The sequence below is a fragment of the Acinetobacter sedimenti genome, assembly GCF_022601685.1.
GTDB lineage: Bacteria > Pseudomonadota > Gammaproteobacteria > Pseudomonadales > Moraxellaceae > Acinetobacter > Acinetobacter sedimenti.
The window spans coordinates 57,672-115,342 of sequence record NZ_JAKUML010000004.1; the positions used below are offsets into that span (position 1 = coordinate 57,672).

General features: G+C 39.8%; 56 protein-coding genes and 1 tRNA gene (1 of these 57 only partly in view). 22 read left to right on the forward strand and 35 right to left on the reverse strand.

Annotation, left to right across the window (positions count from 1 at the left end):
• Positions 1-79 precede the first annotated feature (79 nt).
• Positions 80-1,507: a signal recognition particle protein gene (gene ffh / locus MKI79_RS03275; RefSeq protein ID WP_241570640.1), complete on the reverse strand. Its 1,428-nt coding sequence runs from the start codon at positions 1,505-1,507 to the stop codon at positions 80-82.
• A 173-nt stretch (positions 1,508-1,680) separates the two neighbouring features.
• On the opposite strand from ffh, the gene MKI79_RS03280 reads away from it, so the two are divergent.
• A complete protein-coding gene (locus MKI79_RS03280; RefSeq protein ID WP_241570641.1) occupies positions 1,681-2,493 on the forward strand; it encodes a cytochrome C assembly family protein in 813 nt (270 codons plus the stop codon).
• A 24-nt stretch (positions 2,494-2,517) separates the two neighbouring features.
• Here the strand turns inward: MKI79_RS03280 and MKI79_RS03285 are convergent, their stop codons facing one another.
• On the reverse strand, positions 2,518-3,579 hold the full coding sequence (locus tag MKI79_RS03285) for an AraC family transcriptional regulator (RefSeq protein ID WP_241570642.1): 1,062 nt from the start codon (positions 3,577-3,579) through the stop codon (positions 2,518-2,520).
• Positions 3,580-3,755: 176 nt separating this feature from the next.
• On the opposite strand from MKI79_RS03285, the gene MKI79_RS03290 reads away from it, so the two are divergent.
• Positions 3,756-4,721, forward strand: coding sequence for an NAD(P)H-dependent flavin oxidoreductase (locus tag MKI79_RS03290; RefSeq protein ID WP_241570643.1), 966 nt, complete (start codon positions 3,756-3,758; stop codon positions 4,719-4,721).
• 164 nt (positions 4,722-4,885) lie between these two features.
• Here the strand turns inward: MKI79_RS03290 and MKI79_RS03295 are convergent, their stop codons facing one another.
• Positions 4,886-6,154 (reverse strand): site-specific DNA-methyltransferase, encoded by a 1,269-nt coding sequence (locus MKI79_RS03295; RefSeq protein ID WP_241570644.1) that lies wholly within the window; start codon positions 6,152-6,154, stop codon positions 4,886-4,888.
• 56 nt (positions 6,155-6,210) lie between these two features.
• Here MKI79_RS03295 and MKI79_RS03300 point away from each other — a divergent pair, with 56 nt between their 5' ends.
• Positions 6,211-7,830 carry a hypothetical protein gene (locus MKI79_RS03300; RefSeq protein WP_241570645.1) on the forward strand — a complete coding sequence of 540 codons (1,620 nt, stop codon included), beginning with the start codon at positions 6,211-6,213 and terminating at the stop codon, positions 7,828-7,830.
• 169 nt (positions 7,831-7,999) lie between these two features.
• Here the strand turns inward: MKI79_RS03300 and MKI79_RS03305 are convergent, their stop codons facing one another.
• The 10 genes from MKI79_RS03305 to MKI79_RS03350 all read right to left on the reverse strand — a co-directional run bounded on the left by MKI79_RS03305 (position 8,000) and on the right by MKI79_RS03350 (position 21,023).
• Positions 8,000-11,131, reverse strand: a complete 3,132-nt coding sequence (locus MKI79_RS03305; protein ID WP_241570646.1) for a hypothetical protein — start codon at positions 11,129-11,131, stop codon at positions 8,000-8,002.
• A complete protein-coding gene (locus MKI79_RS03310; protein WP_241570647.1) occupies positions 11,121-11,660 on the reverse strand; it encodes an ABC-three component system middle component 1 in 540 nt (179 codons plus the stop codon). The genes MKI79_RS03305 and MKI79_RS03310 overlap by 11 nt, the downstream gene beginning before the upstream one ends.
• Entirely contained in the window at positions 11,644-12,942 is a 1,299-nt protein-coding gene (locus tag MKI79_RS03315; RefSeq protein WP_241570648.1) for an ABC-three component system protein, read from the reverse strand. The genes MKI79_RS03310 and MKI79_RS03315 overlap by 17 nt, the downstream gene beginning before the upstream one ends.
• Positions 12,939-13,985, reverse strand: coding sequence for a ComEC/Rec2 family competence protein (locus MKI79_RS03320; protein ID WP_241570649.1), 1,047 nt, complete (start codon positions 13,983-13,985; stop codon positions 12,939-12,941). The genes MKI79_RS03315 and MKI79_RS03320 overlap by 4 nt, the downstream gene beginning before the upstream one ends.
• A gap of 253 nt (positions 13,986-14,238) precedes the next feature.
• Positions 14,239-15,147 carry a recombination directionality factor gene (locus tag MKI79_RS03325; RefSeq protein ID WP_241570650.1) on the reverse strand — a complete coding sequence of 303 codons (909 nt, stop codon included), beginning with the start codon at positions 15,145-15,147 and terminating at the stop codon, positions 14,239-14,241.
• A gap of 184 nt (positions 15,148-15,331) precedes the next feature.
• Positions 15,332-16,372: a YqaJ viral recombinase family nuclease gene (locus tag MKI79_RS03330; RefSeq protein ID WP_241570651.1), complete on the reverse strand. Its 1,041-nt coding sequence runs from the start codon at positions 16,370-16,372 to the stop codon at positions 15,332-15,334.
• A gap of 155 nt (positions 16,373-16,527) precedes the next feature.
• Positions 16,528-17,571 (reverse strand): DUF932 domain-containing protein, encoded by a 1,044-nt coding sequence (locus MKI79_RS03335; RefSeq protein WP_241570652.1) that lies wholly within the window; start codon positions 17,569-17,571, stop codon positions 16,528-16,530.
• Positions 17,572-17,595: 24 nt separating this feature from the next.
• Complete coding sequence (locus tag MKI79_RS03340; RefSeq protein WP_241570653.1) at positions 17,596-17,886, reverse strand: hypothetical protein; 291 nt, start codon at positions 17,884-17,886, stop codon at positions 17,596-17,598.
• Between the two features lie 128 nt (positions 17,887-18,014).
• Positions 18,015-19,649, reverse strand: coding sequence for an HNH endonuclease signature motif containing protein (locus MKI79_RS03345; protein ID WP_241570654.1), 1,635 nt, complete (start codon positions 19,647-19,649; stop codon positions 18,015-18,017).
• A gap of 69 nt (positions 19,650-19,718) precedes the next feature.
• Entirely contained in the window at positions 19,719-21,023 is a 1,305-nt protein-coding gene (locus tag MKI79_RS03350; protein WP_241570655.1) for a hypothetical protein, read from the reverse strand.
• Between the two features lie 86 nt (positions 21,024-21,109).
• On the opposite strand from MKI79_RS03350, the gene MKI79_RS03355 reads away from it, so the two are divergent.
• The 3 genes from MKI79_RS03355 to MKI79_RS03365 all read left to right on the forward strand — a co-directional run bounded on the left by MKI79_RS03355 (position 21,110) and on the right by MKI79_RS03365 (position 23,763).
• Entirely contained in the window at positions 21,110-21,337 is a 228-nt protein-coding gene (locus MKI79_RS03355; protein WP_241570656.1) for an AlpA family phage regulatory protein, read from the forward strand.
• Positions 21,338-21,603: 266 nt separating this feature from the next.
• Positions 21,604-22,722, forward strand: a complete 1,119-nt coding sequence (locus MKI79_RS03360; protein WP_241570657.1) for a YagK/YfjJ domain-containing protein — start codon at positions 21,604-21,606, stop codon at positions 22,720-22,722.
• Positions 22,723-22,767: 45 nt separating this feature from the next.
• Positions 22,768-23,763, forward strand: coding sequence for a hypothetical protein (locus MKI79_RS03365; RefSeq protein ID WP_241570658.1), 996 nt, complete (start codon positions 22,768-22,770; stop codon positions 23,761-23,763).
• A 47-nt stretch (positions 23,764-23,810) separates the two neighbouring features.
• Here the strand turns inward: MKI79_RS03365 and MKI79_RS03370 are convergent, their stop codons facing one another.
• The 6 genes from MKI79_RS03370 to MKI79_RS03395 form a co-directional block, all read right to left on the reverse strand.
• Positions 23,811-25,046: a tyrosine-type recombinase/integrase gene (locus tag MKI79_RS03370; protein WP_241570659.1), complete on the reverse strand. Its 1,236-nt coding sequence runs from the start codon at positions 25,044-25,046 to the stop codon at positions 23,811-23,813.
• A gap of 165 nt (positions 25,047-25,211) precedes the next feature.
• Positions 25,212-25,287 (reverse strand) — tRNA-Arg (locus MKI79_RS03375).
• A 100-nt stretch (positions 25,288-25,387) separates the two neighbouring features.
• Positions 25,388-26,650: a dihydroorotase gene (locus tag MKI79_RS03380; RefSeq protein WP_241570766.1), complete on the reverse strand. Its 1,263-nt coding sequence runs from the start codon at positions 26,648-26,650 to the stop codon at positions 25,388-25,390.
• A gap of 103 nt (positions 26,651-26,753) precedes the next feature.
• Complete coding sequence (locus tag MKI79_RS03385) at positions 26,754-27,770, reverse strand: aspartate carbamoyltransferase catalytic subunit (RefSeq protein WP_241570660.1); 1,017 nt, start codon at positions 27,768-27,770, stop codon at positions 26,754-26,756.
• Between the two features lie 177 nt (positions 27,771-27,947).
• Positions 27,948-29,342, reverse strand: coding sequence for a class II fumarate hydratase (gene fumC, locus MKI79_RS03390; RefSeq protein WP_241570661.1), 1,395 nt, complete (start codon positions 29,340-29,342; stop codon positions 27,948-27,950).
• Positions 29,343-29,625: 283 nt separating this feature from the next.
• Positions 29,626-30,636, reverse strand: coding sequence for an SDR family NAD(P)-dependent oxidoreductase (locus MKI79_RS03395; protein ID WP_241570662.1), 1,011 nt, complete (start codon positions 30,634-30,636; stop codon positions 29,626-29,628).
• 108 nt (positions 30,637-30,744) lie between these two features.
• On the opposite strand from MKI79_RS03395, the gene tusD reads away from it, so the two are divergent.
• The 7 genes from tusD (at position 30,745) to accC (ending at position 34,843) form a co-directional block, all read left to right on the forward strand.
• The gene (gene tusD, locus MKI79_RS03400) at positions 30,745-31,113 is read left to right on the forward strand and encodes a sulfurtransferase complex subunit TusD (protein WP_241570663.1); all 369 of its coding nucleotides are present in this window, start codon (positions 30,745-30,747) and stop codon (positions 31,111-31,113) included.
• A gap of 38 nt (positions 31,114-31,151) precedes the next feature.
• Positions 31,152-31,505 (forward strand): hypothetical protein, encoded by a 354-nt coding sequence (locus MKI79_RS03405; protein WP_241570664.1) that lies wholly within the window; start codon positions 31,152-31,154, stop codon positions 31,503-31,505.
• Positions 31,506-31,522: 17 nt separating this feature from the next.
• Positions 31,523-31,813 carry a DsrH/TusB family sulfur relay protein gene (locus MKI79_RS03410; protein WP_241570665.1) on the forward strand — a complete coding sequence of 97 codons (291 nt, stop codon included), beginning with the start codon at positions 31,523-31,525 and terminating at the stop codon, positions 31,811-31,813.
• A gap of 179 nt (positions 31,814-31,992) precedes the next feature.
• Entirely contained in the window at positions 31,993-32,304 is a 312-nt protein-coding gene (locus MKI79_RS03415) for a TusE/DsrC/DsvC family sulfur relay protein (protein ID WP_241570767.1), read from the forward strand.
• A gap of 272 nt (positions 32,305-32,576) precedes the next feature.
• On the forward strand, positions 32,577-33,032 hold the full coding sequence (aroQ, locus tag MKI79_RS03420) for a type II 3-dehydroquinate dehydratase (protein ID WP_241570666.1): 456 nt from the start codon (positions 32,577-32,579) through the stop codon (positions 33,030-33,032).
• A gap of 22 nt (positions 33,033-33,054) precedes the next feature.
• The gene (locus MKI79_RS03425) at positions 33,055-33,465 is read left to right on the forward strand and encodes an acetyl-CoA carboxylase biotin carboxyl carrier protein (protein WP_241570667.1); all 411 of its coding nucleotides are present in this window, start codon (positions 33,055-33,057) and stop codon (positions 33,463-33,465) included.
• Positions 33,466-33,481: 16 nt separating this feature from the next.
• The gene (gene accC / locus MKI79_RS03430; RefSeq protein ID WP_241570668.1) at positions 33,482-34,843 is read left to right on the forward strand and encodes an acetyl-CoA carboxylase biotin carboxylase subunit; all 1,362 of its coding nucleotides are present in this window, start codon (positions 33,482-33,484) and stop codon (positions 34,841-34,843) included.
• A 55-nt stretch (positions 34,844-34,898) separates the two neighbouring features.
• Here the strand turns inward: accC and MKI79_RS03435 are convergent, their stop codons facing one another.
• Entirely contained in the window at positions 34,899-35,426 is a 528-nt protein-coding gene (locus MKI79_RS03435) for a hypothetical protein (RefSeq protein ID WP_241570669.1), read from the reverse strand.
• Between the two features lie 278 nt (positions 35,427-35,704).
• Here MKI79_RS03435 and MKI79_RS03440 point away from each other — a divergent pair, with 278 nt between their 5' ends.
• Complete coding sequence (locus MKI79_RS03440) at positions 35,705-37,201, forward strand: amidase (protein WP_241570670.1); 1,497 nt, start codon at positions 35,705-35,707, stop codon at positions 37,199-37,201.
• A 46-nt stretch (positions 37,202-37,247) separates the two neighbouring features.
• Here MKI79_RS03440 and MKI79_RS03445 read toward each other — a convergent pair whose 3' ends face one another.
• From MKI79_RS03445 to MKI79_RS03465, 5 genes are all read right to left on the reverse strand, one after another.
• Positions 37,248-38,090, reverse strand: coding sequence for a class I SAM-dependent methyltransferase (locus MKI79_RS03445; RefSeq protein WP_241570671.1), 843 nt, complete (start codon positions 38,088-38,090; stop codon positions 37,248-37,250).
• 5 nt (positions 38,091-38,095) lie between these two features.
• Positions 38,096-38,920 carry an undecaprenyl-diphosphate phosphatase gene (locus MKI79_RS03450; protein ID WP_241570672.1) on the reverse strand — a complete coding sequence of 275 codons (825 nt, stop codon included), beginning with the start codon at positions 38,918-38,920 and terminating at the stop codon, positions 38,096-38,098.
• A 58-nt stretch (positions 38,921-38,978) separates the two neighbouring features.
• Complete coding sequence (gene tsaB / locus MKI79_RS03455) at positions 38,979-39,653, reverse strand: tRNA (adenosine(37)-N6)-threonylcarbamoyltransferase complex dimerization subunit type 1 TsaB (protein ID WP_241570673.1); 675 nt, start codon at positions 39,651-39,653, stop codon at positions 38,979-38,981.
• Positions 39,654-39,777: 124 nt separating this feature from the next.
• Complete coding sequence (locus tag MKI79_RS03460; protein WP_241570674.1) at positions 39,778-40,314, reverse strand: gamma carbonic anhydrase family protein; 537 nt, start codon at positions 40,312-40,314, stop codon at positions 39,778-39,780.
• Positions 40,315-40,387: 73 nt separating this feature from the next.
• Positions 40,388-41,026, reverse strand: coding sequence for a CoA pyrophosphatase (locus tag MKI79_RS03465; RefSeq protein ID WP_241570675.1), 639 nt, complete (start codon positions 41,024-41,026; stop codon positions 40,388-40,390).
• Positions 41,027-41,161: 135 nt separating this feature from the next.
• Between MKI79_RS03465 and MKI79_RS03470 the strand changes: the two genes are divergently transcribed.
• The gene (locus MKI79_RS03470) at positions 41,162-41,722 is read left to right on the forward strand and encodes an NUDIX hydrolase (RefSeq protein WP_241570676.1); all 561 of its coding nucleotides are present in this window, start codon (positions 41,162-41,164) and stop codon (positions 41,720-41,722) included.
• A 43-nt stretch (positions 41,723-41,765) separates the two neighbouring features.
• On the opposite strand, the gene MKI79_RS03475 is transcribed toward MKI79_RS03470, so the two are convergent.
• The 5 genes from MKI79_RS03475 to orn form a co-directional block, all read right to left on the reverse strand.
• Positions 41,766-42,704, reverse strand: a complete 939-nt coding sequence (locus tag MKI79_RS03475; RefSeq protein ID WP_241570677.1) for a polyprenyl synthetase family protein — start codon at positions 42,702-42,704, stop codon at positions 41,766-41,768.
• 35 nt (positions 42,705-42,739) lie between these two features.
• Positions 42,740-43,087 (reverse strand): zinc ribbon domain-containing protein YjdM, encoded by a 348-nt coding sequence (locus tag MKI79_RS03480; RefSeq protein WP_241570678.1) that lies wholly within the window; start codon positions 43,085-43,087, stop codon positions 42,740-42,742.
• A gap of 147 nt (positions 43,088-43,234) precedes the next feature.
• Positions 43,235-44,044, reverse strand: a complete 810-nt coding sequence (locus tag MKI79_RS03485) for an enoyl-ACP reductase FabI (protein ID WP_241570679.1) — start codon at positions 44,042-44,044, stop codon at positions 43,235-43,237.
• Positions 44,045-44,243: 199 nt separating this feature from the next.
• Positions 44,244-44,975, reverse strand: coding sequence for a Bax inhibitor-1/YccA family protein (locus MKI79_RS03490; RefSeq protein ID WP_241570680.1), 732 nt, complete (start codon positions 44,973-44,975; stop codon positions 44,244-44,246).
• 233 nt (positions 44,976-45,208) lie between these two features.
• Positions 45,209-45,760, reverse strand: a complete 552-nt coding sequence (gene orn / locus MKI79_RS03495) for an oligoribonuclease (RefSeq protein WP_241570681.1) — start codon at positions 45,758-45,760, stop codon at positions 45,209-45,211.
• A gap of 136 nt (positions 45,761-45,896) precedes the next feature.
• Here orn and rsgA point away from each other — a divergent pair, with 136 nt between their 5' ends.
• The 5 genes from rsgA (at position 45,897) to MKI79_RS03520 (ending at position 49,569) form a co-directional block, all read left to right on the forward strand.
• Positions 45,897-47,018: a ribosome small subunit-dependent GTPase A gene (rsgA, locus tag MKI79_RS03500; RefSeq protein ID WP_241570682.1), complete on the forward strand. Its 1,122-nt coding sequence runs from the start codon at positions 45,897-45,899 to the stop codon at positions 47,016-47,018.
• A gap of 91 nt (positions 47,019-47,109) precedes the next feature.
• Positions 47,110-47,544, forward strand: coding sequence for a rhodanese-like domain-containing protein (locus tag MKI79_RS03505; RefSeq protein ID WP_241570683.1), 435 nt, complete (start codon positions 47,110-47,112; stop codon positions 47,542-47,544).
• Between the two features lie 9 nt (positions 47,545-47,553).
• Positions 47,554-47,820, forward strand: a complete 267-nt coding sequence (gene grxC / locus MKI79_RS03510; RefSeq protein ID WP_241570684.1) for a glutaredoxin 3 — start codon at positions 47,554-47,556, stop codon at positions 47,818-47,820.
• A 123-nt stretch (positions 47,821-47,943) separates the two neighbouring features.
• Positions 47,944-48,408, forward strand: a complete 465-nt coding sequence (secB, locus tag MKI79_RS03515; protein WP_241570685.1) for a protein-export chaperone SecB — start codon at positions 47,944-47,946, stop codon at positions 48,406-48,408.
• 177 nt (positions 48,409-48,585) lie between these two features.
• The gene (locus MKI79_RS03520) at positions 48,586-49,569 is read left to right on the forward strand and encodes a tetratricopeptide repeat protein (protein ID WP_241570686.1); all 984 of its coding nucleotides are present in this window, start codon (positions 48,586-48,588) and stop codon (positions 49,567-49,569) included.
• Between the two features lie 151 nt (positions 49,570-49,720).
• On the opposite strand, the gene coaBC is transcribed toward MKI79_RS03520, so the two are convergent.
• Positions 49,721-50,986 carry a bifunctional phosphopantothenoylcysteine decarboxylase/phosphopantothenate--cysteine ligase CoaBC gene (gene coaBC, locus MKI79_RS03525; protein WP_241570687.1) on the reverse strand — a complete coding sequence of 422 codons (1,266 nt, stop codon included), beginning with the start codon at positions 50,984-50,986 and terminating at the stop codon, positions 49,721-49,723.
• Positions 50,987-51,125: 139 nt separating this feature from the next.
• Between coaBC and radC the strand changes: the two genes are divergently transcribed.
• Both radC and MKI79_RS03535 read left to right on the forward strand, forming a co-directional pair.
• Complete coding sequence (gene radC / locus MKI79_RS03530; protein ID WP_241570688.1) at positions 51,126-51,848, forward strand: RadC family protein; 723 nt, start codon at positions 51,126-51,128, stop codon at positions 51,846-51,848.
• A 57-nt stretch (positions 51,849-51,905) separates the two neighbouring features.
• A complete protein-coding gene (locus MKI79_RS03535) occupies positions 51,906-52,817 on the forward strand; it encodes a bestrophin family protein (RefSeq protein WP_241570689.1) in 912 nt (303 codons plus the stop codon).
• Between the two features lie 37 nt (positions 52,818-52,854).
• Here the strand turns inward: MKI79_RS03535 and MKI79_RS03540 are convergent, their stop codons facing one another.
• The 4 genes from MKI79_RS03540 to MKI79_RS03555 form a co-directional block, all read right to left on the reverse strand.
• Positions 52,855-54,078: an alanine racemase gene (locus tag MKI79_RS03540; protein ID WP_407651540.1), complete on the reverse strand. Its 1,224-nt coding sequence runs from the start codon at positions 54,076-54,078 to the stop codon at positions 52,855-52,857.
• Between the two features lie 29 nt (positions 54,079-54,107).
• Positions 54,108-55,385, reverse strand: a complete 1,278-nt coding sequence (locus tag MKI79_RS03545) for a D-arabinono-1,4-lactone oxidase (protein ID WP_241570690.1) — start codon at positions 55,383-55,385, stop codon at positions 54,108-54,110.
• Between the two features lie 64 nt (positions 55,386-55,449).
• Complete coding sequence (locus MKI79_RS03550) at positions 55,450-57,189, reverse strand: neutral/alkaline non-lysosomal ceramidase N-terminal domain-containing protein (RefSeq protein WP_241570691.1); 1,740 nt, start codon at positions 57,187-57,189, stop codon at positions 55,450-55,452.
• Between the two features lie 150 nt (positions 57,190-57,339).
• Positions 57,340-57,671: the 3' portion of a RidA family protein gene (locus tag MKI79_RS03555; protein ID WP_241570692.1), read on the reverse strand. The gene runs 37 nt beyond the window's last position; 332 of the gene's 369 nt are visible here — the last part of the coding sequence; its start codon lies beyond the right edge, outside the window — the gene reads right to left on this strand; its stop codon occupies positions 57,340-57,342.

The following is a 57,671-nucleotide window of genomic DNA, read 5'->3' on the forward strand; positions in this document are numbered from 1 at the left end:
AAATTATCTTTACGCAAATAAAAACCGCTCTAAGTTTCCCTAAAGCGGTTTTTATCATTCAAAATGGAAGCAGAAAAGATTATTTCTTATCTTGGTCTGATCCACCAAACAATGGTCCCATGCCGCCGCCTGAGCCCCCCATATTTCCGCCCATTTTACCCTGCATGGTCTGAATGCCTCGTAGCATCTTGCCAATGCCCGATGGCGATGAGAATTTCTTCATCATTTTTGCCATCTGTGCATGTTGCTTGAGTAGACGGTTGATATCTTGAATGTCCATACCGCAGCCTGCTGCGATACGCTTTTTACGGCTTGGGTTGATGATGTCTGGATTACGACGCTCTTTGACCGTCATCGACTGGATGATCGCTTCCATCTTTTTCACTTGCTTTTCAGGTTGTGCTTGCTCTACAGCTTGCTGAATGCCTGAACCGCTCATGCCAGGGAGCTTATCCAAGAAGCCCATCATCCCGCCCATTTTGTGCATTTGCTCAAACTGAGTCAGCATATCTTCAAGGTTAAATGTCCCGCCCTTTTGTAGCTTTTTCGCCATTTTTTCGGCTTTATCTTTGTCGATTTTGCGTTCTACTTCTTCGACTAAAGACAGCACGTCACCCATACCTAAGATACGCTGTGCGATACGCTCAGGATGGAATGGCTCTAAGGCATCGAGCTTTTCGCCCATACCTAAGAATTTGATTGGCTTACCTGTGATCGCACGTACCGATAGCGCCGCACCACCACGTGCATCACCATCAGTTTTGGTCAGGATTACACCTGTCAGTGGCAAAGCATCATTGAAAGCTTTTGCAGTGTTCGCAGCATCCTGACCTGTCATGGCATCAACGACAAACAAGGTTTCTGTTGGCTTAATCGCAGCATGTAGTTCTTTGATCTCATCCATCATGTCATCATCGACATGCAGACGACCTGCGGTATCGACGATCAACACATCAGCGAATTTGATCTTGGCTTGTTCAATCGCACGATTGACAATGGTAATTGGGCTTTCAGAAGCTTCTGATGCAATCCAATCTACGCCAACTTCTTGCGAAACCGTTTGAAGCTGTTTGATCGCCGCAGGACGATACACATCGGCTGATACCGTCGCCACTTTTTTCTTCTGACGTTCTTTGAGGAAACGTGCAAGTTTTGCAGCAGTTGTGGTTTTACCCGCACCTTGCAGACCTGCAAGTAGAATCACCACAGGAGGTTTGGCTGCTAAATCCAATGATTCATTGGCATCACCCATCATGCTGACGAGTTCATCATGAACAATCTTAACGAAAGCCTGTCCCGGTGAAAGCTGTTTTAAAACCTCTTGCCCTAAAGCCTGCTCTTTGACTTTGGCAATGAAGTCACGTGTCACAGGCAAAGCAACATCCGCTTCAAGCAATGCCATACGCACTTCACGCAATGTATCTTTAATATTGTCTTCTGTGAGTTGCCCTGTACCAGCAACATTTCTTAAACTCTGTGTGAGTCGGTCGGTTAATGTATCAAACATTGAAAATTCCGCTTAAACTACCCATTGAAAAAAACCTTTCCAACAGGGATAAATATGCATAAGATGCTATAGGATACTTGAGTTTGCAAAGAATTTATATCTCATTTATTGAATATTCAAATAAGTCATTGATTTGGGATCAACCATGAATCATTTGGGATATACCAAAGCGCATGTTTAGCCTACATACTATTTTCACGCTGTTGGCATTGATTGCTTATTTAACGAGCTTTCTGTATTTGCTTCATCATTTTGTCAAGCAAAGTACAGCAAGTCCGTTTTTTGTCTGGTCTACCTTGTCGATCGGATTAATTGTGCACGCTTTGACCTTAAGCTTGGATATGGTGACAGCGCAAGGCATTAATTATGAAGTGTTTAATCTGATCTCCTTTACCTCAGGGTTGATGCTCCTTTTAAGCTTGATTTTTAGTATCTATCGACCTGTACTTATTCTCAATCTCATTTCTACACCTGTTGCTATGCTCGGTTTGGTGGTTGGCAGTCTGCTCAGTACCTCAGGTCATGTGATTCGCCAGCAAGGCGTTGGTATGGATATTCATATTATCCTGTCGCTATCTGCGTATGCTGTACTGTTTATGGCGACCTTGCATGCGATCTTGATTTGGCTGCAAAACCGTGAGCTAAAACGTAAACAAAAACAACGCATTTGGGTCAATCTGTTACCTTCACTGCAAACGATGGAGTCGCTACTTTTTGATTTGATTCTGATTGGTTTTATTTTACTGACGGCTGCTTTAGGTTTTGGTTTCTTTACCATTCAAGATTTCTTTGCGCAGCATCTCGTACATAAAACGGTTTTTAGTATTATTTCATGGCTCATCTATGGCGGACTATTGCTCGGACATTGGCGATTTGGTTGGCGTGGTCAAAAAGCCATTCGCTTTACCCTGCTTGGTTTTGTGATTTTGGCGATTGGTTTTATTGGCAGTAAATTCGTACTTGAAATTCTATTGATGCGTAGCTAATTCAGTATTTTCCACATCGTAATTTTAACTATTCTTATGCTTTCGATAAGCACTTGGCGCAACCCCAGTCCACAACTTAAAACTTCGAGTAAATGGACTGGTTTCGGCAAAGCCAAGCTGTAGACTGATGTCTTCGATACTCAGCGTACTATTCACCAAAAGCTCAATTGCCATATCTCGTTTCACTTGATTTTTAATTGCTAAAAAGCTCTGCCCTTCATCTTGCAAACGGCGTTGCAAGGTATAAGGCGCAAGTTGCAAAATCTCTGCAACCTCGGCAAGCGTTGCCATTTGATTCACTTCTTGATTCATTTCGACGTGATCAACATGAAGCCCATCTGCATTTTGCAAACACTCTGTCACCTTCGCCGACCAACTGCTACTTTGAAAATTTAAAATCAATAATTGGGTAAATGGATCTTTGACTAACTGTTGCAATTGCGCCATTGATTGACTCACAGGTAATGTCAAATCTGATGTTGAGAAAGTCATCTGTGCCACATTTTGCTCAAATCGAATCGGTGCGCCATAAAACATTAAACGATAATCCAAAGCATAGGACGGTGTACGGAAAGGAAAATCAATGGACGTTATGGGTAAAATATCCCGACTGAGCCAACACAAAATACGATGAATAAAAAAACAGCCAAAGGCATAAATAAATGCATCATTGGATTTGGTTTGAAAGCCACCAACAAGTTGAGCTCGAATCAACTCGCCATCATATTGTAATGAAATATCAAAACCCTTACCCATCATTTGATAATATTTAGTGATGCGCTGTAGGGCTTGCATCATGTCTTTGGCAGAGATCAACCAATGCATTAGCACTGCCAAACTACCTAGTGGTGAAATGGTTTGACTATGCCCGAGTAGCTCATCACGTGTAGCCACGGTCAGTTCCGTAATGAGCTGTGCATACTGACTTAAACTCACCCTAGCTTGTGGATGTTGTAACAAAGCTTTCGAAATCCGACATTGTTGTAATATCTGATCAATTTCATCTTGCGCTAAAGTCAATTTCTCCAGTGCTGTATGCACGAAATCTATGCTGATTGAAATACTATGAATGGACTGGTTTTGCATGATGCTTTATCAATTTATATTGACTATTTTATGAATTATTGATCATTCCAATTTTGTTGTAAACTATCAATTTTATTGTGATCGATTGTCATTTAATTTAAAGCATATTTTTCCCATAATAGCTTCATTAAATTTACCCAATGTTATTTACAGCATTACCAGCAAGGACTATTCACATGGCTCTTCCAGAATTATTGAAAAATCGTTTACGTTTGCCTGCGGTTGCAGCACCACTCTTTATTATTTCCAATCCTGATTTGGTGATTGCTTTGTGTAAAGCAGGCATCGTTGGCTCATTCCCTGCGCTGAATGCACGTGGTGAAGGTGAATTTGAAAAATGGCTAATCCGCATCACCGAAGAGTTAGACGCGTATAACCAAGCAAATCCTGATCAACCTGCTGCTCCGTTTGCAGTGAATCAGATCGTGCACAAATCAAACAATCGCCTAGAAGAAGATTTGGCGCTTTGCGTGAAATATAAAGTGCCTGTGGTGATCACTTCATTGGGCGCACGTGTCGAAGTGAATGAAGCGATTCACAGCTATGGCGGTATTGTATTGCATGACATCATCAATAATAAATTCGCCAAAAAAGCAATCGAAAAAGGCGCAGATGGATTGATCGCCGTTGCAGCAGGTGCAGGCGGTCATGCAGGGACGCAGTCGCCATTTGCCTTGATTCAAGAAATTCGTCAATGGTTCGATGGTCCTTTACTGCTTTCTGGCGCAATCAGTCGTGGCGACTCGATCCTTGCAGCGCAAGCAATGGGTGCAGATTTGGCGTATCTTGGTTCAACATTTATTGCAACGACAGAAGCGAATGCAGCGCAAGACTATAAGCAGTGCTTGGTCGATTCGAGTGCAGAAGATATTGTGTATAGCAACCTATTCACAGGTGTGCACGGCAATTATTTGAAACCATCTATTATTGCCGCAGGGCTTGATCCAAATGACTTGCCTGAAAGCGATCCATCAAAAATGGATTTTGGCTCAGGTGGCAATTCAGACAAAAAAGCATGGAAAGATATTTGGGGCTGTGGTCAAGGTATTGGCGCAATTACAGCGATCGAACCAGCATCAGATGTTGTTGCACGTTTAAGCCGTGAATATAAAGCGGCGAAAGAGCGCTTACTAAATACTTAGTACAATACATCAAAATGATGGTGCGCTCAGCGCGCACCATAAACTAAATACAAACCTTTGTTTTATAAAGCATTTAAACAGACATCCAAATAAATTACCGTATTATATACCGTTAAAAAAATCTACTGTATTGTAATTTCCTCAACTTAATTTTTAGCTATTCACTAGAACACAGTAAAATTAAAGTTTCGATCTTCATTCTTTAAGTACTGCAAACGTGAAATCGTTATATCAACCATTTGCTTGTATCCCATTGAATATGCGAGATGATTAGATGAAATATCATCCAAAGACTCCATTAGAATACACTTTCGATGACTTCCATTCTGTTTATTTAATTCATAAATTGCATGGGCTGTTGTCGCTGATCCCGCAAAGAAATCTAATACTACAGCTTTATCATCAGACATCGAATCCACTATTTTTTTTACAAATTCGATAGGCTTAGGTGTATCAAAGATTTTTTGACCAAAAATTTTTGTAAGCTCATTGGTAGCCCTTTCTGTGTAAAATGAAGGATCATCCCATATAGTTCTAATTTTTCTTCTTTTTTGACCAATTTCTTTGCCAGCATAATTTTTAACATAAATTACGCCATTTTTACTTGAGTAGAGTTGCCATACTCTTTCTCTTGTAGTCGCTTCTCCCCACAACCATCGACGATCAACCCCTTTCGAATCTTTCGGTAAAATCTTAGCCCATCCATCTCGATAATCAACAGACACCTCTCCGGTATCAAGATTTGCATATAGTGGGAATGCCATTGAAGGACGGTCAGTCTTCAAACTTCCCTCACCTTTTTTTCTAAACAAACCATCTACTCGGTATTTACCATAAACATCCTCTTTATCATAGAGTGTATCCTCATCAGATTCCCCTCTTAGAGTTGTCTTATTCGATTTTCCGTATACTAGTAAATACTCATGACTAGAAGCTAGATTCTTTTTACTTCCTTTACCATTTTTAGATCGGCATACAACAATATTGCCAATAAAATTCTTTTCTCCAAAAATTCTATCCAATAAAACTTTTAAGTAAGGGAATTCATAATCATCAATACTAATTGCTAAGACCCCAGTCTCTTTTAATAATTCATGTGCCAATACGAGTCTTGGAAGCATAAAAATAATCCAAGCCTGATGGGAACCCAACAAACCTATCTCTGGTGATTTTCGATTGTCAGAATAAATAAAATTTGAGCCTGTATTGTATGGTGGATCGATATAACACAAATCAACTATACCTGGTTCTATCATCACTAATTTTTTTAATGAAGTTAAATTGTCCCCAGCAAAAAGAACTACTTCATTAACATTCCAATCAACTGAAAATGCAGAATTATTTTCACTATGATCAAATGTAAAATCAGAAGCTCCATTATTAGAGAACTCTTGTTGTAACTTGCTGATTTTTGATTCAATTACTGATAGCATGCTGGCTCCTACTTAGATCAACATTATAACTGAGCCTGCTTAAGAGAAGGAACGCAATGAGATTAAAAGCTGAGAATTTAACTACACAAGAAAAACTTCAAGAATTCGATCAATGGCTTACAGCTAAACTAGATAAAATTAAAGATTCAGATAAATTTAACTCAGAAATTACTTCTCTTTGCAATTGCATTTCAACGCTAGCCCCTTATCTAAATATGTTCTCAGAACCGGCTACATGCTCCATCAATACCCTCATCAGCGCAGTGACAGACGCTAGTTTGGAAATTATTTCTAGAACTGATTTTGGTAGTGATGAAAATACTATATGTAATTTTTATGACTCTTTTTTTAACCTCCTATTCTTAACGAGTGGAGCTACTGACAACAACTTAAAAAATCATTTTTTAATAAAGCTACGTGAAGATGGCATTGCAGCACAAATACCTAAGCGTAGTGAAATAAAAAAACAAATATTATTTAAACTCTCTGATATTCCATCTACAACAAAATCCGATTATATTTCACGTACTCTAGCAAGCTGTTATGTAGGCACACAGTATCCTGAAGCAGTTAAAACAGAACCTTTTTTTGATTTAGAAGTTTATTTTAAAATTTTTCTAGAAGAGTACACAAAATTAATCTTGGAGGATGAGGAAGATTTACTTCAATTTTGGGCTATATGTCATTCATTTATTCAATTATCAAACAGGCCTAATGGTCACAATTTAGGCAAATATTTATTAAATTCCTGCACAATTTTTAAAGTTAGAGGAAGTGTATCTGCTTCGGGAGGGCATATAACAGAAGCTATTCTAAGAGAAAAGCTTTCCAAAATTGGCCTTAGGGCAGATGTTGATTTTAATACTAATGATGTAAAAATTGGTAATGATGAAATTATTGAAGATGGAAAAAGAAAAAAGAAAACACGTGCTTATGATTTTGTAATTCCATACCGTATAGAAAATTGGGAGCCAAAACCAAAACTCTTTATTCAGTCACAATTCTATACAGGAGATTCTGGTAGTGTCTCCCATAAAGTTATTGACCAAACTCAGAGTTCCAGATCCTTTACATTAACTAAATATCCTAATGCAAAATTTATTGAATATTTAGATGGCGCAGGTTACTACGCCTCTCTCAGAGGGGACTTAGAACATATGTTATCATTTGATAACACGGAGTCTTTTTTTCAGGTCAAGAGTATCTTAATTCGTTTAAGACGAGAATTTCAAAAAATTGATTTTCTTACAGCTATTGAAATTCAACATGCTATCCTTACCAATTTATCTAGTTCTTATGAAAGTGTTATAAATTCATTACAGAATGATGGTTACTCATCTATAGAAATAGAAAGAGCTATTAAAATTAGTTTAGAAAATGGATTAATTACTATTAACGATAAAAATATTTTTTCTATCCCATCCCACCATATACCAATTGCTCGTAGACTATTAATTTTGGACATCGCATCAAACTCTTCTAGTAGACTAACATCTACAGAAAAATCAAGTCAGAAGTTTATTCTAATTCCTGGTTTTGGAGCTGATTTTGGTATTCGAGAATCTTTACTCTCCAATCTAGTTTGCGATATTTGTAAAAATACAAATATTCAATCAACTGAATTTATTGAAGATATAGAGTGGTTATTAGATGAAGGTGTATTCAAACGTTATTAATATTGGGGGTTGGAAATTACAATATTTTTATATGTAACTTGGTCTAGCAATAAAATAAAATTTTGATGATATATCTCAATAGGTAACTTAATTTTTAAGTTACCTATTGAGATTTGAATGATCTAAATTGATGAATAATTAGTAATATCTTACAATTTTTTTAACGTATCTAGCTATGGAATGGTTCAACCTGAACAGCTACGCCATACTTTTCCAATTGTAAGAATTTGGATCCAAAAATTTGCGCTGGGATTTTACGTTGGAGCAACTTAAAAAAATTCTCATCATGGGTAGAAATAATGACTTGTTTATTAAATTGAATACATATACTTCGCAGAAGATCGATTGTAGAAAGTATGTTTATTGAGTCCATAGATTGAATTGGATCATCAATCAAAATAACATCAACTGGCTGACCATCATTATCTTTTACATGTAACGCATTTGCTAAAAATACACTAAGGCTTAAAATATTGCTTTGAGCAGCACTAAAATAGAGAATTGGCGAGATAACTAAATCTGTCTCATCTTTTACAACAATATTCAAACAAGGTTTATCACATGATTCAAAATCCACTTTAAACACTACTTGTTTAAATGCAGGATGTGGATCAATCTTTTTATAAATTGAATTAATTAGATCTTCATAGAAAAAGTTATTAATGAGAGTCTTAAGACTCTCAACTATTCTCTGCATCTCTATATTCAAAGCTTGACGAACTTTATGGCGTTTTTGTAGCATTTTTTTAATGATCACCAGTTCTTTTTGAGCTGAAACACGATTAATGTAAGGTGTTAATTCAGTAATAAGCTCTGAAAGTAAATTAATACTATTTAATCTCATTTCTATATTTTGAACACGCTTCTTATAATCTTCAATTACATTACTTACTATATTTTTAATTTCTGATATTGGATAGTCTTTTCGAATGGTATCAAATTCAGATAATTGTTTATAAAATATTTCAATTTCCGAATCAATTCGAGCAAGACTTATTTCTAAATTCTCTTTTTGTAATTTCAACTGATTAAAATCTATCCAAGATCCTTCCTCTATCATCTCCTTATTTAAAGCTTTACACTCGTCGATTAGCAAGTCTTTTTGGGTGCTGTATTCAAGCATCTTTCTATTAAGTTCATTTCGCTTCACCTCACAATGTTGTCTAAGACTGGAAACTGAAATAATATTTTCTTTAATATACTCGGACACTTTCACATAGGCATATTCATTACGTTTCAAATCTATTTCAGAAACGATATTCAACAACTCATAGTCTTGCGCCTTAATATGATCCTCAAGCAACTTTACTTTAGTTTTTAAGTCAATTTGTTCCTGACATAGATTGGATCGTTTAACTCTCTGTTCCGTAATTTCTGTATTAGCCCGAGTAATTAGATCTTCGTATGAAAGATTCCAAACAGAATTTTCTAGTTCTAAGACTTTATTTTCTAATGTTCTAACCTCTACTTCTAGGATAGACCTATCTTGCTCTGCCTTAGTAAGTCGGCCATTTACTTCATTGAGTCTTTTATGCAAAGCACTCAGTTGTTGCTCTTGAGCTTCAATCGCCTGCTGTGTGATAACTTCAATAATAGTCTTTAGCTCTTTCTCACGTGCTGATAAAGCTGCTAATTTTTTCGAGTTAGCCTGACTTAAATCAGACAAAAGATTTTGGCTCTTAATTTTGTTTAGCAATTCATCGGAAGAAGAATGAGAAGATGTACATAAAGGACAAATAGTAGAAGGATGGATACTCAGATAATCTAAACCGATTGAAATTAGCTGTTCATGTAACTCCATTTGTTCACTTAAAGCTTGTTGAGTAGCGAGAATTGTTTGATTATGTACTGCTATCGAATTGAGTTGAGTCTGACATCTCACCAACTCTTCAATTTTTTTCTGCTCAAAATAAAAGTGACCTAGATTTGCACCTGATAACAAATCCGATGTGATTTTTAGTGAAAAAATTTCACTTAACTTACTGTTTAAATCGTTATATAGAGTGTTCTCTTGCTGAATTAATTTTTCTTGATTAGAAATTTTATTTACAAGATCATTGATCCTAACTCTATGTTTTGAAAGCTCTAAATAAATGGGTTCTGCATTATCAAGAGAGTGTTTTAAAAAAATAATTCTATCATCAATAGTTTTGATTCCTTGCTCGAACTCAATTAGTTTCTGTTCAACAAAGATTTTTTCTGTAGAGTTTTTTGAACGCTCTTGAACCAAAGATTCTTGTTTTGAAGATAATTGGAGAAGGCTTTCCTCATTTTTTAGAAAAGTGTCTAAATTATCAGCAACTTGATTGAAATTTATTTGATATGTATATAGATTTTTATGATCTTCCACACATTTATTATAAGAATCCACCAATAGCTGATATCTCTCACTATCAGCAATACCTTTTTGAAGTCTGGAAAGTTGATTTCTTTGCTCTGCAACCTTATCGGTATAAAGCTCTATTTCTGGTATTTTCTCTAATGTATTTGTCAGTAATTCTAATTTTTCACTATTTAACTGCTTCTCTACGTTCAGCTCATGCTGTCTTGATACAAGATTAGCTCTTAATTGATACTCATCTGAGGTGGAAAAACTTTCACTAGGTAAAATAATACGTTCCCCCATTGCATTCAATTCAGATGCAACTGTATTAAAATACTCAAATGAGGTTAGATCAATAGGTTCATTAATTTTCGCAATGAGCGGTTTTTGTTTATTGTCTAAACTCTTAATTTCATTTTCATTATCAATAATAAAGATTTGTAACTCTTTACGAGCTTGTTCAAGTTCCCCACCAAAACTCTCAATAAATTTAACATAACGATCTTGTGGATTAGTCTCACGAAGAAATCTATCAATTTCATCTTGACTCAAAATTACATTTCTAAAGAAAGCATTTTCTATCCTACTTTTATCTCCTATTCGAATATCCTTTTGATTTCTCTTAGGAATAGGTAGATCTCGTTCAAAGCACCTTGGTAAAGTAGTAGATACAGATACTTTCGTTACAGAATTTATATCTGCAAAATTATTTCTAAGAATTTTTTGTGCATGATTGGGATCTTTAGTAGCTCTGGCAGCAATTTCATTATTTGATTTATTATAATCACTAAATCGCGTTAAATAATTAGTGACTGCCCATTCTACCGCATCATAGAAAGAACTTTTACCAAAACCATTTGGGGCATAGATGGCCACGAAATTTGAAGGTATATCACCTTCATTCGTAAAATCAAAAGTCCCTTCTGACTTTTCTCTATAAGCACGAAATGCCTCAATTTCAACTTTTTTAATTTTCATTATTGCTCAAAAACTCAATTATTTCATTCATCATGAATACGCGCTTTTCTTTAGAAACATTTTTTGAATCTAAAGGTGCGCCACTAACAAATTTTTTTAAAGGATGTGTAAACGGTATGCGATCATGTAATCGCGTGTTTAATGTTAAATCAGAGCCTAGTAACTGTTTGTGTAATTCAATAACCAATTGTTCAGGACTAGCTAATTCTGCGAATTCATCAAGTAATATTTTACGAGCAACAAACTTATTATTTTCTATTAAATATTTTTCCCACACAGGAACACGACCACTTGTGACAAATATTAAATATACATTCCACGCTGCCAAAATACCTGAAGGCTGATGATAAACAGAGATCATACTTTGAATAGCTTGCCAATTTTCAACTATATCCTCTGGGCTTTCACATACACATACTATACAAGATATAAATGGTATAGCTCCCTCTGACCGAAACATATGGAATTGCATATTTCCATATTCTTTACGGAGAGCACTAAAATCAGCTTCTTCACTTAATAATTTCATTAAGCTTTTCCTTTAATAGCTGTAGCTGTTCTCTAACTGAATTGACAGCTAGATACTTATCTTCTATATCAACTACACAAGTCTTACGTAGTCCTTGTAAATGGCTTAAGCTAAAGCTTGCATATATCGAACTTTCAACTTCATCAATAGGAGCCAACGGCCCCTGATTTGGAACTATGGCAATGTCCTTTATCACTTTTTGAAGTCGAAAGTCTGGTGGTAGTGTGCTTGCTGCAGCATCTGGTGATGCGATAATTAATGTACCATTTTCATCCAAAAGTTTACGTGCTGTTTTAAGAAACTCTTCTAGACGTCGAATCCAATTATCGCTACTACTGGTATACATTAACCGACGCTTTCGTTTTATCCCTTCTATATAAACATCATCAGTTTTTCCACAATTATCCATCAAAGCACAAATTACGAGAAACTCTAAATAAGCCTCCCATAACTCTAAACTGTTTAGCTCATCGGATTTCAGTGGATCCACTAAAAGTTCTACACCATATTGTTCTAGAATTTTATATGGTGGAGGCATCCCACCAGCAATAAGTGAATCCGTAAAATTCTCTAAACCAGTTTTCAAATGACGGATATTTTCTGGCTCAATAACATTGAACGCAAATATTTTCTTTTTAACTCTTGAAAAGCATTCCAGATGAGCAGGAATCATTGATGCACTTTTATTTATTTCTAATATTTCATGAAACTTCTGTAGGCTATGGCATTGTACTCGACCATATTGCTGATCTTCATCACTTGCATCCATTCTGAATTCAACACCCGTAAGAAACACCAGCCCATCTTTGTGGAAGTACGTACCTCCACCAGACATTCCTTCGATTTCAGCCCTACTTGGGATACCATCAATTGTGAAAAAAATAAGATCGTCATTAACATTCGTCATATGCCCACCATAAACTTTTATGGGGGTTTGGCTAGTCCTTTCTAAGTTTGGATATCCAACTAAAATTAAGTCAGCACGATGCGTTAAATCCTTAGCATTAAATATTTTTTGTACTACATGAGCCTGAAAACTAACTTTTAAAACTGCATAATCATTTGATAATGTTTCAAGAATAAAGGGGTCAGAATGTCTGAGTATATCTAGAACTTCAATAGAGTTACCTTGGTAATCAATAACTTCATGAGTAGTAATACCTTCGATTACATGAGCTGCTGTCAAAATATAGGAATAATCGTGCGTCATAGCGTTGACGAGTACGCCGCTCCCCCCATTAACCCTAACACTGTAAGACTGCATGATGTCAAAAACTGTCATAGTCTAATCTCACTATCGAGCACCTCTACTCGATAAGCAGTAACTTTTTCTGGTAAAAGTAATTTCGGAATAACCTTTTCATAATTGAAAAGAATTTTACCATTTGTAGATTTAAGAATTCTCGCGATCGTCCTTTTATTTGGAAGACCATGTTTCGAACCATCCGTAGAAATTACATAACGTTCTGAATTTAGAAGGGAAAGTGTTTCACTACTTGTATTATAATGGCTACCATGATGTGAAATCTTTACGAGATCAAGTTTAATTTTATTACCATCACTGTAGCCTAGTGCTCTCAGATTATCTGCTACAACTTGATCATGTGCATCCCCAAGAAAAAGCATAGCCTTATCCTCAACTTCTAAAAGGAATGCAATTGAGCTCCCATTGTAAATAGAAGGGTCCGAGTCAAATTTATCATCAGCCCATATCTCCTCTAAAGAAAGATCATAATCATTACTATGTGATGATGTTGCGCTTGACTCTGTTTCAGTAGGCCACTTATGTAAGAGTCTCTCAAGCTGACACCGCTCAGGTGATAATACTGTCAAAGTAAAGGGGCCTAAATTATAGACTTGCCCAGCCATGATAAGTGGTGCTCGTACACATCGCATTTCATTAAGTAAAGCTTCAAAATCTTTCCCTTGCTGCACACTTGTTTGAGGTGAATTACTAGCCAATAAAATATTATTTTCAGGAATTTCAGGCACATTAAAACTATGTGTAATCAATCTGGATGAATTAAACCAGATCATTTTCACCAATTCATCAAGATAACCGGGCTTCTCAAACCCCTTGATTAAGCCATGTATATGGTCATCATCTATATGAGTTAGGATAGCTAAATCAATATGTTGCCCTTTCGCTTTTATATCATCAAGAGCATCACATAACGGCCCGGAATAGCGTTGTCTAGTGCCATGCCTGAAAGTAGCCGATGGTCCACCATCAATTAATATATTAAAAACACTTGATCGACTCTCATGGCTAATTAAGATGCAATCTCCATGATGAGCTTTAAGGATACGTACAATAACACCCATAATTTTCTCTATTTCAATATTCTAAGCGACAGGCTTATTATTGCCTGCTGATGAAATTATCATCTAAGCATGGTATTCAATCTTATTAGACGACAAGGCCCTATTGATAATTTTTAATGTATTCAATCAATCTTTAACTTGTAAACAAGTTGCTGATTACCCTGAGCATTATATTCGTATTTAGATGTTCAACTAAGAAATAGTTGAGAAAATTAATTCAAAAAAATTAAATCTAAGTTATAAAAAAGCATCTTCAAGATGCTTTTTTATTCAAAACGTGGACTGAGCTCTTTAATTCTTTCTGCAGATCAAATATTTCTTCAGCATCTTGGGTATGCCTTAGTTTATTTGATGCATCACCCTCTTGAAAAAACTCATCCATAATAACTATCTCTTCTTCTTCAGCCATCTCAAACTTCGCATTTGCAAACCCCTGTCTAGCCGTTTCATCTAAAGCCTCCTGATTAAATCTTGCCTGTTTACTTTTCTGGTCGATCTCATGTGCTGTGTGAATCGCAGACTGTAAGTCCACCCCCTCTCTTAAAGTTAAATCCACGTAATACACAGGAGTACGATAGCTTTGCGTCGTAGACTTTCCTCTTAGTGTCAATTGTAGTGGTAAACATGAAAGCAGCCCATTCGATGCTGCATGATAATAACTGAGTCGTGCGACCAAAGTACGAATGCTGTTAAAACCATTAGTTCTAAAAACAAACGTACCGAGTTCATCTGACTCATCTAAATTGACATATAAACGCCCATAAGGCTTACAGTTACCTCCTTGCGCCAAGGAACATAAATCAGGGGATGGGCATGAGTGTTGCTCTACACCTTGATTGGTAATTCGCTGGCAAGTCTGCCCATCACCCACACAAACAGGTCTTCCAGTCTGTCGATCAAACAAGGTGTACTCTGCTCGCAGGTTCAGCTCAGGATCATTAAAGATCATGCGGACTGGAATAGTTCTAAGTTTTTGGTTTTGAGCTTTAGCTCGTAGTTGCTCATCTAAGGGATGTTTAATCCATCCTTCCTTATTTTGTATTTGAGAAGTAATAGTGAATTGGTCGTCCTTTTCAGGCAGTCGTTTACCGTTCTTTTCAACGACTTTACCAATACTGATACGTCCAAGGATCGGTGGTGTAATCGCTAAACCTTTAATCATGATAATTTTCCTCTAAATAAAATTTTACTGTTGACCCTTTGTTATGTAAGCAAATACAAAACCGTTTAAAGATCAGATGAAATGCAAAGACCGCCATTGTTGGCCTACCGCTCCTTCGAGAGTCGGTAGGTCGGGGGTGGTTTTTTGCGCTTTTTTGAAGACTGGAAATATTGATGTGATGGATTCAGTCATCGGTATAGATCTGAAAACGTCGTGTCCCTGCTTTGTTTTGCGGAAACTGCTCAAGCATTTCTGGGTGAAGTTTGAGTAAGGCTTTGCTGTCTAAACTGATTGAATCTTTGGATTTCTTCCACGTCACCGAACCATTGGCAAAGGTTGCTCTTTCAGCATCCCTCATCAACATCTGAATTTGATGCTTAGTTTCATCAAAGTTGTTTTGATACTGTTCAATGTGATGCTTTTCTTGAATCAGTTGAGCAAACAATTGATTGGCTTGTTCGTTATGACTCAAGTCTTCAACAGTCAACGGAATATGTTGTGGATAAAGCTGCTGTATGGCTTTGGCTGCCGATTCACTAGCATCCACATCAGGTGGTGTGTCTTTTTCCACACACTCCCAGAAGTAATGTTCCGCATTGATGATATGTTTGATCACGGATTCGGAGCGCGTCACTTTGAAGATTTTGGTTTCATGACCACAAATTAGCACACAAACATGTGCGGCTAGTTTGCCTGTCACTGCTAATTGATGTTGTACCTGACACAAGACATATAAAGGCACACCATCTCGCCAAAGTTTTGCGCCGTACTCTCCTGCTGTTTTGCATTCCAGAATTTGAACTTCATCACTACCCACAACGGAGTAATCCAGATTAGCCAGCATAAAATGCTTATCAGGATCTGGATGCTGAAGCACTGCATTGATTCTGCGTACCTTGTTATTGGTATGCATGCTGTAGTACTCAGCCACCAATGGTTCTAGCTGCTTCCCCCAATAGAGAGGAGCGATACCTGAACTTTCATCTTCAATCGATTGTTTGACTCGTCCTGTCTTGATCATCCAAAGTTCCAACATCGACATATAGGGATTCAGTCCACAGGCTGCTGCACAATCACTACTTCCAATACCTTGTCGTCTGACTTCAAGCCATTCAGATTGAGTCATGTTTTTGGTATTGACCAAGCGTTTCGCTGTAAATAGTTTTGGGGCATTAAAGGGTTTGCTGGCTTGTTGAATGGATGGGTTTAATATTGCTGTATTCATAGCTTGCTTCCTCATTTTATATGGATGGTGGCAAATAAAGGGCATAAAAAAACCACACCCGAAGATGTGGTTTAATTATTTTGAAATGTAAATTTATATTTAAAATATAAATAGATAGGTCTAACTTTCCATTGCAAGAAACTCAAATTTCTACGCTATGACACCATACGCAAAGCCTGTTCGAGTCCACGTTGCTTGATCGCTGCTCCTGCACTAAACCAAGCTGAATCGAGTCGATGATCTGTACTCATGGCACGTCGTTCATGATCAATAAATTCTGTAATTGAACACAGTAATCCATAGGCTGTTCCTTTAGCAGAACTCAACTCTGCACCACGTCCCTGGCCATTAAACATGTCCATTGCTTTTGTCATCGCCTTGGCATTAGGTTCAGCTTTTTCCTTGGTAATTGCATGTGCTGCCTGAGTCGCAACATCACGGTAGAACTGAATAATGTTGTCCTCCTGATCTGCCACACTCATGCTGGTATTGTTGAACACTGCATCAAAGAAAGCTGCTGCTTCTCCTTGGGTGACTCTACGCTGACTGAGCTGCTTCATTTCGTACATGTGTTCATCCCATGCACGTACTGAAATGCCCAATTGTTGTTTGACTTTATCTGCATCAAACTTGGTGCTATGCGGAACTTTCACCACACCTGCATTACTGTTCTGACCACGTAAAGCAATCGCCAAGGTGTTGTTGCAGACAACACGAATGGAAGTGAATTGTGCCGTAGTTGCCAAGGTGCTATCACAAGCGGTTGCCAACAGAATGTAGCCATTACTGACATCCTTGCCTTTAAGTGCAGTAGATTGACCTGTACGTGCCAGCGCCCAGAACTTCTTACCACCTTTAAGCACGCCTGCGGTTTCCAATTCAAAGCCTGATTGTTCAGTTAGATCACGATAGAACTCTAAGATCTCACGAGGTTGGACTTCCTGAAAACGTTGACTGACCACTGACAAGGGTGCATGAGTATCAGAACGGTACAGTACACGCTGGTCTTCATACGGCATGATGATGCTTTGTCCACGTTCATTCTGTGCCATATAACTGACATTAGATGACTCGATACGCCAGTCCATGCCTGCCTGCTGTGCCCAAATTTCAATGGGCTGATGCGGGCTTAACTGATTACCAAGACCATGCCAAGGTGTATCCCTAACATACGCCATTTGTTCTAATTGATGTGTCATGATGGTATTCCTTTTTACACTCGTTCAACCTGAATGAAGCAGGTTTGATGGGAATTTCTGAGTACAGTTTTGGCAATAGCACAAAGACTGCTGTGGCTTTGTTGGTTGTTCAGTAACTGCATTAATCAGTCCGCCAATGACTGTGCCTGCTACACCACCGACTAGTGGTGGTAAGTTAAAAGATTTTGCCACTGTTGCACCAAGTGCACCTAAGGTTGCAGGAGACACGACTTGTGCAAGTGCTGTATTAAACTGATGATTCATTTCAATCACTACGATTTCTGCTGATTGGCAAAAGGGGCATTTCAAGCTCACCGCCAAACTCCTCATTTAAATATTAAAAAAGGCCTGCACGAATGCAGACCTTGTTTCCATGAACCCTGCAAAGAGCTTCATGATTCTCATGAGGATGTTATGTATCTCAAAAAAATTGAAATGATTTTTTAATCCCGATATCTTTTCTCTATTTTCCCATTACCATCACAAGCACGACAATCATCCCCTCTGCGTTGACCACGCCCTTTACATAATGGGCAAGGAACTAACGAATACTGACTTAGATCAACTTCATCAGCATATCCTTTTTCAATCTCTCCATTTCCATCACAAACAGGACAATCATCCCCTCTGCGTTGACCACGCCCTTTACATAATGGGCAAGGCACTAACGAGTACTGACTTAGATCAACTTCATCAGCATATCCTTTTTCAATCTCTCCATTTCCATCACAAACAGGACAATTTTCACCACGATATCGCCCTTCTCCATCACACAATCGACAAGGCACTAACGAGTACTGACTTAGATCAACTTCATCAGCGTATCGCTGTTCAATTTGACCCTCCCCATAACATACACGACAATCCTCGCCATTATGTCTTCTCTCGCCTTTACATAATGGGCAAGGAACTAAAGCATAATCTCTTAAATCTATTTCATCAGCGTATCGCTGTTCAAGTTCACCCTCTCCATTACATGCACGGCAATAATCCCCATTATATCTTGCCTTACCTTTACATACTGGACAGGCAACTAAATCATACTCTCTTAAATCAATTTCAACAGAGTATCTTTTTTCAAGCTCACCAACTCCCTCACAAACAGGACAATTCTCTCCGAGATGTGTTCTATCTCCCCTACATAATGGACACTCAACTTTTTCAAAAACTGATAAATCTAAGTTTTTAACTTCTTGTTCTTCTATTTCTTTATCGCCAAAACAAACAGGACATTCTGATTCCCCATGAATACCACTTCCTTTACACAAAGGACATGCTACAAAACCATATGCTGTAGTATATTCTTGCTTAATAGCTCTTGTTCTAACTAGTCTCTCTTTTACACTAGCTTGAGAATCACCAGAAACCTCCTCAATACGTTTCTGAATTTTTATAAAATCAGCATATTTAGGGTCAGATTCTGATACCGGAGCCAATTTTGGTATATTTGATAGAGTTTCTTTTGCTATTAGTTCAATAGTCTTTATATGCTCTGGTGTGCTTTCCGATTTTAATTGCTCAAGTAACTTAGAACAAGTTTCTAAAACTGTAATCAACTTAATACTGATATCTTTTTGAAATGACCAATTCTGACATTTTCTACGTAGTATTATATCTTTAAGGTTAGCAACGAATTCCTTATCTATAGGAATAAATATTCCCTTATCGAAAGCTGTATGATGATTACTGCATAAAAATATTAGGTTATCAGGATGGTTATTTAAGCTTTTATGTACCGGATCAATATGCGCTATTTCACAAGTACCCCGGTAGCTGTTACACATCGCACAGGCCATATTAGCCTCAGCTATGACCTCTCTTTTAATACCTTCTGGTATATTAGGCCTTTGTTGATCAGCCGGTTTAGGCCAAGGGGTTTTCAACCAATTATTAAATGAGAATAACTCCGATCTCTCAAAAAAAAGCAGATCTCCCTCTTTTTTATAAAATTGAAGCTTACGCTTGTCTTTGTGCTTTGGAGCAAACTTTGTAAACCACTCTAGAAGCTCGGGAGAAAGTTTTGTTAAACAAGCTGCTTCGTATATTGAACAAATATCTTCTTTTTTCTGTTCAGCCATCTTTAATCAACTCAATAGGTAAAAAATAAATAATTGATTTTAATATATTTTCTATTAAAAATAACTACATTATCGCTCTACAAATTCAAAATCTCGCAACTTAGCAGCAACTTCAGAAAAATCAGCATCACGATTTTCTTCTAAAATACTATTTTCAGGAGTTAAAATTTGCGTTGGTCTCTGATTTTTTCTCCGTCGCTCAAGTTTTTTTCTTATCGACTCATGGTTAAAGGACACATTAACTAGCACGTTCCCAAATTCTAAATCTACACTTTTAAGCCCGTCTCTATAAGCTAATGGTATAAATTTACAGACAGAAGAGGCTATAAATTTCTCAGACTTCAACACATCATATAGGAATTTATTAAAACCATTAGGTTCAGATAAACCTACTTCACAGTATTGCTCTTTTTTGAATAAACAGAAGTATTCAAGTATTAAAGCTTCATACTCAACTAGGGTAGACTTTTCTTTCTGATGTGAATTTTTTTTCTCATTCAGCTTGATTGATAGAAATTCTAGGATATCTTCTAGCTCTTCTAAAGAGCCCATAACATTCAGCATTAAATTTTTATTTAACAGTTGATAGAGACCATAAAAATTTGAAAATAGTACTTGATAAAATGAACTGCTTTTTCCTATTGGCAACTGAAAATGTAGAATAGCTTCTTGAATCTCAACAGATCGATTTTCTTCGTCTTGACCCTTCAAATTCCCTAACGAAAGATGATTCATAGGTTTGAGCAATACAGAATTAGCACCTCTCTTTAAAGTTTCAGCTGGAGTAAGAGCGTGAATTAAGCCGTGGTAATCTTGTAAGTCCTGCTCTCTATGTTCTAGAGTTTGTAATCCGTTACATAATTGAAGATAAATTAAAATCAGGTACTTATCTCTATTCAATAACCTCCTAAAAGCCAAACTGGCTAAATCGTAGCAACTAGCTAATTTTTGGACTTCTTTATAAAGCTCTGAATATTCAGAATTTTGTATTGTTAAAAAAACTATTTCAGGGTAGGCAAAACGAAATTGTTTAGTTAAATTGAGACCAAACTTGTTTTGAATAGGGTTCTTAAAGTCCTCACCATACTGTACGTTCCCCCAAAAACAAGCTAGAAGCTCGCTTTCAAAAAAAAACGTCGAATCCAGATCTAAATATTCATCTGTTATTTCTTGCGAGGATAGCAAGCTATCTATAGTGACTCCCCAACGATTTTTTCTGTATGCTTCCAAAATTATTTGATTCATTGCTTGAAAGGCATCTAACAGCGTGGAATGTTTTTGTACTAGATGAAAATAATCAAACTCTTGTTCAATAAACATTTGTGTTCTAGTCAAACAAGCTGTCTTAAGAAATAAATTCTGCTTTTTATTCATTTTCCCTCATTCGGACATAGATTCACTATTTTTTGTCCAAATAGTTGCTGTTAGTTTTAACTCATTCAATCATGGAGTTAAATACAATGCAATCAAATACCTATCTACGCCCAACAATCGTCCGACTCAAAGGAGTAACCGCATGTACTGGACTCAGCCGTTCCGTTATCTATGAAAAGCTTAATGAAAGATCACATCGCTTTGATCCAACATTTCCCAAACCAGTCAAATTGAGTGCGAGTGCTGTCGGGTGGTTTGAACATGAAATCATTGAGTGGCTAGAGTTGAAATCACAGCAGCGTTTTACCTGTTAACTTTCCAAATTAACAGCTTGTTAAAACAGGCGACTCTACCCAAGAACACATTAAATGAAGTATTGGATTTGTCATGTTTTTATCCTTTCTATAATTTAGGATTTTATATTTAATTAATAAGACTATATTTATTAAAATCTTATAAATAATAGTTGCTTATAAAATCCATTAATTCCTATGTGTTCTACCCTATCTAGATTTATACCAAGGCTAACAATGCCTTGGTAGAGATTTCTATACTTAAAATTTACCAATACATGAATTATATGACCATTGAACAAAGTACATGCTCAAGAGAACCTCTAGCATTAGCAATGAAAAAAATTAGCTCAAACGTTTTTGAAACAGAAGATGCTCTTTTTGATGAAAAAGAAGCCTACAAACAATACGAATATATTTTTCTTATTCGTACTTTAAAAGAAATTGGAGAGGTCAATATCTATGAGCTTGATGAACGATGTAAAGTATATAGAATTGCAGTTAAAAAGGTTCATGACTCTTTCAAAAGAATTGATCCTTTTTATATGCAGGACACTACGTGCACAAGCCCAGAAACTGACTTATGCCGTAAAGTATTTACAGAGGTCATTCCTGCATACATCCTACAGAATCTAGAGACAGATTTTTGGTATAGAAATCAAAGTGATTTAATCCCAATATCACCGAACCATTCTGTATTTAAAGCCCAAATATTAAATAAGCTATGCAATCAACTTCAGCATGCTATAGCTAACGACCAAACTTATCAAAAAGCGATTAAATCACGCTTAGAAAAAAGCCAATACCATAATAAAGTTGCTAAACGTGAAATCAGAAAGATATTTACTACATTCAGTAAACTCCTAGTAATCAGGATTGACTTTGCAATTCGCAGAGAATTTAAAATTCCACTTAAGCTTCTCAAGGTTTTTCATCGTCTTTTTATAAAAAAACTACATGCCCCTAACGACAGCATCCCTTCAATAGTCGGTTTTATTTGGAAGTTAGAATATGGTCTTAAGAAAGGCTATCACTACCATTTTATCTTCTTTATGGATGGTAACATCTATAAGCAAGATACATTTTATGCAGATCTTTTAGGAAAATTATGGAAAAAGATGACGAAAGACAAAGGTACATTTCATAGCTGTAACCATAATAAAGAAAGCTATAAAAATGTTGCTATTGGCTTAGTAGCACACAACGATCATGAAAAAATAGAAACCTTAGATAAAGTGGTTGATTACATTACAAAGCCTGAGCAATTCATCTTAGAAAGAAGCGAAATTAGGCAAAGAATATTTGGGTATAGCACACGTAAATATAAAAAGAGTAAAGCTGGCAGACCTAGAGTATCAGCCATGTCTTTACTAGAAACTGCCTCTACAAACACTTTCGTACCGTAAGTGAATAAAACCCTATATATCAGCTAACCAAATCCGAGTCCTAATATGAATATGCCTATCGAAACTTTGAGTTCTCATACCTTAAATAACCAGCCTTATTTATGCAGAGAAGAAACAAATCTAGCCATTATGCAAATAGTCTCAACAATTATCACTAATCCTAGCTATACGTCCTTTAAAATTAAAATCAAAAAGCAAGGCCCATCCATTACACAGCATTATGTAAGTAATTCTCCTTCCACAGATCGTGTATTTGAGTTGCTATTAAACATCAAACCAATAGATACTAAGTTTCTTAATGATAAGTCATTCAAACTCAGCAAGAGCGTTATAACAATACATCAGGCATATTCAAGCTTAGGCTATTCATTAGATAAACCTATCAACCCTTATTTTCTATACAACTCGGAGTACATCGCAACTATTCAGCCTGCTGTAGAAAAGTTTGTATATGAAGTAAAGAGTAATTCAACACTAAAGAATGCTATTTCAGACCGTGAAAAAAGAAAAATACTGATTGATGAAATTAGAAAAACAAATACATCAGTGATGAAAAAGCTTTTTAAAAAATATCAGCGGTTTAATCTAAATGTTTTTACATACGTGTTTAACACAGAAGCATGTATATCATTCCGAGAGAAAACATTCTTTGAAGGAGCTCTAGTTAAACAAATACAGTCGATGATTAATAAATTCCATGAGAAGCATGAATTAAACCTCTTCACTTTATTTTTTTGTTTGCAGTGTGATTTATCTAGAAACTATAGTCTTACCCTCTATTGTGCAACAGACTATGAGTCTGAAGCACTCTCTATGAAAGAGTTTTTAGATATCAAAAATGATCAATATTTTAGTCTTGCGCCACATGCAAATATTGCTTTAATAATGAATGAAGTGCTTTACCAAATGGACATTCAAGGAGTGGATGGAATAAATGAGAAAAACTGGAAAGTTATTTTTAGTTCGATGTTAGAGCGTTATAACTACGTCTACTACGAGTCTGATATCGTCTCACCTAAATTTATTTACAAGGACTGTTGACACATTTGTGTTCAATAAAGGCATAAATTCTTATGGTCTATTTATGCCTAAGTACAACTCGATTTCAGGCTTTCTAAATAATTTGACCATGCCTGCATCATAGTAACTCTTTCATCTAAGTATTTAGTCCGATTATAAGCACGACCATGCATGTCACGTACTTGATGAGCTAACTGTTGCTCAATTCTTTCAATGGGAAACTTCAAAACCTCATCTAACAAGGTCCGTGCAGTCGCTCTAAAACCATGGCCTGTTGTTTCACCATTTTCAAAACCATACATCTTGAGACGCTTATTTATGGTTGAGTCGCTGATAACCTGACTTGAATTACGCATCGAAACAAAACAAAAATCACTTCCACCTGTTATTTCATACAACTCTTTGAATAACTGAAAAACCTGATTCGACAAGGGAACAATATGCTGTAGTGCTGTCTGATTCTTAGTCTTAGCTGGTGTATAAACCCACAGCCTCTTTTCAAAATCGATATCATCCCACTTTGCAGACCTTAGCTCTCCTGGTCTCACAAACACATGTGGCAATATTTTAAGAGCATAGTCAACTGTGATCTCACCACGCCCAAAATTATGATCAATGCTTCTCAAAAGCTTTCCAAGTTGTTCAGCGTCTGTTATGGCAGCTCTATGTGTCTTTGTTCCTGTTTTCAGGATGCCACTTATTTGATCAGCAATGTTAAATTGGCATAATCCTAGTGCAATCGCATAACGAAAGACTTGAGATGCTTTGCTACGCATACGACGAGCTGAATCTGTCTTGCCTTGCTTTTCATAAAGCCTACATGCATCTAAAATTTGTGTTGCTGTAATTTCACTAATTGGAATATGACCAATAGAGAGATATAACTTTTCCCATACAAAAGCATTTCTTTTTTGCGTACTCGGCTCGAGTTCTTCCGTTTTTCGATACTCTTCTGCGATCAACTTAAATGTATTATCCAAGTGAAATCGTGCTTGTTCTTTTTTTCTATCTTTTTCTACTACTGGATCAATATTTTGTGAAAGTAGTTTCCTGTATTCAACTTGCTTATCCCTTGCTTCACTTAATGATATTTCAGGATATGTACCAAGTGAAATACTATTACGTTTACGACTAATTGGTCTCACATAATCAAAACGCCAGAAAGAACAACCTTTTTTATCAATTACAAAATATAAGCCTTTTCCGTCAGCTAATTTGATTAAGGTCTTTATTTCAAGATTTTTATGAGCATTTAGCGCAGATTTTATTTGCTTATCTGTTAGATTTTTTACGATTTTAGGCATTTTTCACGGTAACTCATATGAGAAAAAGTCTACTTACCGCAATAAATACCGCAAAATAATCCGGTAATAACGGGAAGCCTTAGGACACCATGGGATTATACCAAAACCTAAACTGTTTATTATCAATATAATTAGGATAAGCAAGGACTGCTAAGGAAAAGAATATGGTGCGCTCAGCGGGACTCGAACCCACGCCACAGGCTTCGGAGACCTGTACTCTATCCTGTTGAGCTATGAGCGCATTTAAGGCAACACATCATAGGCAATTCTCAGATGCAGGTAAAGCACCACTCGCATTTACTCTGCATAATTGCCTAGATTTCAAACAAATTAAAAGTGCTTTAGATTACATTTACAATAAAACAATCAACCACTTTGCCTTTTAAATGCTGATTGATCAGTGGTGTATTTTTCCCTTGTGAATACATCGACGAAGCTTCCATCACCCACGATTGATTTGGATTGACCAAAACCCAACCTGATTGCTTTCGCCATGTTTCATTGAGATTAAAAACTTGAGCCGCATTGGTGGTTACGCTTTGCACCCATTGCAGTGGTGTCAACAAACCTTCATCAACCAACTGCACACCTAAAGACACAAAACTATCAAATGCACTAAAGCCCGATTCAGTTTCGGCAAATGGTGCCATTTTCGCTGAACTGCTGAGTGGCTCATGATGGGTACAAATCGCATCAATCACACCCGAACGCACACCTTCACGGAGCGCTTGACGATCTTGTTCAGAGCGCAAAGGCGGACGTACATGCGCCAATGAATTAAAACCATCAATAATCGCATCGGTTAAATGCAGTTGGTGCATCGCCACGTCAGCAGTAACAGGCAAACCTTTGGCTTTAGCATTGGCAATCAGTTGCACCGACTCACCGCATGACAACAAACCAAAATGTGCTTCCACACCTGTCGCTTCGATCATGTGCAGATATTTTGAAATCGCAACTGTTTCAGCGATTGGTGGAATCATCGGCAAGCCTTGACGTGATGCAATAAAACCCTCATGCACACAGCCATCTTTGGCAATCTCTGGCTCTTCGGCATAGAACACGACTTTTAAACCGAGTCCTGCGGCGTACTCCATAGTACGAATCACCACATCATCATTGGCAAACGCCGCATTGGCATTGGATACCGCAATACAACCGCCTTTGCGCAGTCCTGCCATATTGGCAGGTTGCTGACCATTTAAGCCTTGAGTTTGTGCACCAATAATATGCAGATAAATACCACCATCTTTAAGTGCTTTTTCACGGAGTCCTGCGAGCAACGCACCATTATCTTGGACAATTGGCTTGCTATCAGGTGGTGTGACGATATGCAAAATGCCATTTTTTCGTGCGGCAAGTCCTTCTGATTTGAGCGTACCGTGTTGTTGCTGACCCGGTTCACGAAGTCGTGCACACAAATCAAGCATGGTCGGCATCAGCCAATGCCCTTTTCCATCAATCTGCGTGATTTGACTTTGATCAATACGATGTTTATTAAGATCGTGTCCATCGACTAAACGCCCTTGATCAAGGTACACCGTTTGCACTTGATCAGTATCGGTCAATGGATTTAAGACACGAACATTTTCAATTTTTATGATTTGGCTTGCTTGGTTTTGGCTTACTTTGTTTTGATTTATTTCGACTTCGCTCACAATAGCCTCACTTTACTTTTGCAGAATAGTTTCAAATTTCATTTCAGATTTACAGACTTAAAGTGTCGATAAAGCCTTGATATTGCAATTGTCCTTGCATACTTAAAACAAGTACCGCCATACGCACCGCAATACCATTGGTGACCTGTTTAAGAATCACCGATTGCGCACCATCTGCAATACTCGAAGCGATTTCCACCCCACGATTCATCGGTCCTGGGTGCATCACGATGGCATTTGGTTTTGCCAAAGCCAGACGTTCTTCATTTAAGCCATACAACTTATAAAACTCTTGCTGTGAGGATAATGCAGGCGAATCAATCCGTTCATTTTGGATACGTAGCGCAATGATCACATCGCAGTCTTTCACACCAGCATCCATGTCGGTAAATAGACGCACATCTTGCGAATAATCATCAAATGCCACAGGCAATAATGTGCGAGGACCAATCACTCGAATATCTTTGCAACCTAAAGTTTGGAGCGCTGCAATATTAGAGCGTGCTACTCGAGAATGTTTAATATCCCCGATAATCGCCACGCTTAACTCAGAAAATGGCTTGTTTGATTCACGGCGGATCGTCAGCATATCAAGCATGGCTTGGGTTGGATGGGCATGGCGTCCATCACCTGCATTGATGATCGCTACATTCGGGCAGACTGTTTCGGCGATAAAATGTGCCGCACCCGATGCCGAATGACGCACCACAAAAATATCTGCTGCCATCGCCTCAAGATTCCACAAAGTATCTCGCAAAGTTTCACCTTTACTTGTACTTGAACGTGCAATATCAATATTCAGGACATTGGCAGAAAGACGTTTTGCCGCGGCCTCAAAAGTCATCCTTGTTCGTGTTGAATTTTCAAAAAATAGATTCATCACTGTACGCCCTTCTAATAACGGCGTGGTGATCAGATTATTATTTTCATCAAAAAAACTTTGCGCAGTATCGAGGATTTTGGTGAGATTGCTTTTACTCAGCCCTTCGATGGTGAGAAAATGTTTGAGATTTCCATCTTGATTGAGCTGAATCTGACTTGGTTGATGTAGAGCAGCAATGTGCATTATAGGCATCCTCAATCGGTACATTCTCAAATGCGCTTATTCTAACGGAAAATCGTTATGTTGCGCAGTTTTTTAATTTGAAGTGCTTTTGTAGAAAGTAGCGAAATTTAATGATAATAAAAAAGCATTGAGTAGCGCTCAACCCAATGCTTATTTTCATTTCAATTCAACATAGCATTACAGATTTGGATAAACCATCTGCGCAGGTTGCACTACTTCATCAAACTGTGCTGCTGTCACCAAACCAAGCTCGACCGCAACTTGCTTGAGTGATTTATTTTCCTTATACGCAGTTTTTGCAACTTTGGCGGCATTCTCATAGCCAATCACAGGATTCAACGCCGTGACTAGCATCAATGAGTTATGTAAGAAATGATCAATTTTTTCATGATTCGGCTCTATACCTACGGCACAATGATCATTAAAACTATTCGCTGCATCGCCAAGTAGTTGAATGGATTGCAACAAGTTATAGGCAATCACAGGCATAAACACATTCAACTCAAAGTTACCTGAAGCCCCTGCAATATTAATTGTCGTATCATTACCCATCACTTGTGCAACCACCATAGTCATCGCTTCACTTTGGGTTGGATTGACCTTACCTGGCATGATGCTTGAACCGGGTTCATTTTCAGGAATGCGCAATTCACCCAAACCACAACGAGGACCACTGGCAAGCCAACGCACATCATTGGCAATTTTATTCAAACTGGCTGCAATGGTTTTTAGTGCACCTGAGGCAAATACGGCTGCATCACGCCCTGCCAAAGCTTCAAATTTATTCGGTGCAGTGACGAAAGGAAGTTGAGTGAGTTCTGCTAATTTTTTTGCTGATTTTTCTGCATATTCAGGATGGGCATTTAAACCCGTTCCGACTGCCGTTCCACCAAGTGGTAATTCATACAAACCTTGTAAAGCATAATCCAAACATGCCAAACCATGCTCAAGCTGACTAACATAACCGCTAAACTCTTGTCCTAAAGTGAGTGGCGTTGCATCTTGCAGATGAGTACGACCAATTTTCACAATGGATTCAAATTCAGCAGATTTGGCAGCTAATGTATTTTTTAGATTCGTGAGTGCAGGGATCAGTAACTCGTTGATCTGAATCGCAGCCGCAACATGAATCGCAGTGGGAAAAGAATCGTTGGTTGATTGTGCACGATTAACATGATCATTTGGGTGTACAGGCTTTTGCGCACCAAGTGGCTGACCGAGCTTTTGATTGGCAACATTAGCAATGACTTCGTTGCAGTTCATGTTACTTTGCGTGCCTGAACCTGTTTGCCACACCACCAATGGAAACTGACTGTCCCATTGCCCTGTGATCACTTCATCAGTTGCACCAACAATGGCGTCACAAATATCTTGAGGAATTTGCGATAAAGAGGCATTGGTCAATGCGGCAGACTTTTTCACCAAGCCCATTGCTCGAATCATCGCACGCGGCAGACGCTCTTGACCAATTTTAAAATTTTGCAGGCTACGCTGTGTTTGTGCGCCCCACATTGCATCACTTGGTACAGCGACTTCGCCCATAGTGTCATGTTCAATACGTGTTTTAGACATACTTTCCTCTCTGTTGCCCGCACGATTTTGATCGTGAAAACTTTGATTTTATAGTCGAAGAAATTTATTTCTGATACAAGGCAACCGAACGAAGGTGTACATATGCGTACTGCGAGTGATGTTAACGCTGTAGCAGGATTAAAGCTCTCGACTATAGGTGAATGGTATGGCTGGCAACATATATACATGTTTGGCTGGCGACGGACAATATGATGGCAGTATTTTAAAAGTTTTGCACTTTAAATTTCTGTAGCATACGAAGTCACATCCGAAACCGCATTAATTAAATACCATTTAAGCTTGCCTGATAATATGTCCATTGATCCTGAACCATCTTTTCAAGATTATGTTCTGCTTGCCATGAAATCGTGGCATTGAGCTTATCCATATTCCCTTTCAACTGTGCAAACTCTTGCACTTGATCCACTGCTTCTTGGATCTGAATGACACCACTGGTCACATCTTCCACCTTTTCAATCAAGGTATTCAAGCTGTGTAATTCAGGATGACATAAATTAAAACTTTCTAAGAAATTTTTCTGATCATTCGACCACAGCATGAGTTTGTACAGTGCATCCAACATATCCATAACATGCAAATAGCTACGCTCTGCCGTACCGTCTTCGGTATCTAAAGATTGATTAAAAATTTCAAAGACATCTCGCTGATTTGCAATCACTTGTAGCAAGTGTTGAATCACTGATTTTGGAATGTGTTGTGTCCATTCACCCAGTTTTCCATCGGTGAATGTCCCCATGACATTCCCCAATCTTAGATTGAGAATTTGCCAAAAATCATCCACTTTAAATGTATCTTGCAGAATATGTTCAATATTTTGTTGCGTTCTCACATAGGGTATGTGGTGTTGATATTGAAATTCGTCCTGCTCTTTCCAATCTGCACCTGATGCACCATAGACTGTCAGTGAAGATAGATTGACCAAGCGACGCACACCACCACGTTGCATGGCACGTAGCACACTCATGATACAGCTCAGGTTATTATTATAATATTCTAGTGGCTTATGCGCAGACTCAGACAAGCTTTTAAACCCTGCACAATGAATCACATAATCAATCGGATATTGCTCAAAGACTTTTTGCAAAGCAGGTGTATTACGTACATCAAGGCGCATAAAAGGAATATAGAGTTTTGTGATATACTCCAGTCGCTCCAAACTCTCCATCGAGGCATGTGATAAATTATCCACCAGTACCACTTCGTGTCCCTTGGACATCAGGTACAATGCGATATGGCTACCTAAGTATCCCAATCCACCTGTGACTAATATCATGTGATTTCCTCGATTTAGTTTTGTGCAAAATTAAGTTTAATTCATTTGATTTATATCGTGATTACACGTCAAGACATCAGATGTATACCATGACTGAGCACCGCCACGATGCATACTTTAATTTTAATCACCGCAGCGCCAACGACAAGATTAGCCTATCATGCTTTTCAACTGGCTTGTGCAATGAAAAGTAAGCAACAATCCTTTGAAGTATTTTTTTATCAAGATGCGGTCAGCATTGCAAATGCTCAGTTGTGGCGTGCCGAAGATGAACTCAACCTCACCCAAGCATGGCAAACGCTCAATGTCCCACTAAACGTCTGTGTCAGTGCAGCACTCAGTCGTGGGGTAAGTGATGAAGAAAATGCCAAACGCCATCATCTTGCACATGACAATCTTGCTGAGCAATACACTTTGACAGGTCTGGGAACACTGGCTGAAGCAATCAAAAGTGCTGATCACTTATTGCAATTTTAAATATTCAGTTTAAAGATAAACCATTAATGAATCATTCTATGCGCACAGTCTTGATTATCCTCTCAAAAAACGATCAATCGGCAATCAATGTCAATGAAAGCCTGTCCGCACTCATGTTATTTGCCAGTTTTGACATCAATATCCATGTGCTATTTCGTGATGCAGGATTAAGTCTTTTGGCAAGTCAGACCACGGCGAATCTACAGCTTAAACATTTCATCAAATCTGCCAGTAAAATGGTAGAAAGTTTTGAATTTTATGACATTGAACACCTATACATTTTAAGCAAAGATCGCCAACATCCATTATTGAAAGATTGCAAATATGCGCTTCAAGAAGTCACGCTTGACCAAGCATTCATTGCGCAATTCGATCACATTATTCATTGGTAAGCGAGATCGACCTAATCATGCAAACCTCTTTTCATCAATTATTTATTCTTCAAGCGAATTACAACCGACTTGAGCAAGCACTTTTCGAGCTTGCCAATATCGTGACCGATCAAGATGCTGTACTGTTCTTAGAAGATGCCGTACTTGCACCCTCACTCAATGCGATTTCACATGCCAAAGCGATTTTTATCTTGAGTGCAGATGCACATATACAGCATGAAAAAATCTTAGAAAATATGAAAATCATCGACTATGCAGACTGGGCTGAACTATTGCAATACAGTCGAAAAGTACATACTTGGCAATAGGGAACTTGAAAAAAACAACAGCGTAGGAAAATTTCTGCGTTGCGCCTTGCTCGCAATCCTCATGTACTTTTTTGTACACTGCGGTTGCTGTGCGAGGTTCGCCTTGAAATTTACACGACTCGTTCGTTTTTTCTAAGCCCATAATCAAATCAGAACCTTCAATTCAGGATTCAAAACCAATTATGCTAGAACTCGATCAAGACGGACATTTGCAAAACTTCCAAGATTGGACGCCTGAGGTTGCACAGCAGTTGGCGGATACACTAGAGCTGACTTTGGACGATGCACATTTTGAGATCCTCTATGCACTTCGCAACTTCTATGATGAGTACGGATATGCACCTGCAACTCGCCCTTTGATTAAATATTTAAGCACAAAGGTCAATCCCGAGATTAGCAATCAGTTACTCATGCAACGCTTTAATACTGGTCTTGTTGCACGTCACATCACAAGACTTTCGGGTTTACCAAAACCACCAAACTGCTTATAAAATGTAGCGTTTTGAGCATCCCCAATATTAAAATTTAAAACAATGAGAATCATTCTTCAATTTGGACACAATTGGCAAAAGGTGATCATTTTTCACAAAAATAATTTACCTGTTCACAACAATATTTCGTTTTGTTTTTGAAATTTTTGATAGTTTTAAACATTGTAAAAAGTTACAATAAGACGTATCTTGCTTCGATAAATCGGCAAATTTGGCTAAACTTGTCGAGATCTTGAACATTTATAATTCTTGCAAACTTTGGAATGCCGATCATGCAAACCCGCATTTTGCTTATTCATGGACCTAATCTCAACTTACTTGGACAACGTGAGCCTGAAGTTTACGGTTCAATGACGCTCGATGACATCAATGTCCAGTTAAAACAAAAAGCAGAATCGGCAGGCGTAATGCTTGATTATTTCCAAAGCAATTGGGAAGGTGCCATTATTGATCGCATTCACCAAGCCAGTATCGAAAATTATCAGTTTATTATTATCAATCCAGCTGCCTTAACACACACTTCGGTTGGCGTGCGTGATGCTCTACTTGGCGTCGCTATTCCCTTTATCGAAGTACATCTCTCCAATGTGCATGCACGTGAAAGCTTCCGCCATCACTCATTCCTCTCTGACAAAGCAGTTGGCGTGATTTGTGGTCTTGGCGCACGTGGTTATGACTATGCGTTAGATTTTGCTATTCAACATTTAGCTACACAACAACAGAAATAGACGACTCAAGGAATTCATTTTTATGGATATTCGCAAGATTAAAAAACTCATCGACCTCATGATTGAGTCTGACTTACAAGCCTTAGAAGTCAAAGAAGGAGATCAAGCGATTTCTCTGACGCGTCGTAATCCTGTTGTTGCTGGTACAGCACCAGTTGCTACTGCACCTGAGGCACCTGTGGTGAAATCTTCACGTGGTGCGATCGAAACTGCACCGATGGTTGGCGTGTTCTATGCTGCACCAAATCCAGGCGAAGCGCCGTTTGTCAAAATTGGACAAACCATTTCGGCAGGTGAAACGCTTGGGATCATCGAAGCCATGAAAATCATGAACCCGATTGAAGCGACTCAAAGCGGTGTTATCGAAGAAATTTTGGTGAAAAACGGCGATATTATTCAATTCGGTCAGCCTCTGTTTCGCTTTCGCCCTTAAGCAGTGAGGTCTAATCATGTTGCAAAAAGTACTCATTGCGAATCGTGGTGAAATTGCGCTTCGTATCACAAGAGCCTGCAAAGCCTTAGGCATTAAAACGGTCGGTGTCTATTCAGATGCGGACAAAGATTTGATGCACCTTCGTTTCGTCGATGAAGCTGTTTGTATTGGTCCTGGGACAAGTAGTGAAAGTTATCTGAATATTCCTGCAATTATTACTGCTGCCGAAGTGACTGGTGCAGATGCCATTCATCCGGGGTATGGCTTTTTATCTGAAAATGCTGAATTTGCAGAGATTGTTGAAAGCTCTGGTTTTACCTTTATCGGACCACGCCCCGAACACATTCGCCTGATGGGCAATAAAGTCTCTGCCATCGTTGCGATGAAAAAAGCGGGGGTGCCAACCGTACCGGGTTCAGCGCATGCTGTCACGCCACAAAATGCCCTCGCCGAAGCCAAGGAAATTGGCTTTCCATTGATCGTGAAAGCCGCTGCAGGCGGTGGTGGTCGTGGGATGCGTATCGTCGAACGTGTCGATACGTTGCTTGAATCTGTCCAAGCTGCACAGCGTGATGCAGAAATGTGGTTTGGTGATGACACCGTGTACATGGAACGTTTCCTACAAAAGCCACGCCATGTTGAAGTGCAAGTGCTCGCTGATGGCAATGGTCATGCCATCCATCTCTATGATCGTGATTGCTCACTACAACGTCGCCACCAAAAAGTCTTAGAAGAAGCACCCGCACCAAACTTACCTGAGCAAGCTCGTGCAGATATTTTACAAGCCTGTGTCAATGCCTGTGAATTGATCCAGTATCGTGGCGCAGGAACCTTTGAATTTCTCTATGAAGATGGAGAATTCTTCTTTATTGAAATGAATACACGTGTTCAAGTTGAGCATCCTGTGACAGAAATGATTACAGGAATTGATATTATCGAACAACAGATTCGTATCGCTTCTGGGCTCGGTTTAAACCTACAGCAAGAAGATATTGAAGTGCGTGGGCATGCGATGGAATGTCGTATCAATGCCGAAGATCCGCAAACCTTTTTACCATCGGCAGGGAAAGTTGAAAACTACTTTACTCCGGGTGGTGCAGGGATTCGGGTGGACTCACATCTCTATGCAGGATATAACATTCCGCCCTTCTATGATTCGATGATCGCAAAACTTATTGTGCATGGCAAAGATCGTGAAACAGCGATTGCAAGACTTAGTCAAGCTTTAGATGAGATGGTGATTACTGGGGTAAAAACTAATATTCCACTGCATAAGAATATTATTTTACGTGATCCTCAGTTCCGTGAAACGGCAATGGATATTCATTATTTGGAAAAGCATTTGCTCAAACCATTTATGCCTCAAGAAAAAAAGTAAGCGTATCGCTTACTTTTTTTACCTAAATTTCGTCAAAAATAATCAACTAGAGAAATTATGGCAACTGCTTATTCAGTGTTGCAAAACAGTTTTCTCCACGTTGTGTACCGCAGAACTGGATTTGATTTTGATTAACCCATTTCACAAAAAACTTTGAAAGCTCATTGCTCTGATCTTGCTTCACACCTGAACAATCCATTTCATTATTATCATAACTGATCTTAAATATTAGCATCGGTAGAGATTCGCTTCGGTTACTTGGCGCTTCGTATTGGTACTGTGCAATCGACCATTCATCAGCACTTTTGATCACCATACTGTTTTCACCGCTGAAATTATAATATTCCACGCAACTTTGATTCTGAGGAATTTCCATCCCCCACAAGCCCATAATTTCAGGTCGTGTTTGAATGTTAATTTTTGAACTATTGGCAGCGGCAACGAGCTCTTGAGCTTCATCATTGGTGATTTGTTCATTATTCTGAGCCTGTGCAGACTCCGTATCAGCAATTTGCGCTACAGCGAAAGTCGTCCATAAACTCAGTGACAGCATCGTCACGGTGGTGAATACAATTTTTTTCATCGCATTTATATCAATTCTAAAACTATCCTCAAGCAAAGTTAGCATAGTTTTTAGAAAATGTGTTTTACATTAACGATATAAAACAATTCAACGAATCACTTTTTTGATGAGTTTATTCATCCATTCTGAACAACTATTCTTCGATTCGCTCGAATACACATTGCACAGTCTAAAATGATCCTTTAGCATCATTAACATAGCTTGAAACACGGATGTAAGCACAAGACTTTGTTCTTGAAAAAGCTGAGTTGCACAAAAGATCACAAAAGGGAAAGATGATGAAATTTGAAGAATATATACAATATGATGCGCTTGGTCTTGCTGAACTGGTTCAGTCAAAACAAATACAAGCCAGTGAACTTCTAGAAATCGCCATCAATCGTGCCGAAAAAGTAAACCCTAAGATTAATGCGATTATCACGCCGATGTATGATCGAGCCCGAAATAAGGCAAACTCAATGCCTTCTGGGATATTTTCAGGTGTACCCTTTCTTGCCAAAGACTTATTCCAAGAGTATGCAGGTGTCCCTGCTAGCTGTGGTAGCAATGCTTATATTCGTCAGCAATACACACCAAAAGAAAATTCAGAAATCGTCAACCGCTGGGAAAATGCAGGTGTACTCAGCTTTGGGCTAACCAATACGCCTGAGCTTGGTATCAAAGGCGTCACCGAACCTGTCGCTTGGGGTGCATGCAAAAATCCGTGGCATCTCAAACATAATAGCGGTGGTTCATCAGGCGGTTCTGCGTCAGCAGTTGCAGCAGGCATTACTCCGATCGCAGGTGCAAACGATGGTGGTGGTTCGATTCGTATTCCTGCGTCGTATTGTGGATTATTCGGACTTAAGCCAAGTCGTGGACGAACGCCGTGGGGACCGAATCGCAGTGAACTGATGCACGGTGCAGCGACACAGCATGTCCTGACCAAATCAGTGCGTGATAGTGCCGCAATGCTTGATGTGATTCATGGCTTTGAAACTAGTTCGTTGTTTCGCCTACCTGATCCCGAGCAAAGCTATTTAGAACTGATTCAACGCCCTCCTCAACCGTTAAAAATTGCGTATTCAACCGTTTCACCTGTGGGCACTAAAGTGTCTAAAGATGCGATAAACGCCATCAAGCAGACTGTAAAGCTATTAGAATCGCTCGGACATCAAGTGGTTGAAGATCAACCAAATATCAACGGTACACAGCTCGCCAAAGACTTTGTTACCACATGGTTTAGTCAGTGTGCACACAATCTTTATCAAACCAAACTTGATCTTGGTAAAGGTGTTCGTGACAGTGATTTTGAACTTGATACACGTGTCATTGCGGCTTTCGGAGCCAATACATCGGCTGTGGACTATATCCATAATTTGCAGAATTGGGGAAAATATGTCACCGCAATGAATCATTTCTTCAATCGCTATGATCTCTATCTTGTACCAAGTACTGCGACGGTTGCCCCAAAAAATGGAGAAGTTTCCACACCAAGTTGGCAAAAACCAATTCTCAAAACTTTGTTGACTTTAGGAAAAGCCGATTGGCTTGCACAAGGCGCACTCATGGAACAGCTCATTAAAGATAATCTCAAGTGGGTACCATTTACGCAGCTTGCCAATATCACAGGTCTACCTGCGATGTCCGTGCCGTTGTATTGGAATAAGCATAATCTGCCTTTAGGCTCACAATTTATTGCGCCGTTTGCTCGGGAAGATCGCTTATTACAATTGGCTCATCAGTTAGAAATGGCGCAACCGTGGAAGTCAAATTATCAAAATATTGTGGTTTAAAATGTTTTTTCAGTACAGATTTTAAGCTGACGTTTAATTTTGACTTTTAGTTTTGGAAATACGCATCAAAACGAATCGCATCACCTTGCCATTGATGGTCGGGTGTTTGCTCATCTAAAAAAGTCGCATGTTTTGGGCGTTTCACAATCACACGTTTGACTTTGGATTTGGCAAGATCAAGCAAGGCATCGCCCAAATCCATTTCACCATCTTCTGGCAACAGCAAATGCAACAGTTGCATTTGCTTTTTCACTTGGGCTTGTTTTTTCTCTGATTTTTGATTGTGATCTCGTGCAGGAAACATTGGATCAAGATAAATCACGTCCGCTTGATCCTGCACTATTTCAGTCAAATAGTGCGCTGAATCTTGATGAATTATGGAAATTCTTTGCGCAATATTGGCTAAATAGTCATGCCTTTCTGCCTGCTTTTTTGCAGATTCTAGCAAAGCAAAAAGAATCGGATGACGCTCAAGCAAAATCACTTCTGCGCCAAGTGATGCCATCAACAAACTGTCATGCCCAAGCCCTGCGGTTGCATCAATTATTTTTACTGCTGAATGAAGTTGAGGCTTAATCTGACATGCCCGAGCGATCAATTCATTCTTCGGATTGGCACGCTTGAGTCGTGGCACTTCATCTTGCCACGCAGGTTGCATTTTCATGCCATTTGCAGTGAGCCAAAGCCCGTCTTCATCCACCATGAGTGCTAAGTCGGGATGCAATTTTAAAAACTTATTATTGATTTTTTCAGCTTCGATCAACTGACTTTGCACCGTCAAATCTGCAAGACAAGATTGCCAATATTGTGCATGCTCGACATGCTCAATCGTGTAATAAATCAACCACAACGCTGAATCTGACTTCGGCAGTTGATCGTTCGCAGACATCTTGCTTACCAAAGTTTCCAACCTGTCAACGCAAATAATAAAATGATTAAACCTGACGCAATTCGATACCACGCAAAAATCATAAAGTCACGCTTTGCCACATACGCCACGAGTACACGAATCAAAATCAGCGCAGAGATAAACGATACAATCACACCAACGGCGATCACCATCCAATCGGCTGTACCTTGCAACACATGACGACTTTGCCAACCGTCGAGTAATCCCGCACCAACAATGACTGGAATACCGAGGAAGAATGAAAACTCGGTCGCTGCCTTACGAGATAGACCGAGCATCATACCACCAATAATGGTTGCGCCTGAACGTGACATCCCAGGAATCAACGACAAGACTTGGATTAAACCAATGTAAATCGCTTGTTTATAGCTGATATTTTCCACTTCGGGCGCATTAATCGCACGTGGATTCTTCTCCACCCACCAAATGATTAAACCGCCAACAATTAGACCAATCGCCACAGTAATGTCATTAAACAGCACATCCTTAACCCATTGCCCAAAAGTTAAGCCCATTAAGATGATCGGAATGGATGCCAAAATTAACCCAAGACCAAGACGACGCCCTTGTTCTTCACCTGTGATAATCCCTGTCGCCGCACCCCACAGCCTTGACCAATATTCATAGATCACCGCCGCAATGGCACCCATTTGAATCACCACCACAAACATGGCACTTTTTTCTGGTGTCCAAAAGTTCATCAACTCCGAGGCAAGAATCAAATGCCCTGTACTGGAGATCGGCAAAAATTCGGTAATACCTTCGACGATCCCCATGATGATGGCTTTGATAAACAGTAGTAAATCCATGTGTAATGCCTAAAACAATAATCTAAATGTGGTTTAAAGGATAAATATGAAATGGAACTTAAGACTTGCCCTGCTCGGCAATTTTTTTCCACGCATTATCCCGCAGATAAACAGGCAATGCTTGATCCGCAGATACTCTACGCCCTGCCAACCATTCTGCTTTGGCAATTTCAGCGATATCTATGGCATTGGCATAATACAGATTTTCAGCACATGTATGACCCACTAGACTTGCGCCAGTACCCACCACATACGTATCAAAAGGCGGATTCAGTTGCATCATGGCTTGATCGTAGCCCAGTAATTGTTCATCACCGTGTAACTGCATAATGCCTTGATCATCGACAGCAAACTGCCCGAAATAGACTTCATTCATACGGGCATCAATCACCGCAGTGACTTCTGAAAATTTTGACTCTTGATAGGCATGTTGCGCCAAAGCTTGCAGTGTTGATACAGGAATCACAGGTAAATTATTCGCCCATGCAAGCGCCTGCGTGACTGCAGCATTAATCCGCACCCCACTAAATGAACCCGGTCCACGACTAAAAGCGATCGCAGAAATATCTTGCCATGTACTTTTCGATTCGGCTAAGCCTCGCTCGATCATCGGCAAAATCTGCTGGGTCTGCATCCGCGCTTCATGATGATGCTCAAAAAACAAGGTTTGCGTTGCATCAACAATGGCAACCGAGCATTGTTCGTTAGCTGTTTCTAGGGCGAGAATTTTCATAGGATTATCAGGTCAATTCCAAGCAAATAAAAAACAGGAAATTTTTCAAAAAATTTGCCTGCTATGATACGCCAGTTGGATATTTTAAAAAGTATTTTTATCAGACAGATGTCGCAAAATCGTATCAATCCAATGAAAACGGCTTAAGCTCATCCCGAAACTTTTTAAAGTGATGTGCATAATGTATCGCACTCATCGTAATCATTTGCGCCACTTGCTCTGAAGCTTGCTTAACGATTTGTCCCGGTGAACCCATCACGATCGAATTATCAGGAATTACTTTGCCTTCTGGAATCAAGGCATTTGCGCCAATAATACAATTTTTACCAATCACTGCACGATTCAGAATTACCGAATTAATCCCGATCAAGGTATTATCGCCAATGGTGCAGCCATGTAGCATCGCCTGATGTCCGACAGTCACATGCTTACCGATATTCAGCTCAATGCCTGCATCGGTATGTAGCACTGCATTTTCTTGGATATTGCTCATATCACCAATTCGAATGATCGAATTGTCACCACGAATCACTGCACCAAACCAAATACTGACTTCACTGCCCAGTTCGACCTGTCCAATGACTGTTGCATTATCCGCCACCCAACCATTCCACGGCTGAACGGTTGTCGTTGGGTGCAAATCTCCGAGTTGGTATATCATGGCTAAAATCCTTTTAAAAAAATAGTGTGAAGGGTTTGGCTAAGACTAAACACGTGTCACGAATATGAATGGATTAATGGTCAAAATCAAAACTGCTGTCAAAATCCGCATCAATATCCGGTGCTTGTACGAGAAAAGGCCAGTCTTTATGACATTTTAATCCACGACGAAGCAATGTCACCATAATCCGAGCTGTCATGCCCCAAATGATTTCATTGTCAAAACGAAAACTCGGCATATACAAATCATGCTCTGCGAATCTGACCAAATAGGCATGTGGGGGACTTTGGATAAATTCTTGCAGTGGCACATAAAAAATCCGATCAATCTCCGCAGGCTCGGCGATCAGGTTCACTTCAGGAGGAATCACGCCAACAATCGGTTTAACACGTAGCCCAGAGCGTGCCTGTTGCATCGGAAGCTCACCAAGTAGTTGCACATCAAAAGGGTTAAGCGCAGTTTCTTCCTGTGCTTCACGCAGTGCCACCACAATATTACTGGTATCTGCCCGCTCACGCCGACCACCAGGGAATGATACTTCACCCGCATGGTGACGCATCTGTGCTGCACGGCGAGTCAATAAAATCCGTGGCGCTGGCTCTTGGGTGATTGCAATCAATACCGCCGCATCCGCCGATTGGGTGCGAGGTTGAAATGATAAATTTTGCTGTAATTGTTCGATCAATTGATCTTGTTCAAACAATTTATGCATGTGTATTCCCTATTCCTGTTCAGCTTTATTTCAAATGCTTATCTAAGCATCTATAACATAGTTGCAGGTGCGTTGGGAATTTTTTTGCGTTATGCTCACTAGGAATCTTGGACTCTTGAAATATACGAATAATTTATGAGCTTTTGTAGCAACTGCGGACAGCCAACTGAATATAAAATCCCTCTAGGCGACCATCAAACACGTCAGGTCTGTTCTGCCTGCAAGACAGTACATTATGTCAATCCGAAACTCATCTGCGGTGCACTCGCCCTATGGGAAGACAAAGTATTGCTCTGTCGCCGTGCCATCGAACCACGCTATGGACTGTGGACATTGCCTGCGGGTTACATGGAATTGCTCGAAACGATGGAACAAGGTGCCGCCCGGGAAACTCGGGAAGAAGCCGAAGCAGAGATCGAAGTTGAACAACTATATTGCATGTACAACATTCCACGGATTGGGCAGATTTATGTGCTTTTTAAAGCACATTTAATTGAAGGGAAATTTGGCACAGGCGAAGAAAGTATCGAATGTCGATTATTTGAGGAACATGAAATTCCGTGGAATGATCTTGCATTTCCAAGTGTGAAACGGACTCTAGAGCATTATTTTGAAGATCGTAAAACTTTAAAAAATACAGATCAATTTCCAACTCATTTGGAAACTTTAGGGACACGTTTAGATCAGACTGGCTAAACGCATCCAATTCAGTTTAAAACGTAGGTTTAACTTTACAGATTTAATTTTGTCGGGTCAGTAAAAATTCCGCAATGGTTTGTAAAGCCTGCGTATTTCCCTGCATTTGATTGAGCGCATCCATCGCTTGGTCATGCAGTTGTTGTGCATAATGTTGCGCATTATCCAAACCCATCAATGCAGGATAAGTCGATTTTTCCACTTGCTGATCTTTACCCGCAGTTTTTCCGAGCACTTCGGTGTCTGCGGTAATATCCAAAATATCATCTTGAACTTGGAAAGCGAGCCCAAGCGCACGCCCAAACTGACGCAGTGCCGAGAAATCTTGATCCGCTTTTGGCAATACAGTCACCGCCCCCATCATGATCGCCCCTTGAATGAGCGCACCCGTTTTATTCAGGTGAATTTGTTCCAAATGCGCTTGATCTACCAACTTGCCTTCGGCTTGCAAATCCATGACTTGACCATTGACCATTTTGCTACTTGCTGTGGCAAGGATTTGCATATGTCTTAAGCGAACCAGATCATTATTCTGTGTATTTTCTATGCTGAGCTTGTCGATACTTTGCATATCGTCAAATAATCGACTACCCAACACTTCAAATGCCATCGACTGCAAGACATCTCCTGCCAACAACGCCGTCGATTCACCAAATGCCACATGACAGGTCGGTTGTCCACGGCGCAAGGCATCATTGTCCATACAGGGCAAATCATCGTGACACAGCGAGTAACAATGAATTAGCTCAACTGCTACCGCCGCACGACGCACTGCAGGATTGAAATATTTGGAATTTTTTTCTAAATCATTCAGCTCAGAGCTGGCGTAACACAACGCAGGTCGAACTCGTTTCCCACCAAGCATCACTGCATGATGCACTGCTTCTTTCAGTGGACTGGTTAATGCAAATTGATCAAGACAAAATTGCAAATCAGTTTGAATCTGTTGTTGTGCATGTTTTAATACGTCAGGAATCGTCATCGTTCTACTCGTTACATCAGCTCTACAGCGTTGAGTTATGCTTTTTTTACAAATTCAGATTTAAGTTTCATCGCACCGATACCATCAATTTTACAATCAATATCATGACCGTCTACTGCATCTGCGATTAAGCGAATATTTTTTACTTTGGTACCGACTTTAACCACTGAGGATGAGCCTTTAATTTTTAAATCTTTAATCACCGTCACCGTATCACCGTCGTTAATCACATTGCCATTAGCATCTTTGATAACATAATCTTCAATTACCTCAACCTCTCGCCACTCATGTACGCATTCAGGACAGATCAATAGATCGCCATCTTGATAGGTATAGGTGGATTGACATTCTGGGCAAGCAGGAAGTGCGGTGTCTAAAGACATAACGGAGTAAACTCAATCTTTTGAATGTTTAGAATGTTATTATAGTGGTATATGCTTTAAAAGTCGTATAAAAAAGCCCAAATCATGTTTTGATTTAGGCGCTTTTGTTTGTGTACTAATTTATTTGTGTATTAAGACTCTTAAAATTTATTCGTCAGTATCTTCTAACAGTGCACTACTCAAACCCACCGTGTTGAAGCCACCATCAACGTAGAGAATTTCCCCTGTAATCCCTGACGCCCACGGCGAGCATAGAAATAATGCCGCATTACCCACCTCTTCAATGGTGACATTACGTTGTAGTGGTGCAGTTTTTTGATTGGCATCCAGCATTTTACGGAACGATTTAATGCCGCTGGCAGCCAAAGTGCGAATCGGTCCAGCTGAGATCGCATTAACACGAATGCCTTCTGCGCCAAGACTTGAGGCAAGATAACGTACACTCGCTTCAAGTGATGCTTTAGCCAATCCCATAACATTATAGTTTGGTAAAACACGCTCTGAACCTTGATAAGTCAGCGTCAGCAAACAACCCTGACGTGCTGTCAATAACGGACGTGCCGCACGAGCCATCGCAATAAAGCTGTATGAACTAATATCATGGGCAATTTTAAAGCCCTCACGACTGGTCACTTCGGTAAAATCACCGTCCAAAGTTTCCGCAGGTGCAAAGCCGATCGAATGTATCACACCATCCAAACCATCCCAATGCTTTGCCAAATCAGCAAAGGCTTGATCAATCTGCGCATCATCTGCCACGTCACATGGGAAAACCAACTCAGAACCGAGCTGTGCAGCAAACTCATCAACACGTTTTTTCAGTTTGTCATTTGGATAGGTAAAGGCAAGCTCTGCACCCTCACGATGCAAAGCATGCGCAATACCATAGGCAATGGATAATTTACTCGCAACTCCTGCGATTAAAAAACGTTTTCCTGCGAGTAAGCCCTGACTCATATCATGCACCATTTACTTTTATTTAAAATTAAACGCATGATGCCGAACTTTGCTACATGCTGTAAAGGTTGAAATCTTCCAAAATTATTGAAAATTGTTTGTGATGTTCACATGACATAATATTTTTCAAACTCACAATGAACGCATAAAAAAAAGCCCTACATCTGCAAGGCTCTCATAATATTGAGTGGCTTTGAAATTAGTCGCTACTGAGCAAACCAATCAAACGTAGGAATGAGATATACATCCATACCAATGTTGCAAGTAGTGCAATACCACATAACCATTCAAAACTTTTTGGTGCACCGTTGGCAGCGCCATTTTCGATCAAATCAAAATCTAAGATCAGATTCAATGATGCAATAATCGCTACAAAAACTGCAAAGCCAATACCTAACCATGTACTTTCAAACAAGCCTGGAATGGTGCTTTGGAATGCCAACACCATAATCCACTGCACCACAAACACTGCCAAAATCGCAAAAGTCGCCGAAATGACAACAGCTTTAAACTTTGCCGTCGCACGGATAATACCTGTGCGGTACAACGCAAACATGGTCAATGCCGTGATAAATGTTGCCAATAAGGCTTGTGAAGCAACACCCGGGAAACGAGCTTCAAAGAATAAAGAAATACCACCTAAGAACACACCTTCTAAAAGTGCATAAGGAATAGCAAGCGTCGGTGCAAGATTGGTCTTAAAGGTCGCAATCAATGCCACCACAAATGAACCAATACCGCCGACAATCAAACCGCCGAACGCAAGACTGCTATTACCAGTCATGTTACAGAAGATGTAGAAAGCGATACCGAGTACAGCAGCAATCACAGTCATGAGTACAGATTTTTGCACTGCACCTTCGACCGTCATCGGGTTGCCACGATCCGCAACGACTTCCGCTCGGGTAAAAATTGGATTATTACTTTGCATAATTTTTATCCTGTATGGATTAAACCCTAAATTGACTTAATCCGCAGTTGAATTTTAATGAATGGGTTAAAAATCATTTCTATTGCGCATTCTTCTCGTTGCCTCAATAAAAATGATTATGATTTGAGTACAATTCTTCGCTAGATTAGCATACTCAAACATGCACCGTGTAGCTTTATTTTACACAGCGTAAGCATCTGAATTATTTTAAAAAATTAATAAAAGTTGACGACTTATTCTACGCGAAAGAAATATTCACGATAATATTTCAACTCACGGATCGAATCTCGAATATCATCGAGTGCCAAATGTGAGGCATCTTTTTTCAGACCACTCATGATTTCAGGGCGCCAGCGTTTCGCCAACTCCTTCACCGATGACACATCAAGATTACGATAATGGAAAAATTGCTCAAGCTCAGGCATCAGACGATGCATAAATCGGCGGTCTTGGCAGATCGAGTTACCACACATCGGCGAAGTTTTGGCATTGACCCATTTTTTTAAGAATTCTAAGGTCTGCACTTCAGCATCACGTGCCGTCAGCTGACTACGGCGCACACGAGCGGTCAGTCCAGATTGACCATGTTGTTTGGTATTCCACTCGTCCATAGCGTTCAACACCGTATCCGCCTGATGAATGGCTAGCATTGGACCTTCTGCCAAAATATTTAAATGATCATCAGTGACAATTGTTGCTATTTCTATAATCTGATCATTGTCGGTATCCAAACCGGTCATCTCAAGATCAATCCAAATCAAACGTGTATCAGCAGTGCTCGTCATGAATAATATGCTTATCAGTAAATTTTAGCCTTACATACTAACAAACTTATGGCTAAAAAAAATGATTTTCCGTTGTGCGAAAGTCTTCGCTTCGTGGTATTTTTGCCAGTCTGTATATTTTGAATGAAATGAGTGGATGGCTTTAATCCGTAAACGTCGTTTGACTGATCAACAGCAACGTCGTATCGCCAAGCAACAAAAAAACCGCCAAGAAGAATTTGATGCCGATTTCGACATTGAAGGCTTGGTGGTGCAACATTACGGACGCCAGCTTGAAGTGCAAGTCTGCTCATTGCCCAAACAAGAGCTACAACCACAGCAACCCGAAAATTCAAACAACAATCATTTAAATAGCGAAAGCGAAGTCTTTTGGCGTCCAATCGTTTTAGGGGAAATTTGGCGCTGTCATACGCGTACCAACCTCGACAGCCTCGTCACTGGTGATCGAGTCACTTGGCAAGCCGATCCTAATACAGGTTTAGGCGTGATCACTGCTATTCATCCCCGCACATCCCTGCTCAGCCGACCAGATCGTTATCACAAACTCAAACCTGTAGCAGCCAACGTGAGCTTGATCGTGATCGTCTTTGCGCCGATGCCTGAACCGTCTGCAATGTTAATTGATCGCTATTTGGTGGCGTGTCACGATGCGGATATTCAACCGTTATTGGTACTCAATAAAGCCGACTTGTTACAATCAAATCAATTACAATCCGATTCAGTCGAATCTGAGCCGACTTTACAATTATTAAAACAATATCAAAATCTTGGCTATGACACCTGTATTAGCCAAAGTGAAGCGGATGAAGACAGTCCATACCATCCAAAGCATTTGCTGGAAAAATTTACTGGGCAAACGGTGGTATTCGTTGGGCAGTCTGGTGTCGGTAAAAGCTCGCTGATTAACACCATCATTCCTGATGCAGCGCAGAAAACCAATATTATTTCGGAAAACTCCGCACTGGGTCAGCACACCACCACATCTACCCGCTTGATTCAATTCAATGAAAACTCGGCCATTATCGACTCACCGGGGATTCGTGAGTTTGGTTTGTGGCATTTGTCTAAAGATGCGATTTTGTCAGGATTTCCAGAGTTTGTTGACTATTATGGGCAATGCCAATTCCGCAATTGCACTCATCAAAATGAAAAAAACTGCGCCTTACAACTCGCTGCCGAAGAAGACAAAGTCGATCAACGTCGTCTTGATAGCTTGATTCGTCTGCTCAATGAATCTAGCGAATCGGAAAAAATTTAGACTATTTCGACAAGCACGCTTGAAGTTCACTTTTCCATCACTATATATGCGTTATACTGTGCTCGCTTTTGAAAAAGACATAAGGTGAAATGTGGAACGTTGGCTAGAGTTTATGGGAAATCATCCCATTTTATTTGGTATTTTAGGGGTATTGATTGTCCTGTTTTTTGTGATGGAAAGTCGCCGTAGCGGTCGCAAAATTTCCCCACAATCTTTAGGCATTTTGACCAAAGCACAAAATGCAATGCTAATCGACCTACGTGATGGCAAAGATTTTAAACAAGGTCACGTCAGCGGTAGTCGCAATATTCCATATAGCCAACTCGACGCACACGTTGAGGAGCTCAAAGCCAGTGATCGTCCACTGATCTTCATCTGTAATCTTGGTCAAGTCGCAGGCACAGCCTTGCAAAAAGTCGGTCATCCAGACAGCTATCGTCTAGACGGTGGCATCATGAACTGGAAAGGTCAAGGTCTGCCATTGGTCAAAACGGCTGAAGGCAAAAACAGCAAATCTCACAAATAGGAGCATCTCATGACTGCAAATGTTGTCGTTTACTCAACCTCGGTCTGCCCTTATTGTGTTCGCGCGAAGCAACTGCTTGAGCGCAAAGGCGTAGCATATAAAGAAATTAACCTGTCTACCGAAGCACCTGAAGTGCGTATCGAATTGATGCAACGCACCAATCACCGCACCGTGCCACAGATTTTTATCAATGATGAGTTTATCGGTGGCTTTGATCAGTTGTATGCGCTAGAGCGTGATGGTCAACTGGATAGCAAACTCAACGCATCTTCTTAATTTTTAATGGTTTTAATATCACATTGTGTTTCTTTTAGAATTTAAAATTCACCGAAGCGCAATGTGTTCAAGTTAAAATAAAGCATTTACTTCATCCTTCAACACTGTACATAGGAATAGACAATGAGCGAAGAACAACAAGCACAACCACAATTGGCATTAGAACGTATTTATCTTAAAGATGCTTCTTTTGAAGTGCCTGGTGCAAATGTATTTACCAAGGAATGGAAACCTGAGTTAAACATCAACCTCACTTCTGCGGCACAACAAATCGACCCAACGCATTATGAAGTAGCGTTGAAAGTCGTTGTAACTGCGAAGAATGAAGGCGAAACTGCATTTATCGCAGATACCACTCAAGCAGGTATTTTCTTGGTGGAAAATGTAGAACAAGAGCGTATGCCGTACATTCTTGGTGCATACTGCCCGAACATCTTGTTCCCTTTCCTGCGTGAAGCGGTGAATGATCTTGTTTGTAAAGGTAGCTTCCCACAACTTCTACTTAGCCCGATCAACTTCGATGCTGAGTTTGAAGCGAATATGCAGCGTGCACAGCAACAGCAAGCGGATGCAGAAGGTCAGGCTTGAGCTTAATACTTTTTAAAATCTAGTCTTATTTTTTCAAAAAACATCCTCAATTGGGGATGTTTTTTTGATATTAATTCTTTATATTTACAAAGTTGTATAATTTACTCCCAACAGTCTTAAATGCAACCTATTCGCATGTTCGAAATCATGTTTAATTTAGTCATTAGGAGAAATAATATGAATAAGTTAAAGCGTACCCTAGTCATTGCAAGTTTTGCTGTTCTTGGAAGTTCTAATATTTGGGCAGAATCAAGTTCTCTTTTTGAAAGTCGAATGAAGCTCGCCGAACAGGGTGATACAACAGCTCAATATAATGTGGGCAATATGTATGCTCAAGGCATGTTCGTTAAACCGGATCTAAATCAAGCTATCAAATGGTTAGAAAAATCCGCACAAAATGGACATATTGAAGCTCAATATACATTAGCAACACTATATAAATCAGATGCTTTTCAAGGCTCTAAACTTAAAGATTCTTTCATTTGGATGCAAACAGCCGCCAATAATAACCACAAAAGTGCACAACATTATTTAGGACATTTTTACGAAACTGATAAAGTTGTACCAATAAATAATCAACTTGCATTTCAATGGTTTTCAAAAGCTGCAAATCAGGGTGATTCAGAATCTAAGCGACATATCGGAATGATGTACTATGACGGTCGAGGAGTTGATAAAGATCATAAAAAGGCGTTTGAATGGGTGAAGAAATCTGCAAGCGATCACAACTATAAAGCACAACTTACTCTAGCAAGCATGTATCAACAAGGTATCGGAACTAACTCCAATATACAGTTGGCTTTTGATACACTAAATCAAACTGATGAGCGGAATAGAGATGACAAATTGTTAGAGGCAATGTCTGCTCTAGCAAAAATAGGCAGTGCTGATGCACAGAACTTTATAGGTGATTTTGCATGGAACACATATAAAAGCAACTTTAAGTCGGCAATAACTGAAGATGATAATGAACTTAGGCAGATTAAGATGGATTCACTTCAAGGAATAAAAAACTCTGCACTTTATTGGTATGAAGAGGCCGCTCAACAAAAACACCCTAAAGCAATTGCTAGTTTAAGTAAAATTAATGCTGAAAAAGCCAAACTAAGTGCAGAGGTTGATGCGATCGTCCAAGGTCTTGAAAACTCAGAATCCAAATAAGTACATAAACCGTAAAACGTACTATTTGAAAAATACAGATGATAGTTATGCCCTAAAGCAGAACATAAACCTGTTTGGAGTTCCACCTAAGGAGTAATACTCTTTAATAAGGTAGAACTAAGGATATTATTAATAATTATGGCTTTATAAATCAAGATACAGGCACATGTTTATCTAAGGCTTTAGCAATCGCCTCGACCAACTGCTTGGCAATCTCATGCTTTGAGGCTTTTTCTAATTCTTGCTTTTGCATCTGATATTGCTCCGCAAAGAACACCACCATCGCATTCTCATCCGAGGCAAAACCAATATCGGCACGTGACACATCATTACATGCGATCATATCGAGCTTTTTCGCTGTGAGTTTACCTTGTGCATAATCTTCGACATTTTGCGTTTCCGCTGCAAATCCCACAGTAAATGGACGTTTGTCTAGCTGTGCAATGGTCGCTACTATATCAGGATTTTTTACCAAAGCGACTTGTAGCTCATGCCCTGCTTTTTTGATTTTATGCTCTGCGACTTGTGCCACACGATAGTCAGCCACCGCAGCGGTAGCGATAAAGACATCGGTGCCATTTTCCACCAACTGCATGCTGTGTTTGAGCATCTCTTGTGCCGATTGCACTTTGATACGGCGCACGCCATTTGGTGTATCGAGGCTGACAGGCCCAGAGATCAGCGTCACATCCGCACCTGCGGCATAGCATGCTTCAGCAATGGCAAAGCCCATTTTCCCTGTACTGTGATTAGAAATATAACGTACTGGGTCGATCGCTTCACGAGTTGGTCCTGCGGTGATCACCACATGTTGCCCTGCGAGTAAGCCGAATTTTTCTGAGATTTCACGCTCAGCTTGGGCAAAGAAATCATTGACCCACTGCGCGATATCTTCAGGCTCAGCCAAGCGTCCTAGCCCGACATCACCACAGGCTTGCTCGCCTGCTTCTGGCATCACCACATGCACACCATCTTGTACCAATGTGGTCAGATTACGTTGTGTCGATTTGGCTGCCCACATTTGTTGATTCATTGCAGGTGCAACCCACACAGGCGCTTTGGTCGCAAGATATAAAGTGCTGAGCAAGTCATCCGCCAAACCATTGGCAAACTTCGCCAAGCTATCGCAACTGGCAGGTGCAATCAGTAATAAATCTGCCCAACGTGCAAGCTCGATATGTCCCATGCCCGCTTCGGCTTCGGGATCAAGCAATGCGGTATGTACAGGATTGCCCGATAAAGCCTGAAAGGTCAGCGGTGTGATGAACGCCAATGCGCCATCGGTCATCACCACACGCACGTCAAAACCAAAATCTTTTAAGCGACGTACCAAGATGGCGCTTTTATAGGCGGCAATCCCACCAGTAACACCGAGGACGATACGACGAGTTTTTAACGCTTCTGCTTCGAGCTTCATTTCGAACCTAATCCTGCTAAATCAGCATGGTGCAATCATGCTTTATAAAACATTGCAATGGCGCTCACAATAGCATTAAATAGGCCATTGCCCAAGCCATAATTTCCACAACAATCCTTGATAAAATCACAGTACAACAATGCATAAAACAGACGACAACACAGCACTTCACACCACAAAAAAATCCATTAAACATTGGCCTGCGGGTGAACAACCTCGTGAGCGATTATTGCAGCATGGCGGTCACGTGCTCTCGGATGCGGAGCTACTAGCGATCTTTCTGCGCACAGGCTATAAGGAGCATAGTGCAGTAGAAATGGCTCGGCAGATGTTGCATCACTTCGGTGGATTACGGCAAATACTTGATGCTACACCTGAGAAAATTATCGCTTTCAAAGGAATGGGCATGGGAAAATCGGCACAGTTGCTTGCCAGCAAAGAGCTTGCACAGCGATATTTACAACAACAATTACAAACAGTGGAAACACTGGATAATGTGCAACTTATCGTTGATTTCCTCAAGATGAAATTACGTGCTGAACGCCAAGAGCTTTTTGCGATTTTATTGCTCAATCAACATTGTCAATTCATTGAATTTAAAGTCCTATTTCACGGCACATTGAGCCAGTGTTCGGTTTCAACACAGGAAATCATTCGCTACGCCTTAGATCATCATGCGCATCATTTGATTGCGGTGCACAATCATCCGCAAGGTCTTGCCCTGCCATCACCCGAAGACTTACAATTTACTGCAAAACTTGCGCAGGCCTGTAAACTGCTTGACATGCAAATGTCTGACCATTTTATCATTAGCCAAAATGAATATTTCTCCTTTGCCGAGCAAGGGATGATTGCGGATTAAATCCAGTCGTAATATGCTTAATGCCTTAGATTACATGATAATTCCTATGCTTTAATTATGATCATTCGCCAAACCACTAGTACCTTTAAAATGCTTTTCTCTTGGGAAGGCACATTATTACCAAAAATTTTGCCGTCGTTGGGTGTAGTAATGCTTCTATCGGCGATCGTCGGCGGTTTGGAATATAACAATATTTATCATTTCCCTGAGTTACCACTGATAGGATTTACCTTGATTGGTTTGGTGCTTTCGATTTTTTTGGGTTTTAAAAATACCGCATGTTACGATCGTTGGTGGGAAGCACGAAAGCTTTGGGGAATATTGATCGCCACAGCTCGACATCTCGACCGTGATTGCCGTGTGCTGTCACAAGCTCGTCGTGAACGGACGGTGCAACAGATTATCGTGTTTGCCAATGTGCTACGTGATCGACTGCGCCAAGAAACCAATAGTCCGATGAGTCTGCACGAAATTACAGGGATGAGTGAGAATCAAATCCGCCTCCTCTCTCAACATGTCAATGCACCACAGTACACGCTGAGTCTGATCCAATGGGAGTTTATGCAAGCGTTAAAAGAAGGTGAAATTAGCGACATTATTTATGCGCAATTGAATCAACATGTGCATGAGCTCAGCCTTGTCCATACAGGTTGTGATCGGATTGCCACGACGCCGATTCCGTATGCCTATTCTGTTCTTCTCAATCGCACGGTGTATTTTTTCTGTTTCTTATTGCCGTTTAGTTTAGGCAGTGTTTTGGGACTTGCTACGCCGATTTTGGTGGGTATTCTGGCTTATACTTTCTTAGGGCTTGATGCTTTAAGCTCAGAGATTGAAGAGCCATTTGGTACGCAAAGTAATGACTTACCGCTCGACTCGATGGTGCGCACCATTGAAATTGATTTGCTCAGTAGTTTGGGCAAAGCGACCCCTGCACCGATCCAAGCCGTGAATAATAACTTGCTTTAAATAGTTGGCTTTAATTGAAAAACAAGTTTTTGAAAACTTATTCTCTTAGTGTTTGCCATGCCTGAAACTGACCTGCCTGATAAGCATAGATCATGAAAAATTGTGGAATAAGCGCCTCACTCTGATGTGGTCGCAAAAACACATAATCATCTACAGCCACGCTATTCTTTGGAATTTGTACCATTTCCTGATTGCTACTACGACCATACAAAGCATGTGGTGTCGCCCCTTGCGGATAATGATAATCCGCCATCCAATAGCCCCCATAGACAAATGCTGCTTGCTTGAGATGTGGCAAACGATCAAGCATCGGGAAGCCTGGAATTTGGCTAAAAGGCAATACTTTCAACACTGGTGTCGCTATCCATAATGCAGACTGAAAATTTTGTAAGGTCTTTAAATCAAAATCACTCGGCTTTAATAACATTGATCCAAACGAAAGATCATTGCACACACTCTGCTGACAATGCAGTGCAAACGTCGGACTGCCTGCACCGTTAAAGCATAAATCTTCTTGCCATAAGGTCGGAAATTCTGCTTTGATCAGTTGTTGATAGTTTTGATAAATCGTCTGTGACTGTTGATAAGACACATCCATACTTTGCAAAATCGTTGGAATCTTGGCAACGTGAGCATCGTAACCCATTAGTCCCGTGAATCGCAGATGTTGTGGATTTGCGTCGATGAGCTGTAATAGTTGACGCATCTCGCTATCTGTCGTCACGCCACCACGATGCAAACCGACATCAATTTCAATATTCACTTTGAGCTGTAAGTTATATTGCTTACTGTGCTGTTTAGTAATCTCAAGATATTGTTGCAGACGTGCTGTGCTATCCACAAGCCATTGAATATTCGACTGTTGATATTGTGAAAATTGTGCATAAAAATCCGTGACGACTTTTGCAGGCATTGGTTTACCAAGCAAAATATCTGCATCTGGAAAAGCTTGTAGCACCGCATCCAAATGCACTGCATGGAACACCATAAAACGCTCACAGCTTAAACCATGTGTTTGGAACTGCTCAACGACGAATTGTAGAAGCTCAATACATGCCAAAGATTTCACCACAAGCCGTGGCTGAATCTGTTGCGAATTAAATGTCTTCGAACGAGCAAGCATCTGCACAACTTGTTCAATATTCTGTGTCAAAGCATCTACATCAACGATCAACTGTGGCATCGCTGTGCCCTGCTGTTGCAAGTCTTGAGTGAGCTTTTTGAAATATGTTTTATTTATCTTTTTCTTATTTTTAAGCATTTACAAAATCTCCCTTTCGCAACCCAAGATTAATCTAAAAATAAATTTTGCAAATGTGGATTTAACCATTTTTGCGATGGATCGAGTTGCTGACGCAATTGCTGAAATTCACCCCATTTTGGATAGAGGTTCTGCAAGGTTTTTGCAGTTTGTGTATGCAACTTCCCCCAATGTGGTCGTCCTTGATATTTAAGGAAAATCGGTTCAACCAATGAAAAAATCTGCTGATAATCTTGCTTATGATATTGATGAATCGAAATCGACACCGAATCTCGCTCATAAAAAGGACTGAGCGCAATATCATCCCCTTTGACAAAGCGGAACTCTATCGGAAAGAACATCGGTACTTGGTGTTGTTGTAGCGTTGCCAACACTTCTTCAAAACATGCAATACCTTGCTCTACTGGAATCTGATATTCCATTTCATTAAACCGTGTATTGCGAGGCGTTGGAAAAATTTTCGCTGACCAATCGACTGCCTGCATCGGTTTGACAAAATATTTTAAGGTACTTTGAAGCGTTGCATTTAACTTGGGAAACAAACGAACCAACTCACAGCACAAAGTCAAAATCGTATCATCAGATGGAAATGGCTCTTTTCGTGGCAAAATCTCGTCTGTGGTGTCATCCAATGTTTTGAGTATCACTTGATCTGCATGGAGAAATGCCCAAAACTCAACATGTCGATGCTGATCTTTCCATGTCATGATGTTGTCTAAGACTTCACGAAGTGGAAATAACCGCTGTTGTTCATGCAAGCGATATGCAGGACGGTTTTGCATGGTTACTTTGGTCAGAATACCTAAACTACCCAACGCCACTCGTCCTAGATTGAAAATCTCAGCATGTTCATTGGCATCACACCAAAGTAGCTCTCCGTCTGCAGTGAGTAGTTCAAAACCCGCAAGCATTGCCGATAAGCATTGCAAACTCGCCCCTGTGCCATGCGTTCCTGTAGATACAGCACCTGCCAAACTTTGCTGATCAATATCACCTTGATTAATCAAAGCTTGCTGAGTTGGCTGAAGCATATCTGCTAAAGTATACAAGCGTGTCCCTGCATACAATTGACTTTGACAAGTCGATCTATCTTGCGAAATTAAACCTTGCAAATTGTCCAGTGAGATCAGCGTATCATTGGTTGCGACTAGAGGACTAAAAGAATGCCCCGCACCGACCACTCGGATTTTTGAATGGCATTGCACAATTTGTTGTAAGGCATTGATGCGATCAGGATAATAAATTTGCTGTGGTTTTGCAGATTGGCCACCCGACCAATTCTTCCATGTTTGTGTCATCACTGTCATCCCCGACTGTAACTATTAACTGTAGCTATTGACTGTAACTATGAACTGTAGCTATGAACTGTAGCTATTGACGATAAATATTGTTTGTTCGTTTTGCTAACTCATGCGCTGGCGGAATCAGTGGTCGCAAGTTGTGATCATATTTGCGATCAACTTTCTCTAAACGCATCTGCTGTGCAAGTGTCGAAAAGCGTGTTTGCAATGCCCCCAACGTCCATTGTCCATACAGTGTATGTCCACCCTCATAGGCTTGAAGTTGGTATTCTTCATTGGTCGTGACATAGCCCATATAGTCATTACAATACGAGATCAGCCATGTCTTTTCGGACGATTGCGCACCTAAAGCTTTTGCAACACTTTGCTTGAGGCGTTGTCCTGCAATCGTAGTAACTTCCCCTGCACAACATACGATGGTAATCCCACCCAACTGTACAAGCTGAATCGGGACAATGGTTGGGACAAGTTGGCTGTGTTGAATTGCACCTGCTTGATATTGTCGATTCATTTCAGCGATTAAAAGATCAACGAAACTTGGGGCGATATCCAGTCGCTGTCCTAATATTTTCTTTTCACCCGCCTCTAGTACAATTGGCTTATTGCCTTGTGATGCGTACAAGGCTTCATATTTTTCAAACTGAGGATGCTTTGGGTTCAGCCGTGCTTTTCGAACTTGATTAGAGAGTAGATTCATCGCCATCACGATGGGCTTTGCGGTGCCTAACCCATCGACAGGTGTCCCTGCAAAAAATGCACTACCATGACAAGGCTGACTGGTTTTTGCACCTTGAGTCCCTCGGCTAAACTCAGGGGCTACATCAACATTCGACAGATCAATATATTGCAACACCGCTTCGGCTTTTGATAACGACAACGCTTGCGAGTGGTTCAACGCCTGTAAAGCACATTCACTTTGCAACTGACCATTTCGCTCAGCATAGTGATACTCGGCTTCACCTTGAATTTTATTGCGAATTTTCAGCTGATCTTTACCATGAAAATGTGGTGACACGTCCCCTGCTGTTGATTGCGCAAAGATCGCCACTGGAGCATTCACGCCTTGAGATGACATTCTCTGTGATGTTGTGCTCAGTGATGATAAATATTGCTCGGTACTTGCGGCAGCATAGCCCTTATTATCGCCATCATAGGCGTCCAGTTGATTGCCCAAACAAGTCGCATGCACCCCAAACAATGACATCAATGCACACAATTGATCATTCTGATAAATACCCAATACATTCATCTCACGATCTAAGGCAAGATGGGTTTCTGACAACTTACGTTGTTCTACTTCAGGGTTTTGATTATAAGCATCTAGAGAGCGATTCCACGCCACAGGTATATGCGTCGCAAAGGTATTCTGTGCTGTTCGAAGCTCGCAATCTGCCATTGCTTGGTAAGCATCAGAAATACTTTGCACAGTTGCTTGCACAATCAAATCGACATGTTCTGCAACAAAACCCGGCGTCGGCATATTGTACAACGCATCATAACTACAACCACCGGGTGCAGAATGCGTATGCGTTGCCATCAACACCAGTTTTTCTTGATCAAACCATGTGTATTTTGAAAGTGATTGAACAATGCCATCTCGCATCGCAAAGGTGATACAGCCCAAATCTAAACAACAGAAAATGATTGGTTGCTCTTCACCCTGATCCACATCGACCGTAATTAAGATCGTACGTGCAAATAATTCGGTACGTTTTTTTGTAGCACGATGTGACATTTGTCCGTATCCGAACATTGCCAAATTTTTTGCTTCGATTTGAATTTCTTGTTTAGCCCAGCCACTCTTTGGCATTTGATCCCCCTTTGATTTTTATTGTGGGACTAGCATAACCGAATGAATTACTTATATATTGACAAAATACGACGATTTAGAAAAATAAAAATTCCGTTCTCTTTCATCAAGATTTTCAAGAAATAATGCCTAAAACTAAAACCTAAAAAACTAAAACCTAGAAAACCAAGGCTTCACTGCAACGACAGTGAGCTCCACCAAAACACGTGGATCGTACAGTTTCGCTTCAACACAAGTACGTGGTAATGCTTCAATATCAGCGACCCACGCATCCCAAACTTCATTAAAAGCTGCATAATCCTGTTCTATATTTTTAAGATAAATCGTTACGGATAAAATGTTGCTTTTATCCGTCCCTGCATCAGCAAGAAACTGATCAATGATGTCAAAAGTTTGTTGAGTTTGTCCTTTGATGTCTAAGTCAAAATCCGTCGCCAACTGCCCTGCAAGATGTACCAAGTTGCCTGAAATCGCCACTTCTG

Excerpts from the sequence above, each read along its gene's own strand:
- ffh (WP_241570640.1), bottom strand. The coding sequence starts at position 1,507 with ATGTTTGATACATTAACCGACCGACTCACACAGAGTTTAAGAAATGTT.
- MKI79_RS03280 (WP_241570641.1), top strand. The coding sequence starts at position 1,681 with ATGTTTAGCCTACATACTATTTTCACGCTGTTGGCATTGATTGCTTAT.
- MKI79_RS03285 (WP_241570642.1), bottom strand. The coding sequence starts at position 3,579 with ATGCAAAACCAGTCCATTCATAGTATTTCAATCAGCATAGATTTCGTG.
- MKI79_RS03290 (WP_241570643.1), top strand. The coding sequence starts at position 3,756 with ATGGCTCTTCCAGAATTATTGAAAAATCGTTTACGTTTGCCTGCGGTT.
- MKI79_RS03295 (WP_241570644.1), bottom strand. The coding sequence starts at position 6,154 with ATGCTATCAGTAATTGAATCAAAAATCAGCAAGTTACAACAAGAGTTC.
- MKI79_RS03300 (WP_241570645.1), top strand. The coding sequence starts at position 6,211 with ATGAGATTAAAAGCTGAGAATTTAACTACACAAGAAAAACTTCAAGAA.
- MKI79_RS03305 (WP_241570646.1), bottom strand. The coding sequence starts at position 11,131 with ATGAAAATTAAAAAAGTTGAAATTGAGGCATTTCGTGCTTATAGAGAA.
- MKI79_RS03310 (WP_241570647.1), bottom strand. The coding sequence starts at position 11,660 with ATGAAATTATTAAGTGAAGAAGCTGATTTTAGTGCTCTCCGTAAAGAA.
- MKI79_RS03315 (WP_241570648.1), bottom strand. The coding sequence starts at position 12,942 with ATGACAGTTTTTGACATCATGCAGTCTTACAGTGTTAGGGTTAATGGG.
- MKI79_RS03320 (WP_241570649.1), bottom strand. The coding sequence starts at position 13,985 with ATGGGTGTTATTGTACGTATCCTTAAAGCTCATCATGGAGATTGCATC.
- MKI79_RS03325 (WP_241570650.1), bottom strand. The coding sequence starts at position 15,147 with ATGATTAAAGGTTTAGCGATTACACCACCGATCCTTGGACGTATCAGT.
- MKI79_RS03330 (WP_241570651.1), bottom strand. The coding sequence starts at position 16,372 with ATGAATACAGCAATATTAAACCCATCCATTCAACAAGCCAGCAAACCC.
- MKI79_RS03335 (WP_241570652.1), bottom strand. The coding sequence starts at position 17,571 with ATGACACATCAATTAGAACAAATGGCGTATGTTAGGGATACACCTTGG.
- MKI79_RS03345 (WP_241570654.1), bottom strand. The coding sequence starts at position 19,649 with ATGGCTGAACAGAAAAAAGAAGATATTTGTTCAATATACGAAGCAGCT.
- MKI79_RS03350 (WP_241570655.1), bottom strand. The coding sequence starts at position 21,023 with ATGAATAAAAAGCAGAATTTATTTCTTAAGACAGCTTGTTTGACTAGA.
- MKI79_RS03355 (WP_241570656.1), top strand. The coding sequence starts at position 21,110 with ATGCAATCAAATACCTATCTACGCCCAACAATCGTCCGACTCAAAGGA.
- MKI79_RS03360 (WP_241570657.1), top strand. The coding sequence starts at position 21,604 with ATGACCATTGAACAAAGTACATGCTCAAGAGAACCTCTAGCATTAGCA.
- MKI79_RS03365 (WP_241570658.1), top strand. The coding sequence starts at position 22,768 with ATGAATATGCCTATCGAAACTTTGAGTTCTCATACCTTAAATAACCAG.
- MKI79_RS03370 (WP_241570659.1), bottom strand. The coding sequence starts at position 25,046 with ATGCCTAAAATCGTAAAAAATCTAACAGATAAGCAAATAAAATCTGCG.
- MKI79_RS03385 (WP_241570660.1), bottom strand. The coding sequence starts at position 27,770 with ATGCACATTGCTGCTCTACATCAACCAAGTCAGATTCAGCTCAATCAA.
- fumC (WP_241570661.1), bottom strand. The coding sequence starts at position 29,342 with ATGTCTAAAACACGTATTGAACATGACACTATGGGCGAAGTCGCTGTA.
- MKI79_RS03395 (WP_241570662.1), bottom strand. The coding sequence starts at position 30,636 with ATGATATTAGTCACAGGTGGATTGGGATACTTAGGTAGCCATATCGCA.
- tusD (WP_241570663.1), top strand. The coding sequence starts at position 30,745 with ATGCATACTTTAATTTTAATCACCGCAGCGCCAACGACAAGATTAGCC.
- MKI79_RS03405 (WP_241570664.1), top strand. The coding sequence starts at position 31,152 with ATGCGCACAGTCTTGATTATCCTCTCAAAAAACGATCAATCGGCAATC.
- MKI79_RS03410 (WP_241570665.1), top strand. The coding sequence starts at position 31,523 with ATGCAAACCTCTTTTCATCAATTATTTATTCTTCAAGCGAATTACAAC.
- aroQ (WP_241570666.1), top strand. The coding sequence starts at position 32,577 with ATGCAAACCCGCATTTTGCTTATTCATGGACCTAATCTCAACTTACTT.
- MKI79_RS03425 (WP_241570667.1), top strand. The coding sequence starts at position 33,055 with ATGGATATTCGCAAGATTAAAAAACTCATCGACCTCATGATTGAGTCT.
- accC (WP_241570668.1), top strand. The coding sequence starts at position 33,482 with ATGTTGCAAAAAGTACTCATTGCGAATCGTGGTGAAATTGCGCTTCGT.
- MKI79_RS03435 (WP_241570669.1), bottom strand. The coding sequence starts at position 35,426 with ATGAAAAAAATTGTATTCACCACCGTGACGATGCTGTCACTGAGTTTA.
- MKI79_RS03440 (WP_241570670.1), top strand. The coding sequence starts at position 35,705 with ATGAAATTTGAAGAATATATACAATATGATGCGCTTGGTCTTGCTGAA.
- MKI79_RS03445 (WP_241570671.1), bottom strand. The coding sequence starts at position 38,090 with ATGTCTGCGAACGATCAACTGCCGAAGTCAGATTCAGCGTTGTGGTTG.
- MKI79_RS03450 (WP_241570672.1), bottom strand. The coding sequence starts at position 38,920 with ATGGATTTACTACTGTTTATCAAAGCCATCATCATGGGGATCGTCGAA.
- tsaB (WP_241570673.1), bottom strand. The coding sequence starts at position 39,653 with ATGAAAATTCTCGCCCTAGAAACAGCTAACGAACAATGCTCGGTTGCC.
- MKI79_RS03460 (WP_241570674.1), bottom strand. The coding sequence starts at position 40,314 with ATGATATACCAACTCGGAGATTTGCACCCAACGACAACCGTTCAGCCG.
- MKI79_RS03465 (WP_241570675.1), bottom strand. The coding sequence starts at position 41,026 with ATGCATAAATTGTTTGAACAAGATCAATTGATCGAACAATTACAGCAA.
- MKI79_RS03470 (WP_241570676.1), top strand. The coding sequence starts at position 41,162 with ATGAGCTTTTGTAGCAACTGCGGACAGCCAACTGAATATAAAATCCCT.
- MKI79_RS03475 (WP_241570677.1), bottom strand. The coding sequence starts at position 42,704 with ATGACGATTCCTGACGTATTAAAACATGCACAACAACAGATTCAAACT.
- MKI79_RS03480 (WP_241570678.1), bottom strand. The coding sequence starts at position 43,087 with ATGTCTTTAGACACCGCACTTCCTGCTTGCCCAGAATGTCAATCCACC.
- MKI79_RS03485 (WP_241570679.1), bottom strand. The coding sequence starts at position 44,044 with ATGAGTCAGGGCTTACTCGCAGGAAAACGTTTTTTAATCGCAGGAGTT.
- MKI79_RS03490 (WP_241570680.1), bottom strand. The coding sequence starts at position 44,975 with ATGCAAAGTAATAATCCAATTTTTACCCGAGCGGAAGTCGTTGCGGAT.
- orn (WP_241570681.1), bottom strand. The coding sequence starts at position 45,760 with ATGACGAGCACTGCTGATACACGTTTGATTTGGATTGATCTTGAGATG.
- rsgA (WP_241570682.1), top strand. The coding sequence starts at position 45,897 with ATGGCTTTAATCCGTAAACGTCGTTTGACTGATCAACAGCAACGTCGT.
- grxC (WP_241570684.1), top strand. The coding sequence starts at position 47,554 with ATGACTGCAAATGTTGTCGTTTACTCAACCTCGGTCTGCCCTTATTGT.
- secB (WP_241570685.1), top strand. The coding sequence starts at position 47,944 with ATGAGCGAAGAACAACAAGCACAACCACAATTGGCATTAGAACGTATT.
- MKI79_RS03520 (WP_241570686.1), top strand. The coding sequence starts at position 48,586 with ATGAATAAGTTAAAGCGTACCCTAGTCATTGCAAGTTTTGCTGTTCTT.
- coaBC (WP_241570687.1), bottom strand. The coding sequence starts at position 50,986 with ATGAAGCTCGAAGCAGAAGCGTTAAAAACTCGTCGTATCGTCCTCGGT.
- radC (WP_241570688.1), top strand. The coding sequence starts at position 51,126 with ATGCATAAAACAGACGACAACACAGCACTTCACACCACAAAAAAATCC.
- MKI79_RS03535 (WP_241570689.1), top strand. The coding sequence starts at position 51,906 with ATGATCATTCGCCAAACCACTAGTACCTTTAAAATGCTTTTCTCTTGG.
- MKI79_RS03540 (WP_407651540.1), bottom strand. The coding sequence starts at position 54,078 with ATGCTTAAAAATAAGAAAAAGATAAATAAAACATATTTCAAAAAGCTC.
- MKI79_RS03545 (WP_241570690.1), bottom strand. The coding sequence starts at position 55,385 with ATGACAGTGATGACACAAACATGGAAGAATTGGTCGGGTGGCCAATCT.
- MKI79_RS03550 (WP_241570691.1), bottom strand. The coding sequence starts at position 57,189 with ATGCCAAAGAGTGGCTGGGCTAAACAAGAAATTCAAATCGAAGCAAAA.